This is a genomic window from Yokenella regensburgei ATCC 49455 (assembly GCF_000735455.1).
In the GTDB taxonomy this organism is placed as follows: domain Bacteria; phylum Pseudomonadota; class Gammaproteobacteria; order Enterobacterales; family Enterobacteriaceae; genus Yokenella; species Yokenella regensburgei.
Genome location: NZ_JMPS01000020.1, coordinates 1 through 57,214 on the forward strand (window position 1 = coordinate 1; position 57,214 = coordinate 57,214).

The 57,214-nt window shown below is 53.4% G+C and carries 55 protein-coding genes and 1 pseudogene (1 of these 56 cut by a window edge); 35 read left to right on the forward strand and 21 right to left on the reverse strand.

What is annotated here, in order from left to right:
- Positions 1-286: 286 nt before the first annotated feature.
- Together GYRE_RS04680 and mdtD are read left to right on the forward strand one after the other, a co-directional pair.
- Complete coding sequence (locus GYRE_RS04680; protein WP_006817906.1) at positions 287-985, forward strand: FadR/GntR family transcriptional regulator; 699 nt, start codon at positions 287-289, stop codon at positions 983-985.
- Between the two features lie 17 nt (positions 986-1,002).
- Entirely contained in the window at positions 1,003-2,400 is a 1,398-nt protein-coding gene (gene mdtD, locus GYRE_RS04685; RefSeq protein WP_006817905.1) for a multidrug transporter subunit MdtD, read from the forward strand.
- Here the strand turns inward: mdtD and rbsR are convergent.
- The 7 genes from rbsR to kup form a co-directional block, all read right to left on the reverse strand.
- Positions 2,397-3,389: a ribose operon transcriptional repressor RbsR gene (rbsR, locus tag GYRE_RS04690; RefSeq protein ID WP_112471514.1), complete on the reverse strand. Its 993-nt coding sequence runs from the start codon at positions 3,387-3,389 to the stop codon at positions 2,397-2,399. The two genes, mdtD and rbsR, sit on opposite strands and share 4 nt — an antisense overlap.
- 3 nt (positions 3,390-3,392) lie before the next feature.
- Positions 3,393-4,322, reverse strand: a complete 930-nt coding sequence (gene rbsK, locus GYRE_RS04695) for a ribokinase (protein WP_006817903.1) — start codon at positions 4,320-4,322, stop codon at positions 3,393-3,395.
- 108 nt (positions 4,323-4,430) lie between these two features.
- Positions 4,431-5,321, reverse strand: a complete 891-nt coding sequence (rbsB, locus tag GYRE_RS04700; RefSeq protein WP_038253477.1) for a ribose ABC transporter substrate-binding protein RbsB — start codon at positions 5,319-5,321, stop codon at positions 4,431-4,433.
- A gap of 25 nt (positions 5,322-5,346) precedes the next feature.
- A complete protein-coding gene (rbsC, locus tag GYRE_RS04705; protein ID WP_006817901.1) occupies positions 5,347-6,312 on the reverse strand; it encodes a ribose ABC transporter permease in 966 nt (321 codons plus the stop codon).
- Positions 6,313-6,317: 5 nt separating this feature from the next.
- On the reverse strand, positions 6,318-7,823 hold the full coding sequence (gene rbsA, locus GYRE_RS04710) for a ribose ABC transporter ATP-binding protein RbsA (RefSeq protein ID WP_006817900.1): 1,506 nt from the start codon (positions 7,821-7,823) through the stop codon (positions 6,318-6,320).
- A 7-nt stretch (positions 7,824-7,830) separates the two neighbouring features.
- Complete coding sequence (gene rbsD, locus GYRE_RS04715) at positions 7,831-8,250, reverse strand: D-ribose pyranase (protein WP_006817899.1); 420 nt, start codon at positions 8,248-8,250, stop codon at positions 7,831-7,833.
- Between the two features lie 182 nt (positions 8,251-8,432).
- Positions 8,433-10,304, reverse strand: coding sequence for a low affinity potassium transporter Kup (gene kup / locus GYRE_RS04720; protein WP_006817898.1), 1,872 nt, complete (start codon positions 10,302-10,304; stop codon positions 8,433-8,435).
- A gap of 222 nt (positions 10,305-10,526) precedes the next feature.
- Between kup and ravA the strand changes: the two genes are divergently transcribed.
- Both ravA and viaA read left to right on the forward strand, forming a co-directional pair.
- A complete protein-coding gene (gene ravA, locus GYRE_RS04725; protein WP_006817897.1) occupies positions 10,527-12,026 on the forward strand; it encodes an ATPase RavA in 1,500 nt (499 codons plus the stop codon).
- Complete coding sequence (gene viaA / locus GYRE_RS04730) at positions 12,020-13,471, forward strand: ATPase RavA stimulator ViaA (RefSeq protein ID WP_006817896.1); 1,452 nt, start codon at positions 12,020-12,022, stop codon at positions 13,469-13,471. Before ravA ends, viaA begins: the two co-directional genes overlap by 7 nt.
- A 3-nt stretch (positions 13,472-13,474) precedes the next feature.
- Here viaA and asnA read toward each other — a convergent pair whose 3' ends face one another.
- Positions 13,475-14,467: an aspartate--ammonia ligase gene (gene asnA / locus GYRE_RS04735; RefSeq protein WP_038253482.1), complete on the reverse strand. Its 993-nt coding sequence runs from the start codon at positions 14,465-14,467 to the stop codon at positions 13,475-13,477.
- A gap of 152 nt (positions 14,468-14,619) precedes the next feature.
- On the opposite strand from asnA, the gene asnC reads away from it, so the two are divergent.
- The 22 genes from asnC (at position 14,620) to phoU (ending at position 37,622) form a co-directional block, all read left to right on the forward strand.
- Entirely contained in the window at positions 14,620-15,078 is a 459-nt protein-coding gene (gene asnC, locus GYRE_RS04740) for a transcriptional regulator AsnC (protein ID WP_006817894.1), read from the forward strand.
- A 90-nt stretch (positions 15,079-15,168) separates the two neighbouring features.
- Positions 15,169-15,612 (forward strand): FMN-binding protein MioC, encoded by a 444-nt coding sequence (gene mioC / locus GYRE_RS04745; RefSeq protein ID WP_006817893.1) that lies wholly within the window; start codon positions 15,169-15,171, stop codon positions 15,610-15,612.
- A gap of 379 nt (positions 15,613-15,991) precedes the next feature.
- Positions 15,992-17,881, forward strand: coding sequence for a tRNA uridine-5-carboxymethylaminomethyl(34) synthesis enzyme MnmG (gene mnmG, locus GYRE_RS04750; RefSeq protein ID WP_006817892.1), 1,890 nt, complete (start codon positions 15,992-15,994; stop codon positions 17,879-17,881).
- A gap of 98 nt (positions 17,882-17,979) precedes the next feature.
- The gene (rsmG, locus tag GYRE_RS04755) at positions 17,980-18,603 is read left to right on the forward strand and encodes a 16S rRNA (guanine(527)-N(7))-methyltransferase RsmG (RefSeq protein ID WP_038253809.1); all 624 of its coding nucleotides are present in this window, start codon (positions 17,980-17,982) and stop codon (positions 18,601-18,603) included.
- Between the two features lie 614 nt (positions 18,604-19,217).
- A complete protein-coding gene (gene atpI / locus GYRE_RS04760) occupies positions 19,218-19,598 on the forward strand; it encodes a F0F1 ATP synthase subunit I (protein WP_006817888.1) in 381 nt (126 codons plus the stop codon).
- Positions 19,599-19,605: 7 nt separating this feature from the next.
- Entirely contained in the window at positions 19,606-20,421 is an 816-nt protein-coding gene (atpB, locus tag GYRE_RS04765) for a F0F1 ATP synthase subunit A (RefSeq protein WP_006817887.1), read from the forward strand.
- A 49-nt stretch (positions 20,422-20,470) separates the two neighbouring features.
- Positions 20,471-20,710, forward strand: coding sequence for a F0F1 ATP synthase subunit C (gene atpE / locus GYRE_RS04770; protein WP_000429386.1), 240 nt, complete (start codon positions 20,471-20,473; stop codon positions 20,708-20,710).
- A 54-nt stretch (positions 20,711-20,764) separates the two neighbouring features.
- On the forward strand, positions 20,765-21,235 hold the full coding sequence (gene atpF, locus GYRE_RS04775; protein WP_038253489.1) for a F0F1 ATP synthase subunit B: 471 nt from the start codon (positions 20,765-20,767) through the stop codon (positions 21,233-21,235).
- Positions 21,236-21,249: 14 nt separating this feature from the next.
- Positions 21,250-21,783 (forward strand): F0F1 ATP synthase subunit delta, encoded by a 534-nt coding sequence (gene atpH / locus GYRE_RS04780; protein WP_006817885.1) that lies wholly within the window; start codon positions 21,250-21,252, stop codon positions 21,781-21,783.
- A gap of 12 nt (positions 21,784-21,795) precedes the next feature.
- Entirely contained in the window at positions 21,796-23,337 is a 1,542-nt protein-coding gene (atpA, locus tag GYRE_RS04785) for a F0F1 ATP synthase subunit alpha (RefSeq protein WP_006817884.1), read from the forward strand.
- 49 nt (positions 23,338-23,386) lie between these two features.
- The gene (atpG, locus tag GYRE_RS04790) at positions 23,387-24,250 is read left to right on the forward strand and encodes a F0F1 ATP synthase subunit gamma (RefSeq protein WP_006817883.1); all 864 of its coding nucleotides are present in this window, start codon (positions 23,387-23,389) and stop codon (positions 24,248-24,250) included.
- Between the two features lie 26 nt (positions 24,251-24,276).
- Positions 24,277-25,659 (forward strand): F0F1 ATP synthase subunit beta, encoded by a 1,383-nt coding sequence (gene atpD, locus GYRE_RS04795; protein WP_006817882.1) that lies wholly within the window; start codon positions 24,277-24,279, stop codon positions 25,657-25,659.
- 20 nt (positions 25,660-25,679) lie between these two features.
- Positions 25,680-26,099, forward strand: a complete 420-nt coding sequence (locus GYRE_RS04800; protein WP_006817881.1) for a F0F1 ATP synthase subunit epsilon — start codon at positions 25,680-25,682, stop codon at positions 26,097-26,099.
- A gap of 517 nt (positions 26,100-26,616) precedes the next feature.
- On the forward strand, positions 26,617-27,987 hold the full coding sequence (glmU, locus tag GYRE_RS04810) for a bifunctional UDP-N-acetylglucosamine diphosphorylase/glucosamine-1-phosphate N-acetyltransferase GlmU (RefSeq protein WP_038253492.1): 1,371 nt from the start codon (positions 26,617-26,619) through the stop codon (positions 27,985-27,987).
- Positions 27,988-28,169: 182 nt separating this feature from the next.
- Positions 28,170-29,999, forward strand: a complete 1,830-nt coding sequence (glmS, locus tag GYRE_RS04815) for a glutamine--fructose-6-phosphate transaminase (isomerizing) (RefSeq protein WP_038253495.1) — start codon at positions 28,170-28,172, stop codon at positions 29,997-29,999.
- 72 nt (positions 30,000-30,071) lie between these two features.
- Entirely contained in the window at positions 30,072-30,992 is a 921-nt protein-coding gene (locus GYRE_RS04820; RefSeq protein WP_245939502.1) for an AraC family transcriptional regulator, read from the forward strand.
- 69 nt (positions 30,993-31,061) lie between these two features.
- On the forward strand, positions 31,062-32,810 hold the full coding sequence (locus GYRE_RS04825; RefSeq protein ID WP_038253501.1) for an amidohydrolase: 1,749 nt from the start codon (positions 31,062-31,064) through the stop codon (positions 32,808-32,810).
- Between the two features lie 267 nt (positions 32,811-33,077).
- A complete protein-coding gene (gene pstS / locus GYRE_RS04830; RefSeq protein WP_038253503.1) occupies positions 33,078-34,118 on the forward strand; it encodes a phosphate ABC transporter substrate-binding protein PstS in 1,041 nt (346 codons plus the stop codon).
- An 81-nt stretch (positions 34,119-34,199) separates the two neighbouring features.
- Positions 34,200-35,159, forward strand: coding sequence for a phosphate ABC transporter permease PstC (gene pstC / locus GYRE_RS04835; protein WP_006817874.1), 960 nt, complete (start codon positions 34,200-34,202; stop codon positions 35,157-35,159).
- Complete coding sequence (gene pstA / locus GYRE_RS04840; protein WP_006817873.1) at positions 35,159-36,049, forward strand: phosphate ABC transporter permease PstA; 891 nt, start codon at positions 35,159-35,161, stop codon at positions 36,047-36,049. The genes pstC and pstA overlap by 1 nt, the downstream gene beginning before the upstream one ends.
- A 47-nt stretch (positions 36,050-36,096) precedes the next feature.
- On the forward strand, positions 36,097-36,870 hold the full coding sequence (gene pstB, locus GYRE_RS04845) for a phosphate ABC transporter ATP-binding protein PstB (RefSeq protein WP_038253811.1): 774 nt from the start codon (positions 36,097-36,099) through the stop codon (positions 36,868-36,870).
- Between the two features lie 26 nt (positions 36,871-36,896).
- Positions 36,897-37,622, forward strand: coding sequence for a phosphate signaling complex protein PhoU (gene phoU / locus GYRE_RS04850; RefSeq protein WP_006817871.1), 726 nt, complete (start codon positions 36,897-36,899; stop codon positions 37,620-37,622).
- 44 nt (positions 37,623-37,666) lie between these two features.
- Here phoU and yieH read toward each other — a convergent pair whose 3' ends face one another.
- Positions 37,667-38,332, reverse strand: a complete 666-nt coding sequence (gene yieH, locus GYRE_RS04855) for a 6-phosphogluconate phosphatase (RefSeq protein ID WP_006817870.1) — start codon at positions 38,330-38,332, stop codon at positions 37,667-37,669.
- Positions 38,333-38,501: 169 nt separating this feature from the next.
- On the opposite strand from yieH, the pseudogene GYRE_RS04860 reads away from it, so the two are divergent.
- A pseudogene (locus tag GYRE_RS04860) lies at positions 38,502-39,839 on the forward strand (NCS2 family permease).
- Positions 39,840-39,915: 76 nt separating this feature from the next.
- Here the strand turns inward: GYRE_RS04860 and GYRE_RS04865 are convergent.
- From GYRE_RS04865 to GYRE_RS04880, 4 genes are all read right to left on the reverse strand, one after another.
- Positions 39,916-40,482 carry an NADPH-dependent FMN reductase gene (locus tag GYRE_RS04865; protein ID WP_006817868.1) on the reverse strand — a complete coding sequence of 189 codons (567 nt, stop codon included), beginning with the start codon at positions 40,480-40,482 and terminating at the stop codon, positions 39,916-39,918.
- Between the two features lie 25 nt (positions 40,483-40,507).
- Positions 40,508-41,257, reverse strand: coding sequence for a 4'-phosphopantetheinyl transferase family protein (locus GYRE_RS04870; protein ID WP_006817867.1), 750 nt, complete (start codon positions 41,255-41,257; stop codon positions 40,508-40,510).
- A gap of 171 nt (positions 41,258-41,428) precedes the next feature.
- Positions 41,429-42,397 (reverse strand): HTH-type transcriptional regulator YidZ, encoded by a 969-nt coding sequence (gene yidZ, locus GYRE_RS04875; protein WP_006817866.1) that lies wholly within the window; start codon positions 42,395-42,397, stop codon positions 41,429-41,431.
- Complete coding sequence (locus GYRE_RS04880; RefSeq protein ID WP_006817865.1) at positions 42,366-43,550, reverse strand: MFS transporter; 1,185 nt, start codon at positions 43,548-43,550, stop codon at positions 42,366-42,368. The genes yidZ and GYRE_RS04880 overlap by 32 nt, the downstream gene beginning before the upstream one ends.
- A gap of 209 nt (positions 43,551-43,759) precedes the next feature.
- On the opposite strand from GYRE_RS04880, the gene GYRE_RS04885 reads away from it, so the two are divergent.
- Genes GYRE_RS04885 through sitD form a run of 4 tightly spaced genes read left to right on the forward strand, consistent with a single transcriptional unit; the run spans position 43,760 to position 47,201 of the window.
- On the forward strand, positions 43,760-44,671 hold the full coding sequence (locus tag GYRE_RS04885; protein ID WP_006817864.1) for a metal ABC transporter substrate-binding protein: 912 nt from the start codon (positions 43,760-43,762) through the stop codon (positions 44,669-44,671).
- 3 nt (positions 44,672-44,674) lie between these two features.
- A complete protein-coding gene (locus tag GYRE_RS04890; protein WP_006817863.1) occupies positions 44,675-45,502 on the forward strand; it encodes a manganese/iron ABC transporter ATP-binding protein in 828 nt (275 codons plus the stop codon).
- Positions 45,499-46,356, forward strand: coding sequence for an iron/manganese ABC transporter permease subunit SitC (gene sitC, locus GYRE_RS04895; RefSeq protein ID WP_006817862.1), 858 nt, complete (start codon positions 45,499-45,501; stop codon positions 46,354-46,356). Before GYRE_RS04890 ends, sitC begins: the two co-directional genes overlap by 4 nt.
- Positions 46,353-47,201, forward strand: coding sequence for an iron/manganese ABC transporter permease subunit SitD (gene sitD / locus GYRE_RS04900; protein WP_038253509.1), 849 nt, complete (start codon positions 46,353-46,355; stop codon positions 47,199-47,201). The genes sitC and sitD overlap by 4 nt, the downstream gene beginning before the upstream one ends.
- A gap of 3 nt (positions 47,202-47,204) precedes the next feature.
- Here the strand turns inward: sitD and GYRE_RS04905 are convergent, their stop codons facing one another.
- The 8 genes from GYRE_RS04905 to GYRE_RS25275 form a co-directional block, all read right to left on the reverse strand.
- Entirely contained in the window at positions 47,205-47,684 is a 480-nt protein-coding gene (locus GYRE_RS04905; RefSeq protein WP_038253511.1) for an Hcp family type VI secretion system effector, read from the reverse strand.
- A 229-nt stretch (positions 47,685-47,913) separates the two neighbouring features.
- On the reverse strand, positions 47,914-48,606 hold the full coding sequence (locus tag GYRE_RS04910) for a hypothetical protein (protein WP_038253513.1): 693 nt from the start codon (positions 48,604-48,606) through the stop codon (positions 47,914-47,916).
- A 177-nt stretch (positions 48,607-48,783) separates the two neighbouring features.
- A complete protein-coding gene (mnmE, locus tag GYRE_RS04915; RefSeq protein ID WP_006817860.1) occupies positions 48,784-50,148 on the reverse strand; it encodes a tRNA uridine-5-carboxymethylaminomethyl(34) synthesis GTPase MnmE in 1,365 nt (454 codons plus the stop codon).
- Between the two features lie 72 nt (positions 50,149-50,220).
- Positions 50,221-51,864 carry a membrane protein insertase YidC gene (gene yidC / locus GYRE_RS04920; RefSeq protein ID WP_006817859.1) on the reverse strand — a complete coding sequence of 548 codons (1,644 nt, stop codon included), beginning with the start codon at positions 51,862-51,864 and terminating at the stop codon, positions 50,221-50,223.
- A gap of 2 nt (positions 51,865-51,866) precedes the next feature.
- Positions 51,867-52,124, reverse strand: coding sequence for a membrane protein insertion efficiency factor YidD (gene yidD / locus GYRE_RS23555; protein ID WP_071777500.1), 258 nt, complete (start codon positions 52,122-52,124; stop codon positions 51,867-51,869).
- Complete coding sequence (gene rnpA, locus GYRE_RS04925; RefSeq protein ID WP_006817857.1) at positions 52,088-52,447, reverse strand: ribonuclease P protein component; 360 nt, start codon at positions 52,445-52,447, stop codon at positions 52,088-52,090. Before rnpA ends, yidD begins: the two co-directional genes overlap by 37 nt.
- A 17-nt stretch (positions 52,448-52,464) precedes the next feature.
- On the reverse strand, positions 52,465-52,605 hold the full coding sequence (gene rpmH / locus GYRE_RS23560; protein ID WP_003849659.1) for a 50S ribosomal protein L34: 141 nt from the start codon (positions 52,603-52,605) through the stop codon (positions 52,465-52,467).
- Between the two features lie 230 nt (positions 52,606-52,835).
- Positions 52,836-52,916, reverse strand: coding sequence for a hypothetical protein (locus GYRE_RS25275; RefSeq protein WP_420378144.1), 81 nt, complete (start codon positions 52,914-52,916; stop codon positions 52,836-52,838).
- Positions 52,917-53,204: 288 nt separating this feature from the next.
- Between GYRE_RS25275 and dnaA the strand changes: the two genes are divergently transcribed.
- The 4 genes in view from dnaA to gyrB are tightly spaced (at most 28 nt apart) and all read left to right on the forward strand, a layout consistent with a single transcriptional unit that may run on beyond the window.
- Positions 53,205-54,611, forward strand: coding sequence for a chromosomal replication initiator protein DnaA (dnaA, locus tag GYRE_RS04930; protein ID WP_038253516.1), 1,407 nt, complete (start codon positions 53,205-53,207; stop codon positions 54,609-54,611).
- Between the two features lie 4 nt (positions 54,612-54,615).
- Complete coding sequence (gene dnaN / locus GYRE_RS04935; RefSeq protein WP_006817854.1) at positions 54,616-55,716, forward strand: DNA polymerase III subunit beta; 1,101 nt, start codon at positions 54,616-54,618, stop codon at positions 55,714-55,716.
- Positions 55,716-56,789: a DNA replication/repair protein RecF gene (gene recF, locus GYRE_RS04940; protein WP_006817853.1), complete on the forward strand. Its 1,074-nt coding sequence runs from the start codon at positions 55,716-55,718 to the stop codon at positions 56,787-56,789. Before dnaN ends, recF begins: the two co-directional genes overlap by 1 nt.
- Positions 56,790-56,817: 28 nt before the next feature.
- On the forward strand, positions 56,818-57,214 hold the 5' portion of the coding sequence (gene gyrB / locus GYRE_RS04945; RefSeq protein WP_006817852.1) for a DNA topoisomerase (ATP-hydrolyzing) subunit B. 2,018 nt of this gene lie beyond the right edge of the window; 397 of the gene's 2,415 nt are visible here — the first part of the coding sequence; the start codon lies at positions 56,818-56,820; its stop codon lies beyond the right edge, outside the window.

Genomic DNA, 57,214 nt, shown 5'->3' on the forward strand with positions numbered 1-57,214 from the left:
CCTCATTCAGAGTCAAGCGTTTATTTTCACTTTTCTCTGTGGCGTTCATCTCTGAACCCCGCTAACCCGGCGGCTTGTAGGCCGTTGTTCCGTGTCAGTGGAGGCGCATTATAGGGAGTTATTTCGGTGTGACAAGAGGAAATTCAAAAAAACTTTTCGTTCGCCTTTTTTTTCACCAAATCGCGTCGTAAAGCACCATAAAATGCACTATCTGCTGTTTTAACCACCGAAGTTTCTCATCGAATGGCATACTAAACGGTGTAATAACCATAAAGGAACGGCATTTATGTCTCTAAGTGCACAGCAGTTGGCGGCTCAGAAGAACATCTCCTGGGTACTGGCAGAGAAACTGGCGCAGAAGATCCTCACTGGTGAATATGCCCCAGGCAGCATTCTTCCCGGTGAGATGGAGCTCGGTGAGCACTTTGGCGTAAGCCGAACCGCCGTTCGGGAAGCGGTAAAAACACTGACCGCCAAAGGCATGGTACTTCCCCGCCCGCGAATTGGCACAAGGGTGATGCCACAAAGCCACTGGAATTTCCTCGATAAAGAGCTGCTGTCCTGGTGGCTGACTGAAGATAACTTCGAAGCAGTGGTGAGCCATTTCCTCGTCATGCGCAGCAGTCTTGAACCACAAGCGTGTTTTCTCGCCGCGACGCAGGGAACGGCTGAACAAAAAGCAGAACTCAATGCATTAATGGAAGAGATGGTCCATCTGAAGGCACACTTCAATCGCGAACGCTGGATAGAAGTGGATATGGCCTGGCACGAACATATCTATGAAATGAGCGCCAATCCCTTTTTGACCTCTTTTGCTTCTCTCTTCCATTCGGTCTACCACACCTACTTTACGTCGATAACCCACAATGAAGTGGTGAAGCTGAGTCTTCATCAGTCTATTGTCGATGCTATCCAGGAAGGCGACGGGCTACGAGCACAACAAGCCTGCCAGACATTGTTAACGACACCGCATACCGGAGCCTGAATCCAAAGGGACACCGAATGACCGAGAAAAAAGCACGCAGTATGGCCGGGTTGCCGTGGATTGCGGCAATGGCTTTCTTTATGCAGGCACTGGATGCCACGATTCTGAATACCGCCCTTCCCGCGATAGCTCACAGTCTCAACCGCTCTCCGCTCGCCATGCAGTCAGCGATCATCAGCTATACCCTGACGGTGGCGATGCTCATTCCGGTAAGCGGCTGGCTGGCCGACCGTTTTGGTACCCGCCGGGTCTTTATGCTGGCGGTTAGCCTCTTTACGCTCGGTTCATTTGCTTGTGCGCTCTCAAGTACACTCACCGAACTGGTTATTTTCCGTGTGATTCAGGGCGTCGGTGGCGCAATGATGATGCCGGTGGCGAGACTAGCGCTACTGCGGGCTTATCCGCGCAGCGAACTCCTCCCGGTGCTGAACTTCGTTACCATGCCTGGACTGGTCGGCCCCATTCTTGGCCCTGTACTCGGCGGGGTCCTGGTCACCTGGGCGACGTGGCACTGGATCTTCCTGATTAATATTCCGATTGGCGTGGCCGGGATTCTGTATGCCCGCAAATATATGCCGAACTTTACGACTCCCCGCCGCGGTTTTGATATGACCGGCTTTCTCCTGTTTGGGCTGAGCCTGGTTCTGTTTTCCAGCGGTATGGAGCTGTTCGGCGAGAAGATTGTTGCTGCGTGGATTGCGCTGGCGATAGTGCTGCTGAGTGTTCTTCTACTACTGGCTTATATCCGCCACGCCCGTCGTCACCCGACGCCGCTTATCGCGCTGCCGATTTTCAAAACCCGCACCTTTTCCGTCGGGATCGCCGGGAATCTCGCCACTCGTCTGGGGACTGGCTGTATTCCGTTCCTGATGCCGCTGATGCTACAGGTTGGTTTTGGTTATCCGGCGCTGATTGCCGGGTGCATGATGGCCCCTACCGCCGTCGGCTCGATTATCGCCAAATCAACGGTCACTCAGGTGCTGAGATGGTTCGGTTATCGCAAAGTTCTGGTGGGCATAACGGTATTTATCGGCCTGATGATCGCCCAGTTTTCACTGCAGACGCCAGCCATGCCAATATGGATGATGCTTTTACCGCTCTTTGTGTTGGGAATGGCGATGTCAACGCAGTTTACGTCGATGAACACCATCACGCTTGCCGATCTGACCGATGACAACGCCAGTAGCGGTAACAGCCTGCTCGCGGTCACACAGCAGCTGTCGATAAGCCTTGGCGTTGCCATCAGTGCTGCGGTACTGCGTTTTTATGAAGGGTTTGACGGTAGCAGCACGGTGGAGCAGTTCCACTACACCTTTATTACCATGGGCGCTATCACCGTGGTTTCCGCACTGATGTTTATGCTGCTAAAACCGAAAGATGGCCGCAACCTGATTAAGGAGCGGCATAAGCGTTAAACGGAACCGCGAACCACCAGCTCTGGCGTCAGCTGTACACGCTGCTGTTTTTGCCCTGGCTGCGCCATTCGGTGGATAAGCACATCGATGGCCAGCTCACCTAACTCATCTTTCGGTTGATGGATAGTCGTCAGCGGCGGTGTCATGTAGCGTGCGAGTTCGATGTCATCATATCCGATAACCGCCACGTCCTGCGGGATCCGAAGCCCTGCCTGGTACAGCGCCTGATAAGCCCCAACCGCCATCGCATCGTTACCGGTGAATACCGCATCTGGCCGTTCCGGCAATGCCAGCAAACGCTGCATGGCTTCAAAACCACCGCCAAACTCGAAGTCGCTGGTGATTTCATATCCATCGGCAATCTTAAGCCCGGCGCGCTGCATTGCCACCCGGTAACCTTCCAGACGCAGGCGCGCCGGAGTTTTATCTAACGGTCCGGAAATACAGGCAATACGGGAGTGGCCTTTATCAATCAGGTACTGTGTCGCCATATCACCGCCGAGCAGCGAGTTGTCCTGAATCAGGTCGCTGTCGCCGTCGAAAGGCGCCCAGTCCATCATCACCGTCGGAACAGACGGGTAGCGTTGCATAATCTCTGGCGAGGGTTGATGCGTTTCGGTGCAGAGCAGCAGTAAGCCATCCACCCGCTTTTGCATCAACGTTTCCAGGTTTCGGTTCATCCGCTGTTCGTCACCTTCGGTGTTGCACAGCACCAGGCTGTAGCCGCGCTCAAAGCAGCTACGCTCCACGCCGCGAACCAGCTCAGAATAGAAGGGATTGGTACTGGCTGTAATCAGCATGCCAATGGTGCGGGTCTGATTAAGCTTCAGGCTACGCGCCAGCGCAGAGGGCGCGTAGTTAAGGCTTTTAATAGCCGCTTCGACTTTCGCCGTAATCGCTTCACTCACGAAGCGATCTTTATTAATGACGTGCGAAACGGTTGAAGTGGAAACGCCCGCCACGCGGGCAACATCCTTCATAGTAGCCAAGCGTTACCCCTGTTGACGTAAAAACTCGTCGATCTCTTTGCGCCAGGGAACCGATGGCTGCGCACCTTTACGCGTCACGGCGATAGCCGCAGCCGCATGAGCGAAACGGATAGCCTCCGCCAGTGGTTTGTCTTCGAGCAACGCGGTGACCAGCGCACCGTTAAAGGTGTCGCCAGCGGCGATAGTATCAATGGCTTTCACTTTAAAACCAGGCACACGCTGGCCTTCGCCTTTTACGCTTGCCCACACGCCACGGCTACCGAGCGTGATGATGACGGTTTCAATGCCTTTGTCATGCAACGCACCTGCGGCACGAGCGGCATCTTCATCATTCTCCACCCGAATACCGGTCAGCTTTTCGGCTTCCGTTTCGTTCGGAGTGATGATGTCCACCAGCGACAGCAGCTCATCAGAGAGCTCCCGCGCAGGTGCCGGGTTCAGCACGACAGAGGTGTTATGTTGATGGGCGATTTTGGCCGCTGCCAGAACGCTCTCAAGCGGTGATTCGAGCTGCATGAGCAGCGCCTCGGCCTCTGCGATACGTGAATTTTCAGCCTCAACGCGCGCGACAGACAGCGCGGCGTTAGCCCCGGCGTGAATACCGATGACATTCTCACCTTCTGCGTTGACGAAAATCAGCGCCACGCCGGTGGATTCTCCGCTAACCGCGCTGACAGGTGCGACATCAATGTTGTCGCTTGCCAGCTGCTGGCGAACGCGGGCACCGGTATCGTCATCGCCAGTACAGGCGATAAAAGCAATATGAGCTCCGCTACGACCCGCGGCCACCGCCTGATTAGCGCCCTTACCGCCAAACGCCACCTGATAGTGGTTGCCAGTAACGGTCTCACCCGGCGATGGGAAAGATTCAAGGTTAAGAATGTGATCGGCATTGATGCTGCCAAGGACGACGAGATTGCCTGCGGTTTTCATGTTGAATATGTCCGGTAAAGTGCGCCACCGGCGAAATCACCGATGGCGCGTGCCCTGCTTTTCTTTTTTACGTTGTCCCTCAGGCGCGAAGCCTGAATCGCTACTAGTTTATTGCTTAACTACCAGTTTCAGATCTACCGGATACTTAGCCTGAACTTTCTCGCCTTTCAGCACTTTATCCGCAACCTCAACGCCCTGGGCGCCGATCTGCTCCGGTAACTGTGCAATAGTCGCAGCCAGTTTGCCATCATTTACGGCTTTTTCGCCATCCGGTGTGCCGTCAAATCCAACCACCATCACATCAGATTTACCTGCAGTCTGCAGCGCGCGCAGTGCACCCAGCGCCATTTCATCGTTCTGAGCGAATACGGCCTGCACGTCCGGATGCGCGGTCAGCAGGTTCTGCATGACGTTCAGACCTTTAGTACGGTCGAAGTCTGCCGGCTGGCTTGCCAGGACATTGAATTTATGTGCTGCCACGGCCTGCTGGAAACCTTCTCCACGCTCACGCGCAGCAGACGTTCCTGCAATCCCCTGCAGTTCGATAACTTTTGCCTTTTCGCCCACTTTCTTCGCGATATAGTCACCGGCGATTTTACCGCCCAGCACGTTATCAGAAGCGATGTGGCTAACCACCTCACCTTTAGCAGCAACACGGTCAAGGGTAATAACCGGGATCTTAGCCTGGTTAGCCATCTTCACGGCGTTACCTACCGCATCAGAATCGGTCGGGTTGATCAGCAGAATTTTGGTACCACGAACGGTCAGGTCCTGCACGTTCGCCAGCTCTTTCGCCGGGTTATTCTGAGAGTCCAGAATCACCAGGTTGTAACCCAGCTTGTCAGCTTCTTTCTGCGCACCATCTTTCAGGGACACAAAGAACGGGTTGTTCAGCGTGGAGACAACCAGCGCAATGGTGTCTTTCGCCATCGCGTTGGCACTAACGGTGGCGCTTAGTGCCACAGCTGAAACCAGGGTAGCGAGTTTTTTCATGTTCATATCTGAGATGTCCTGTAGTCGATTATTACTGTTTTTTGTTGTCTACCAGCACCGCCAGCAAAATCACCACCGCTTTGACGATCATCTGGTAATAGGAGGAAACACCTAACAAATTCAAACCATTATTAAGGAAACCAAGGATTAATGCGCCGATCAACGTCCCAACAATACGACCTTTACCACCAGCAAGGCTGGTGCCGCCAAGCACGACCGCCGCGATAGCGTCCAGCTCATAGCCGGTACCGGCCGTCGGCTGGGCGGAGGAGAGACGCGCCACTTCAATGATGCCCGCCAGCGACGCCAGCAGGCCACACAGTGAGTAGACGATAATCTTGATTTTATTCACGCTGATACCGGAGAGGCGCGTCGCCGCTTCGTTACCACCGAGCGCATAGATGTAGCGACCCAGACGAGTGTGATGCAGCATGTACCAGGCAGCAATAAACACGATAGCCATGATCCACACCGGTGTCGGCACACCCAGCGGACGACCAATACCGAACCAGCCGAAGACATCAGCGTTATCCGTAAATCCGGTATTAATCGGGCTACCGTTGGTATACACCATGGTTACCCCACGCAGCAGCAGCATCATCACAAGCGTAGCGATGAACGCCTGAACGCGGCCCTTCGCCACGATAACGCCAGTCACAGCACCAATCGCGGCGCCCAGCGCCAGCGCACCGGCAACGGCCACCAGCGCATTCACTTCAAGGCCCACGATGGAAGCCGCTACCGCGCCGGTCAGCGCCAGCAGGGAACCCACGGACAGGTCAATGCCGGAGGTTAAAATCACCAGCGTCATCCCAACCGCCATAATGGCGTTCACGGAGGTCTGCTGAAGAATGTTGAACAGGTTGTTAACGGTAAAAAAGTTGGGACTCATGGTCGAGACGATAGCGATAAGCACCAGCAGGGCAATCAGCGATTTTTGCTCTAACAGCCACGCTTTGGTGAAATAGCGGCGTCCGGAAACGGCCTGGGTAGTCATCTTTCTTACTCCTGGTTCACACGATTAAGCTTGCCAACTGCGGCAGCCATCAATACTTCCTGGGTGGCCTGCTCGCGCGTGAATTCGCCGCCGAGATGCCCTTCATGCATCACCATGATGCGATCGCTCATGCCCAGCACTTCCGGCATCTCTGAGGAGACAAGGATGATGCTCAGGCCATCGGCTTTGAACTGGTTAATCAGCTGATAAATCTCTTTTTTTGCCCCAACGTCTACCCCACGGGTGGGTTCGTCGAGAATAAGCACCTTCGGCCGGGTCATCAGGCCGCGGGCAATCGCCACTTTTTGCTGATTACCGCCGGAGAGCAAGCCGATAGCCTGCTCCATCGACGGAGTTTTGACGTTAAACAGGCGAATAAAATCACTTACTGCTTGCTGCTCGTCTTTATGTTTAAGGCCACCACCGCTGCGGCTAAAGTAGCGCAGCGCGGTCAGAGACATGTTCTCTTTCACCGACATCCCGAGCACAAGGCCATCACGCTTACGGTCTTCGGAAATATAGACGATCCCGTTGGCCAGGCCATCCTGCGGAGAGCGGGTCACCACTTCATGACCATCGAGGGTAACGTAACCGCTGGTGCGCGGCAGCGCGCCATACAGCACTTTCATCAGCTCGGTACGCCCGGCCCCCATCAGGCCAGCTACGCCCAGGATTTCCCCTTTGCGTAGGGTAAAGCTGACATCCTTCACCCCCGGACCGCACAGATTATCGACCTTCAGGCGAGTTTCACCCGGCGCTTTATCCAGATGCGGGTATTGATCTTCAAGCTTACGGCCAACCATCATTTCGATGAGCTGATCTTCATTGAGGCTGTCAACGGTGCGCTCGGCAATAAACTGTCCATCGCGAAAGACCGTAACGTCATCGCAGATTTCGAAGATCTCTTTCATGCGGTGGGAGATATAGACAATTCCACGTCCCTGCGATTTCAGTTCGCGGATAACGCGGAAGAGTGATTCGGTTTCGGTATCGGTCAGCGCATCGGTCGGTTCATCCATAATGATGACCTTCGACTCAAAGCTCAGCACTTTAGCGATTTCTACCATCTGCTGGTCGCCAATCGACAAATCCCCAACCATACGATCGCTTTTGAAGCGTAAATTCAGCTTCGCCAGCAGCTTATCCGCTTCGGCGTACATCGTTTTCCAGTCGATTTTGCCAAAGCGGTTAACGAATTCGCGGCCAAGGAAGATATTCTCGGCAATGGTCAGTTGGGGGATCAGGTTCAGCTCCTGGTGGATGATGCCGATACCCGCTTCCTGGGAGGATTTTGGTCCGTTAAAAGTGGTTTCTTTCCCAAGCCATAACAGTGAACCAGCATCACGCGAGTAGATACCGGTCAGTACTTTCATCATGGTGGATTTACCGGCACCGTTTTCTCCCACCAGCGCCATCACGCGGCCAGGATAAACGTTGAGTGAAGCGCCGGAGAGCGCCTTCACGCCGGGGAAGGATTTATCAATACCTTTGAGTTGCAGTAATGCGTCCATGATGGCCTCAGAAAGTGACGCCAGCACAGAGAATGATATTCGCATACGGGGAACACTCCCCGCTGCGAATTACCGCCTGACTGGATGCGGTTTTTTGTTTGAACTGCTCATGACTGGTGTAACGAATTTCAATCGTGTTTCCCTGGTGTTGCTGCAGCTGCTCGATGTGCTTGAGCAACGTTTCGTGGAGTTGCGGATTTTTGTGTTTAATCTCTTCCGCCAGAATGGCCGCTTCTACCTGCATTTCCGTCGTGACGACTTCCAGTACCTGCATAAACGAAGGTACGCCCTGGGTTAATGCCATATCGATGCGTTCAGCGCTGTGTGGGATCGGCAGACCCGCATCACACACCACCAACGTATCCGTATGCCCAAGACGGGAAATGACAGCGGAAATATCAGCGTTAAGAACCGTACCTTTCTTCATTATTTTGCTCCACTAGCGAAACGTTTCGCTATGGATAGTTTAGACGTAAGTATGTACAGAAAACCATCATGAAGTAGCAAATTTGTGATCGCGGTCGAAACGTTTCGCTAACGTAAATGGGAAGAAATAGAGGAAGGGGGAAGTGCCGGGCGAACAAAGCGTCACCCGGCATGAAAGCGTCGTTAGATCTCGACCTGAGTACCAAGCTCAATAACCCGGTTAGGCGGGATCTCAAACTGGTCCGGCGCACGCAGGGCGTTACGTTGCAGCAACAGATAAAGCTTACCGCGCAGACGCAGATACCATGGCCGTTTCTCGCCAATAATCAGCGATTCGTGCGACATAAAGAACGAGGTTTCCATCATTCGGCAACTTAATCCTTCCAGGCCACAGCGGTGGAATACTTCTTCCACGTTTGGCGTTTCACGCCAGCCGTAGCTTGCTACCACGCGCCAGAACGACGGCGAGAGCTGCTCAATCTGCACCCGGCGTACGTTATGTACATAAGGCGCATCTTCAGTACGCAGCGTCAGCAGAATCACCCGCTCGTGCAGCACTTTGTTGTGCTTGAGGTTATGCAGCATCGCAAACGGAATCACGTTCAGTGCGCGAGACATATACACGGCGGTACCCGGTACGCGAACCGGCGGCGATTTCTCCAGCGAGGCAATCATCGCCTCCAGAGAGTTGCCGTGCTCATGCATACGGCGCAGCAGACGGAAACGCTCGCTCTTCCAGGTGGTCATGACGATAAACATCACGATACCAAGGCTCAGCGGCAGCCAACCGCCGGAGAGCAGCTTATCCAGGTTCGCCGAGAACAGCGGAACGTCAACAAACAGGAACGCCACCAGGATCACAGCGACCAGATACTTGTTCCAGTGCCAGTTTTTGCGTGCGACGGTCACAGACAGGATAGAAGTCAGCACCATGGTGCCGGTTACCGCAATACCATAAGCCGCCGCCAGGTTACTGGAGTGTTCGAAGCTGACGATAACCAGCACTACCGCGAAGTAGAGCAGCCAGTTAATGAAAGGGATATAAATCTGCCCGGACTCCATTTCTGAAGTATGGATTATCCGCATTGGCGACAAATATCCGAGGCGTACCGCCTGGCGGGTCAGGGAGAAGACGCCGGAGATAACCGCCTGCGATGCAATCACCGTCGCCAGAGTGGCGAGAATAAGCATGGGGATCAACGCCCATTCAGGCGCCAGCAGGAAGAACGGGTTCTTAATGGCTTCCGGGTTTTTCAGAAGCAGAGCCCCCTGGCCGAAATAGTTGAGCACTAGTGAAGGCAGCACCACGCTGAACCACGCCACGCGAATCGGTAATTTACCGAAGTGACCCATGTCGGCATACAGTGCTTCAACACCGGTAATCGACAGCACCACGGCACCCAGCGCCACGAACGACACGGTTTTATATTCGAGGAAGAAATGCACCGCCCAGTACGGGTTCAACGCCTGCAGTACTATCGGGTTATCAATAATGCTTCTGAGGCCCAATACCGCCAGCAGCACAAACCAGATAAGCATGATAGGTGCAAACAGTTTACCGACCATGCCGGTACCATGCTTTTGGATCATGAACAGCAGCGTGAGTACGATTATCGCGATGGGGACCACCCAGGAATCAAGCTGGGGAGCAATAATCTCCAGCCCTTCTATCGCTGACATAACCGAAATGGCCGGGGTGATAACCACCTCGCCATAGAAAAAGCTGCCGCCAATAAGGCCGAGGATCACCAGAACGGAGGTCATTTTGGCAGAAGTGTTGCGTCCGGCGAGGGACATCAGCGTCAGGATCCCCCCTTCACCGGCGTTGTCCGCCCGCATAACAAAGGTGATGTACTTGATGGAAACCGTAAAAATCAGCAACCATAAGATCAGTGACAGAAAGCCAAATACCGCATCCTGTTCAACGCCAAAACCAAACTGCCCTGACAGACATTCTCGAAGCGTATAAAGTGGGCTGGTACCAATGTCGCCGTATACCACGCCAATTGCCGCAAGCGTAACCGCGGGCAATGATTGTTTATTATCAGTGCTCATAGACTCGTCTTTCGTTTATAAAACAAATGAGTGCCTGATCCCTTGGCCCACAAAAGGCGCACAGTATGCATGATTTACTGCAAAATCGTACCCCTAACTGAATTCATGTTAACCTGGCTCAAAGAAAAAATCGGTGCTTTTGCCGCCAGGTTCCGCCCACATTCCTGAACGGCTATACTCGCTAAGTCAAGCCGGAACACGGAGAAAGGACGCAAATCAATTATGGCTCAATCACATTTATTGGCAGAAAGAATTTCCCGGCTAAGCGCGGCACTGGAGAAAGGGCTGTATGAACGTAGCCACGCCATTAGGCTCTGCCTGCTGGCAGCACTCAGCGGCGAGAGCGTGTTCCTGCTTGGGCCGCCTGGTATCGCTAAAAGCCTGATTGCTCGTCGCCTGAAATTTGCTTTCCAGCATGCGCGCGCGTTTGAATATCTGATGACGCGTTTCTCCACCCCGGAAGAAGTGTTTGGCCCACTCTCGATTCAGGCGCTAAAAGATGAAGGGCGATATGAGCGACTGACCGCCGGATATCTTCCGGAAGCTGAAATCGTCTTTCTCGATGAGATCTGGAAAGCGGGCCCGGCCATCCTGAACACTCTGCTTACCGCCATCAACGAACGCAGCTTCCGCAACGGTGCCAACGAAGCCAAAATCCCAATGCGCCTGCTGGTAGCCGCATCGAACGAACTCCCGGAAGCCGACAGCAGCCTTGAAGCACTGTACGACCGTATGCTTATTCGCCTGTGGATGGATAAAGTGCAGGAGAAGGGAAACTTCCGCTCCATGCTGGTCAGCCAGCAGGATGAAAACGAAAACCCGGTTCCTGCAAGCGTGCAGGTTACGGATGAAGAGTTTGTGCAGTGGCAAAAGGATATCGGCAGCGTCAGGCTGACAGACAGCGTTTTCGAGCTCATCTACCAGCTTCGCCAACAGCTCGATACCTTGCCAAGCGCGCCCTATGTGTCCGATCGGCGCTGGAAAAAGGCGATCCGTTTACTGCAGGCCAGCGCCTTCTTCAGCGGTCGCGACGCCATTGCACCTATCGATCTTATCCTGCTGAAAGACTGTCTGTGGCACAACGCCGAAAGCATGCATCTGATGCAACATCAGCTGGAGATATTGATGACCGGGCACGCCTGGCAGCAGCAGGCCATGCTGAACCGCCTGGGAGCAATTACCCAGCGACGTATCCAGCTTCAACAACAGCAAAGCGACAAAACTGCGCTGAAAGTGACCCGCGTCGGCGGCATGTTTAGCCGTAAACCTCATTACGAGCTACCGGCAGAGTTGCAAGATAACCTCCTCACTCTGCTGCTCCAGCAGCCGTTGAAGCTTCACGATATCAACGTCGTTCACATCACCTTTGATCGCCCGGCGCTCGAGCTGTGGCTGGAAAAGGGAGGTGAAATTCGCGGCAAGCTCAACGGTATTGGCTTTGCTCAGGTGGTGAATCTGGAGGTCGACGCCAGCCAGCATCTGGTTGTACGCGACGTGAGTCTGCAGGGATCGCGGTTGACCCTGCCCGGCATTGCCGCCCAGGAGAACATGCCGGAAGAGATAAAACAGCAACTGGACGCGCTCGATGAAGAGTGGCACCAGCAGCACAACCGCTTCAGTGAACAGCAAAAATGCCTGTTTGTGCATAGCGACTGGTTAGGTCGCATTGAGTCCAGTCTGCAGGATGTCGGCGCGCAGATTAAACAGGCCCGTCAATGCTGACGCTGGATACACTGAACGTCATGCTCTCCGTCAGCGAGGAGGGCCTCATTGAAGAGATGCTCCTCGCGCTGTTAGCCTCACCACAGCTGGCACTGTTCTTTGAGAAATTTCCCCGCCTGAAGCACGCCATCACCGAAGATATCCCGCGCTGGCGGGAGTCGTTGAAAAATCGCCTCAAAGAGGTCGATGTTCCGCCGGAGCTGGCGGATGAGGTGATGTGCTATCAGCAGTGTCAGAAGCTTTCGACAACGCAGTTTATCGTTCAGCTACCACAAACCCTGACGCTGCTGCATAAGCTGCAGTCGCCCTTCGCCGCTCAGGCGCAACAGCTGGTGGACGGCAATGCCACCTTTACCCCGGCGTTACACACGCTCTTTTTACAGCGCTGGCGGCTAAGTCTGGTGGTGCAAACTACCACCCTCAATCAGCAACTGCTTGAAGAGGAGCGGGAACAACTGCTGAGTGAAGTTCAGGAACGAATGACCTTAAGCGGGCAGTTGGATCCGGTGCTTGTCGAGAATGAAAACGCTGCCGGTCGCCTGTGGGATATGAGCGCAGGCCAGCTCAAGCGCGGCGATTATCAGCTTATCGTTAAATATGGTGAGTTTCTGACCCAGCAGCCGGAGCTTTTGCAGCTTGCAGAACAGCTCGGGCGCTCGCGGGAAGCGAAATCCGTGCCGAAGAAAGACTCACCGATGGAAACCTTCCGCACCCTGGTGCGTGAACCTGCAACCGTTCCGGAACAGGTTGATGGCCTCCAGCAGAGCGACGATATTCTGCGCCTGCTGCCACCGGAGCTGGCGACGCTTGGGATAACCGAGCTGGAATACGAGTTTTATCGCCGGCTGGTGGAGAAACAGCTGCTGACGTATCGTCTGCACGGCGACGCCTGGCGCGAGAAGGTGAGTGAGCGTCCGGTAGTCCATCAGGATGTTGAGCAGCAGCCGCGTGGACCATTCATCGTCTGCGTGGATACCTCGGGCTCCATGGGCGGATTCAATGAACAGTGTGCGAAAGCCTTTTGCCTGGCGCTGATGCGCGTCGCGCTGGCTGATAACCGCCGCTGTTTCATTATGCTGTTCTCCAGCGAAGTGGTGCGTTACGAGCTGACCGGGCGCCAGGGGATCGAGCAGGCGATCCGTTTTCTAAGCCAGCGCTTTCGCGGCGGCACCGATATTGCCAGCTGCTTTCGCGCCATTATAGAAAGAATGCAGGAAGCGGCATGGGCGGACGCCGATGCGGTCGTGATTTCTGACTTTATTGCCCAGCGACTGCCGGACGATGTGGTGGAGAAAGTGAAAGAGTTGCAGCATCGTCACCAGCACCGTTTTCACGCGGTGGCAATGTCCGTTCATGGCAAACCCGGCATCATGCGCATCTTCGATCATATCTGGCGCTTTGATACCGGGCTGCGGAGCCGCCTGCTGCGTCGCTGGCGGCGTTAAGTCTTACAGCAGAGCGCCGACGTTCTCACGAACCTGCTGCGGCCATACGCCACACTGAACCTGACCGATGTGCGGCAGCTGCAGCAGAAGCATAGTTAAACGCGACTGGCCGATACCACCACCGATGGTCTGCGGCATCTCACCGCGCAGCAGCGCCTGGTGCCATTCCAGCTGCAGACGATCTTCATCACCGGTGATCGCCAGCTGACGTTTCAGGGCGTCAGCATCAACACGGATCCCCATAGAAGAGAGCTCAAAAGCATCTTCCAGAACCGGGTTCCACACCAGGATATCCCCATTGAGTCCGGCAAAACCGGAAGCCGACGGCGTGCTCCAGTCATCATAATCCGGCGCACGTACATCGTGACGCTTACCGTCACTCAGTTTGCCACCGATACCAATCAGGAATACCGCGCCAAGCTCTTTGGCAATTGCGCGCTCACGACCCTTTTCGTCAAGCGTCGGGTAGCGGCTCAGCAGCTCCTGGCTGTGAACAAAGTGGATCTGCTCTGGCAGGAACGGTGCCAGACCAAACTCTTTACTTACCGCCGCCTCGGTGGCTTTGATCCCCTGCCAGATTGCTTCAACAGTGGCTTTCAGCGTACCGGTATGACGCTCTCCATCACCCATCACGCGCTCCCAGTCCCACTGGTCAACGTATACGGAGTGAATAGGAGAGAGACGGTCTTCATCGGGGCGAAGGGCTTTCATGTGCGTGTACAGCCCTTCGCCCGCGCTGAAGTCGTGTTGTCCCAGGGTTTGACGCTTCCACTTCGCAAGGGAATGAACCACTTCGAACTGGGCGTCTGGCAGTGTTTTCACTTTCACCTGCACCGCTTTTTCGCAACCGGATAAGTTATCCTGCGTCCCGTCACCCACGCGGCTTAAGATTGGTGCCTGAACTTCAATCAGCCCAAGCTTATCTTCCAGCTGGCGTGAAAAGTGGGACTTAACGAAACTGATCTGGCGTTGTTTTGCGATATAAGCGGTTTTCATTTTTATTTACTCCTGCGTCCTGTTGCTGTTGATTAAGCAACAAAAAGCGGGTTCAATTCAATAATCAACAAACAAAATCGCCATTGCACTTTTAATTCGTTAAAATCAGGCGCTAAAATTATCATAATCATCAATCTTCATAAGAAAAAACGATGGAAAATTATCAGATCGACAATCTGGACCGCAGCATACTTGAGGTGCTGATGGCCAATGCGCGTACGGCCTACGCTGAGCTGGCCAAACAGTTTGGCGTAAGCCCCGGGACCATTCACGTTCGGGTAGAGAAGATGAAGCAGGCGGGCATCATCACTGGGGCACGTATCGACGTCAGCCCAAAACAGCTCGGTTACGACGTCTGCTGTTTTATCGGCATTATATTGAAGAGCGCAAAAGACTATCCGTCTGCGCTGGCGAAGCTTGAAAGTCTGGATGAGGTGACCGAGGCCTACTACACCACCGGACACTACAGCATCTTCATTAAAGTCATGTGCCGATCGATTGATGCCCTGCAGCAGGTACTTATCAACAAGATCCAAACAATCGATGAAATTCAGTCCACCGAAACTCTGATCTCCCTGCAGAACCCGATCATGCGTACCATTCGCCCGTGATCGGGCTTTTTTAATCCCCTGTTTTCCACAGGTAGATCCCAGCCCGCTCACAGCGTACAATACGCCACTCAGACTCTGGAGCAGGCATTCATGGCGGATATTACTCTCATCAGCGGCAGCACCCTTGGCGGTGCCGAATATGTAGCAGAACACCTGGCCGAAAAGCTGGAAGACGCGGGCTTTACGACCGAAACGCAGCATGGGCCGCTGTTGGATGACCTTGATCCCCAAAGTATCTGGTTAGTTATCTGTTCTACCCACGGTGCCGGAGATATTCCGGATAACCTGCAGCCGTTTTACGACTGCCTGCTGGAGCAGAAACCCGATCTTAGCGATGTTCGCTTTGGCGCTATCGGGATCGGCAGTCGCGAATACGACACCTTCTGTGGCGCTATCGACAAGCTGGACAGCGCACTGAAAGCCTGCGGGGCGAAGCAGACTGGCGACACCCTGAAGATCAACATTCTCGAGCACGATATTCCTGAAGATCCGGCTGAGGTTTGGCTGGGATCGTGGAAAAACTTGATCAAGTAGATGAACAAATCGTGCGATCGTATGTGGATAACTCTGGTTAAAACCTTGGATCAACCAGTAGTTATCCAATGAATAACGATTGGTCAGTTTTTGAGTTGTGCATAACCCTTCATTTTGATCCCAGCTTATACGGACCAGGATCACCGATCATTCACAGCGAATGATCCAGAATAACTCTTTGATCTTAAAAAGCGGATCCGACTTATCAACAAGACATGGCGATCCTAATAAGAGATCACAATAGAACAGATCTCTAAATAAAAAGATCTTCTTTTTAATACTCAGGATCCCAGTGCTTTCTCGAAAGACTAAAGTTGAGTAGAATCCACGGCCCGGGCATCAATCCATTTTCAAACCGCTTTACGCGAGGCAGACCACCATGTTTTATCAGGATCCTTTTGACGTCATCATCATTGGCGGGGGTCACGCAGGCACTGAGGCCGCAATGGCAGCAGCGCGAATGGGCCAACAGACCCTGCTTTTGACACACAATATCGACACGCTGGGGCAGATGAGCTGCAACCCGGCCATTGGCGGTATTGGGAAAGGACACCTGGTAAAAGAAGTGGATGCTCTCGGCGGGCTGATGGCAAAAGCTATCGATCAGGCAGGCATTCAGTTTAGGATACTAAACGGCAGCAAAGGCCCGGCAGTGCGTGCTACTCGTGCACAAGCTGACCGCGTACTCTACCGTCAGGCAGTGCGCACCGCACTCGAGAATCAACCGAATCTGATGATTTTCCAGCAGGCGGTTGAAGATCTGATCGTCGAAAACGATCGTGTCGTGGGTGCAGTCACCCAGATGGGCCTGAAGTTCCGTGCCAAAGCGGTAGTGCTGACCGTGGGGACTTTCCTCGACGGTAAGATCCACATTGGTCTGGATAACTACAGCGGTGGCCGTGCAGGCGATCCGCCGTCCATTTCGCTGTCACGCCGTCTGCGTGAATTGCCGCTGCGCGTAAATCGCCTGAAAACCGGTACTCCGCCACGTATTGACGCGCGCACTATCGATTTCAGCGTTCTGGCACAGCAGCACGGTGATAACCCGATGCCGGTATTCTCATTCATGGGGTCGGTTGAACAACATCCGCGCCAGGTGCCGTGCTACATCACACACACCAATGAAAAAACCCATGACGTGATCCGTAATAACCTCGATCGCAGCCCGATGTATGCCGGTGTGATCGAAGGGATCGGCCCGCGTTACTGCCCATCCATCGAAGACAAAGTGATGCGCTTTGCCGATCGCAATCAGCATCAGATCTTCCTTGAGCCGGAAGGACTCACCTCCAACGAAATTTATCCAAACGGTATCTCCACCAGCCTGCCGTTTGATGTCCAGATGCAGATTGTTCGCTCCATGCAGGGGATGGAAAATGCGCGTATCGTTCGTCCTGGCTATGCCATCGAGTACGATTTCTTTGACCCGCGCGATCTAAAACCGACGCTTGAGAGCAAATTCATCGAAGGTCTGTTCTTTGCTGGTCAGATCAACGGCACCACCGGATACGAAGAAGCCGCTGCCCAGGGTCTGCTTGCCGGGCTTAACGCCGCGCGTTTCTCAGCGGAGAAAGAAGGTTGGGCGCCAGGCCGTTCTCAGGCATACCTTGGGGTGCTGGTGGACGATCTCTGTACTCTGGGAACCAAAGAGCCGTACCGTATGTTTACCTCTCGCGCTGAATATCGCCTGATGCTGCGTGAAGACAACGCCGATCTGCGCCTGACCGAAGTGGGTCGTGAGCTGGGTCTGGTGGATGACGAACGTTGGGCGCGTTTCAACGACAAGCTGGAAACCATTGAGCGTGAACGCCAGCGTCTGAAATCGACTTGGGTGAACCCGACCGCTGAGTCTGCACCGGAAGTGAACGCTCACCTGACGGCACCGCTGTCGCGTGAAGCCAGCGGTGAAGATCTGCTGCGCCGCCCGGAAATGACCTACGAACAGCTGGTTCAACTTAGCGCATTTGCTCCGGGTCTTGAAGATACCGAAGCCGCTGAACAGGTTGAGATTCAGGTGAAATACGAAGGGTATATCGCGCGTCAGCAGGATGAGATTGAAAAACAGCAGCGCAATGAAAATACGCTGCTGCCGGCAACGCTCGATTACCGCCAGGTCAATGGCCTCTCTAACGAAGTCATTGCCAAGCTTAACGATCACAAACCGGTATCGATAGGCCAGGCTTCGCGTATTTCCGGGATCACCCCGGCTGCAATCTCCATCCTGCTGGTCTGGTTGAAAAAACAGGGTATGCTGCGCCGCAGCGCATAACTTATCGAAAAATGCCCGGCAGCGCTTGCCGGGTCTGGAACGAAAGCCGGATAAGCCGAAATCGCTATCCGGCTCATCACCGCAAACAGGTATTCACCGTGCTCAACAAACTCTCTCGTCTGCTGGATGAAGCAGGTATTTCGCTCACCGATCACCAGAAAAATCAGCTGGTGGCCTATGTCGAATTGCTCAACAAATGGAACAAGGCGTACAACCTGACCTCAGTACGTGACCCGAACGAGATGCTGGTGCGTCATATCCTCGACAGCATCGTCGTGGCTCCACACCTGCAGGGCAGTCGTTTTATCGATGTGGGTACAGGCCCGGGCTTACCCGGTATTCCGCTGGCTATCGTTCTGCCGCACTGCCACTTCACGCTGCTCGACAGCCTTGGCAAACGCGTGCGCTTCCTGAAGCAGGTACAGCATGAGCTGAAACTGGAGAATGTTGCTCCGGTGCAGAGCCGTGTGGAAGCGTTTCCGGCCGAACCGCCGTTTGACGGTGTTATCAGCCGTGCATTTGCCTCACTGACCGATATGGTGAACTGGTGTCAGCACCTGCCTGGCAGGGAAGGGCGCTTCTATGCGCTGAAGGGGATTTTACCTGAAGATGAGATAGCGCAGCTGCCGGAAGGTTTTGTTGTTGAAAAATCAATCAAGCTTCAGGTGCCACATCTTGATGGCGAACGTCATTTAGTGCTCATAAAGCCAAACAAAATTTAATTTTCATCAAAAAAAATGGAAAAAACAGGGGCGCTGGAATGTTAATAAATGAGACCGATTGCCGCAGCATATCTGGTTACATTTAACCCAGCGTTAACCTGATTTTATCGCCGATTTAACGAGCAATAGCGTACCGGAATTTCTAATAATCAAGCGCATGATTATTAGCGGGCTAAACGTATAAGCATGACTAACACTCTGATGTTAAATTTTTATTATAAATGTCAATCAGGGGTTTTTATTGTGTATATGGCTTTTTCGAAAACCGAGGTTCAGTTTCATCTTAATTTTCAAATGGATGAAAACCAGCATTTTTCGCGCCTATTTAATCGAATCAGCAGCGTAATGTTTAATTTGTGATCTGCTCCACGCTTTGTATTCAGGGTTTTCGCGTTATTTGCATTTTTGTTTGATCGTTCACAGAATCGTCAAAACGTGAAAAACAGCACGGCGGAAAATTATTTAAACATTTATTCACCTTTTAGCTACTTAATGTTTGAAATCACCGGTGCGCACCGTATAATTTGACCGCTTTTTGATGCTTGACTCTAAGCCTTAAAGAACGTTTTATACGACACGCGACATACCTCGAAGGGAGCAGGAGTAAAAACGTGATGTCTGTGTCGCTCGTGAGTCGAAACGTTGCTCGTAAGCTTCTGTTCATCCAGCTTATGGCAGTAATAGCAAGTGGACTGCTGTTTTGCCTCAAAGACCCCTTCTGGGGCATTTCCGCCGCATGCGGCGGTATGGCAGTATTTCTGCCTAACGTGTTGTTTATGATTTTTGCCTGGCGTCACCAGGCGCAGACACCTGCGAAGGGCCGAGTGGCCTGGACATTTGCCTTCGGTGAGGCGTTCAAGGTGTTAGCGATGCTGGCTTTGCTGGTGGTGGCGTTAGCGGTTTTTAAGGCGGTTTTTTTGCCGCTCATCGTGACGTGGATTTTGGTGCTAGTGGTTCAGATACTGGCACCCGCTGTAATTAACAACAAAGGGTAAAGGCATCATGGCTTCTGAAAATATGACGCCGCAGGATTACATAGGTCATCACCTGAATAACCTTCAGCTTGATCTACGTACATTCTCGCTGGTGGATCCGCATAACCCCCCAGCCACCTTCTGGACGCTCAATATTGACTCCATGTTTTTCTCGGTGGTTCTGGGTCTGTTGTTCCTGGCGATGTTCCGTGGTGTGGCTAAAAGAGCGACCAGCGGCGTCCCAGGCAAGTTCCAGACCGCAATTGAGATGATTATTGGTTTTGTTCATGGCAGCGTCAAAGACATGTACCATGGCAAGAGCAAGCTCATTGCACCGCTGGCGCTGACGGTGTTCGTCTGGGTATTCCTGATGAACCTGATGGACTTGCTGCCTATCGACTTTATTCCGTGGATTGGTGAGCACGTTCTCGGCCTGCCTGCACTGCGTGTGGTGCCGTCTGCTGACGTCAACATCACACTGTCGATGGCGCTGGGCGTATTTATCCTCATTCTGTTCTACAGCATCAAAATGAAAGGCGTGGGCGGGTTCGTTAAAGAACTGACCCTGCAGCCGTTCAATCACTGGGCGTTCATTCCTGTCAACTTAATCCTTGAAGGGGTTAGCCTGCTGTCCAAACCGGTTTCACTCGGTCTGCGACTGTTCGGTAACATGTATGCGGGTGAGCTGATTTTCATTCTGATAGCTGGTCTGTTGCCGTGGTGGTCACAGTGGATTCTGAATGTGCCGTGGGCCATTTTCCACATCCTGATTATCACACTGCAAGCCTTTATCTTCATGGTTCTGACGATTGTCTATCTGTCGATGGCATCTGAAGAGCATTGATTTTTAACCAACACTACTACGTTTTAACTGAAACAAACTGGAGACTGTCATGGAAAACCTGAATATGGATCTGCTGTACATGGCTGCCGCTGTGATGATGGGTCTGGCGGCAATCGGTGCTGCGATCGGTATCGGCATCCTCGGGGGCAAATTCCTGGAAGGCGCAGCGCGTCAACCGGATCTGATTCCTCTGCTGCGTACTCAGTTCTTTATCGTTATGGGTCTGGTGGATGCTATCCCAATGATCGCTGTAGGTCTGGGTCTGTACGTGATGTTTGCTGTCGCGTAGTAAGTCGTACGAAATAACAACCTAAGCCACAGATATTTTAAGAGGTATTGTGCTGTGAACATGAACGCAACAATCCTCGGCCAGGCCATCGCGTTTGTTCTTTTCGTATGGTTCTGCATGAAGTACGTATGGCCGCCTTTAATGGCTGCCATCGAAAAACGTCAAAAAGAGATTGCTGACGGCCTTGCTTCTGCAGAACGTGCTAAGAAAGATTTGGACCTTGCACAGGCCAACGCGACCGACCAGCTGAAAAAAGCGAAAGCGGAAGCCCAGGTGATTATTGAGCAGGCGAACAAACGTCGCTCTCAGATTCTGGACGAAGCAAAAGCTGAAGCAGAACAGGAACGTAACAAAATCGTTGCACAGGCGCAGGCTGAAATTGAAGCTGAGCGTAAACGTGCCCGCGAAGAGTTACGTAAGCAAGTTGCTCACCTGGCTGTTGCTGGCGCCGAGAAGATCATCGAACGTTCCGTGGATGAAGCTGCTAACAGCGACATCGTGGACAAACTTGTCGCTGAACTGTAAGGAGGGAGGGGCTGATGTCTGAATTTGTAACGGTAGCTCGCCCCTACGCCAAAGCAGCTTTTGACTTTGCCGTCGAACACCAAAGCGTAGAACACTGGCAGAACATGCTGGCGTTTGTCGCCGAAGTGACAAAAAACGAACAGATGGCTGAGCTTCTCTCTGGCGCTTTGGCGCCGGAAACGCTCGCTAACTCGTTTATCGCCGTATGCGGTGAGCAGCTGGACGACAATGGCCAGAACCTGATTCGGGTTATGGCTGAAAACGGTCGTCTGAACGCGCTCCCGGATGTTCTTGAGCAGTTTGTTCACCTGCGTGCCGCTAGTGAGGCAATCGCGGAAGTCGAAGTGACTTCTTCTGCGCAATTAAGTGAACAGCAGCTTGCGAAGATCAGCAGTGCGATGGAAAAACGTCTGTCACGCAAAGTTAAGCTGAATTGCAAAATCGATAAGTCTGTAATGGCAGGCGTTATCATCCGAGCGGGTGATATGGTCATTGATGGCAGCGTACGCGGCCGTCTTGAGCGCCTTGCAGACGTCTTGCAGTCTTAAGGGGACTGGAGCATGCAACTGAATTCCACCGAAATCAGCGAACTGATCAAGCAGCGCATTGCTCAGTTCAATGTAGTGAGTGAAGCTCACAACGAAGGTACTATTGTTTCTGTAAGTGACGGTGTTATCCGCATTCACGGCCTTGCCGATTGTATGCAGGGTGAAATGATTTCCCTGCCGGGTAACCGTTACGCTATCGCACTGAACCTGGAGCGCGACTCCGTTGGTGCGGTAGTTATGGGTCCGTACGCTGACCTTGCCGAAGGCATGAAGGTTAAATGTACTGGTCGTATCCTGGAAGTTCCGGTTGGCCGTGGCCTGCTGGGTCGTGTGGTTAACACCCTGGGTGCGCCAATCGACGGTAAAGGTCCGGTTGAGCACGATGGCTTCTCTCCAATCGAAGTTATCGCACCGGGCGTAATCGACCGTCAGTCCGTAGATCAGCCAGTTCAGACCGGTTATAAATCCGTTGATGCCATGATCCCAATCGGTCGTGGTCAGCGTGAGCTTATCATCGGTGACCGTCAGACCGGTAAAACCGCGATGGCTGTCGATGCGATCATCAACCAGCGTGATTCCGGCATCAAATGCGTATACGTAGCAATCGGCCAGAAAGCGTCCACCATTTCTAACGTGGTACGTAAGCTGGAAGAGCACGGCGCACTGCAGAATACCATCGTTGTGGTCGCTACCGCGTCTGAATCCGCCGCACTGCAGTACCTGGCTCCGTATGCCGGTTGCGCAATGGGCGAATATTTCCGTGACCGTGGTGAAGATGCACTGATCGTTTACGATGACCTGTCCAAACAGGCTGTTGCATACCGTCAGGTTTCCCTGCTGCTCCGTCGTCCGCCAGGACGTGAAGCATTCCCGGGCGACGTATTCTATCTCCACTCTCGTCTGCTGGAGCGCGCATCCCGCGTAAACGCTGAATACGTTGAGAACTTCACCAAAGGTGAAGTGAAAGGCAAAACCGGTTCTCTGACCGCGCTGCCGATCATCGAAACCCAGGCCGGTGACGTTTCCGCGTTCGTTCCGACTAACGTAATTTCCATTACCGATGGTCAGATCTTCCTGGAAACCAACCTGTTTAACTCCGGTATTCGTCCGGCGGTTAACCCGGGTATCTCCGTATCCCGTGTTGGTGGTGCTGCTCAGACCAAGATCATGAAAAAACTGTCCGGTGGTATTCGTACCGCGCTGGCACAGTATCGTGAACTGGCGGCGTTCTCCCAGTTTGCATCCGACCTTGACGATGCAACCCGTAAACAGCTGGACCACGGTCAGAAAGTGACCGAGTTGCTGAAGCAGAAACAGTATGCGCCGATGTCTGTTGCGCAGCAGTCTCTGGTTCTGTTCGCTGCTGAACGTGGCTATCTGTCTGATGTAGAACTGGCGAAAATCGGTAGCTTCGAAGCCGCACTGTTGGCTTACGTTGACCGTGATCATGCTCCGCTGATGCAAGAGATTAACCAGTCCGGTGGCTATAACGACGAAATCGAAGGCAAGCTGAAAGGCATCCTCGATTCCTTCAAAGCAACCCAGTCCTGGTAACGTCTGACGGCCTGTCTTCGGGCAGGCCGTAGGCATTGAGGAGAAGCTCATGGCCGGCGCAAAAGAGATACGTAGTAAGATCGCAAGCGTCCAGAACACGCAAAAGATCACTAAAGCGATGGAGATGGTCGCCGCTTCCAAAATGCGTAAATCGCAGGAGCGTATGGCGGCCAGCCGTCCTTATGCAGATACCATGCGTAAAGTGATTGGTCACCTTGCGAGTGGTAATCTGGAATACAAGCACCCTTACCTGGAAGAACGCGACGTTAAGCGCGTGGGCTACCTGGTGGTGTCGACCGACCGTGGTCTGTGCGGTGGCTTGAACATTAACCTGTTCAAGAAACTGTTGGCGGATATGAAAGCATGGTCTGATAAAGGCGTTCAGAGCGAAATCGCGATGATCGGCTCTAAAGGCGTGTCTTTCTTCAATTCCGTAGGTGGCAATATTGTCGCCCAGGTGACCGGTATGGGTGATAACCCGTCCCTGTCCGAACTGATCGGCCCGGTAAAAGTGATGTTGCAGGCCTATGATGAAGGCCGTCTGGACAGGTTGTACGTTGTCAGCAACAAATTTATTAACACCATGTCTCAGGTTCCGACCCTCACGCAGATGCTGCCGTTACCGGCATCAGACGATGCTGAGTTGAAGCGTAAATCCTGGGATTACCTGTATGAGCCAGATCCAAAAGCGCTGCTGGATACCCTCCTGCGTCGTTATGTGGAATCTCAGGTTTATCAGGGCGTGGTAGAAAACCTGGCCAGCGAGCAGGCCGCACGTATGGTGGCGATGAAAGCCGCGACCGACAATGGCGGCAGCCTGATTAAAGAGCTGCAGTTGGTTTACAACAAAGCTCGTCAGGCCAGCATTACTCAGGAACTCACCGAGATCGTCGGTGGTGCATCCGCGGTATAACCAGGTTAATTCGTAGAGGATTCAAGATGGCTACTGGAAAAATTGTCCAGGTAATCGGCGCCGTGGTTGACGTCGAATTCCCTCAGGATGCCGTACCGCGCGTGTACGATGCTCTTGAGGTACAAAATGGTAACGAGAAACTGGTGCTGGAAGCTCAGCAGCAGCTCGGCGGCGGTATCGTGCGTACTATCGCCATGGGTTCTTCCGACGGCCTGCGTCGTGGTCTGGAAGTTAAAGACCTCGAGCACCCGATCGAAGTCCCGGTAGGTAAAGCAACCCTGGGCCGTATCATGAACGTCCTGGGTCAGCCGATCGACATGAAAGGCGACATCGGTGAAGAAGAGCGTTGGGCTATCCACCGCGCAGCACCTTCCTATGAAGAGCTGTCCAGCTCTCAGGAACTGCTGGAAACCGGTATCAAAGTAATGGATCTGATCTGCCCGTTCGCTAAGGGTGGTAAAGTCGGTCTGTTCGGTGGTGCGGGTGTAGGTAAAACTGTAAACATGATGGAGCTTATCCGTAACATCGCGATTGAGCACTCCGGTTACTCTGTGTTTGCAGGCGTGGGTGAACGTACTCGTGAGGGTAACGACTTCTACCACGAAATGACCGACTCCAACGTACTGGATAAAGTATCCCTGGTGTACGGCCAGATGAACGAGCCGCCGGGAAACCGTCTGCGCGTTGCGCTGACCGGCCTGACCATGGCTGAGAAATTCCGTGACGAAGGCCGTGACGTTCTGCTGTTCGTCGATAACATCTACCGTTATACCCTGGCCGGTACGGAAGTATCCGCACTGCTGGGTCGTATGCCTTCTGCGGTAGGTTATCAGCCAACTCTGGCGGAAGAGATGGGTGTTCTTCAGGAACGTATCACCTCTACCAAAACCGGTTCTATCACCTCCGTTCAGGCGGTATACGTACCTGCGGATGACTTGACTGACCCGTCACCAGCCACCACCTTTGCGCACCTTGACGCGACTGTGGTACTGAGCCGTCAGATCGCATCCCTGGGTATCTACCCGGCCGTTGACCCGCTGGATTCCACCAGCCGTCAGCTGGATCCGCTGGTTGTTGGTCAGGAGCACTACGACACCGCGCGTGGCGTACAGTCTATCCTGCAGCGTTACCAGGAACTGAAAGACATCATCGCCATCCTGGGTATGGATGAACTGTCTGAAGACGACAAACTGGTCGTGGCACGTGCGCGTAAAATTCAGCGCTTCCTGTCTCAGCCGTTCTTCGTTGCAGAAGTCTTCACCGGTTCTCCGGGTAAATTCGTATCGCTGAAAGATACTATCCGTGGCTTTAAAGGCATCATGGACGGTGAATACGATCACCTGCCGGAGCAGGCGTTCTATATGGTTGGCACCATCGACGAAGCCGTCGAGAAAGCCAAAAAACTTTAACGCCTTAATCGGAGGGTGATATGGCAATGACTTACCACCTGGATGTCGTCAGCGCAGAGCAACAAATGTTCTCTGGTCTGGTTGAGAAAATCCAGGTAACGGGCAGTGAAGGTGAGCTGGGTATCTACCCAGGGCACGCCCCGCTGCTCACCGCCATTAAGCCTGGTATGATCCGCATCGTTAAACAGTTCGGTCATGAAGAGTTTATCTATCTGTCCGGCGGCATTCTTGAAGTGCAGCCTGGTAGCGTGACCGTTCTGGCTGATACCGCGATTCGTGGCCAGGATCTCGACGAAGCGCGAGCCCTGGAGTCGAAGCGTAAAGCGGAAGAGCACATTAAGAGCTCGCACGGTGATGTTGATTACGCTCAGGCATCCGCTGAACTGGCTAAAGCTATCGCGAAACTGCGCGTTATCGAGTTGACCAGAAAAGCGATGTAACACCGGCTTGAATGTCTCAAGGCCAGTCTGGTTTCCAGGCTGGCTTTTTTTATGCCCTCTGTTAATTAAATGTGAAATAACCTGATGGTGGTATTGATCGGTTCAAAAATGAAGCGTAGACTTATTTTTGTGATGCAAGTCACAAAAAATATCCAGTGCTATGCAGGAATTCATAATGAAAATGATCAATAAAATCATCGCTATGTTCAGCAACATGAACTTCTGAGTTCTGATTGCCAGAATAGAAAAAGGTCGCCACCAGGCGGCCTTTTTGTTTATTAGCGCTTTATTCAGGTGACAAAAAAACCGTAAAAGCAGCGGCATAGCCACTAATATTCAGATTCAGGGGATATTTTTCGGGACAAAACCGTTTACGATGGCCGAAAATAGAGTCATTAACCGGTTTTTAACCCATGCGTTGTGCATTTTCTCTGCATCCCATTTCATGATGCAAAATATGTAGAATTTTCAACGCGAAAGGTTTCTACTTCCCACTCAAACTACTGTCAGGATGCGTATGTCAAACAGTGCGATGAGCGTGGTTATCCTTGCTGCAGGCAAAGGGACCCGCATGTATTCCGAACTCCCCAAGGTGCTTCACACCCTGGCGGGAAAACCGATGGTTCAGCATGTTATTGATACAGCTGCTGATTTAGGGGCCGCCCAGGTGCACCTGGTGTACGGTCACGGCGGTGATTTACTGCAGCAGACCCTGAAAAACGACAATCTGAACTGGGTGTTGCAGGCCGAACAGCTGGGTACTGGTCATGCGATGCAGCAGGCTGCACCGTTCTTTGGCGATGATGAAGACATCCTGATGCTGTACGGCGATGTACCGCTGATTTCTGTCGACACCCTTAAGCGTCTGTGTGCGGTGAAACCGCAGGGTGGGATCGGTTTGCTGACGGTAAAACTCGATAATCCTACCGGCTACGGCCGTATTACCCGTGAAAACGGCAAGGTAACGGGTATTGTTGAGCAGAAAGATGCCAGCGAAGAGCAGCTGAAAATTCAGGAAATTAACACCGGTATCCTGGTGGCCAACGGTGCAGACATGAAGCGCTGGCTATCAAAGCTGAACAACAACAACGCTCAGGGCGAGTTCTACATCACCGACATCATTGCCATGGCATATGCAGAAGGTCATGAGATTGCCACCGTGCATCCAACCCACCTGAGCGAAATGGAAGGCGTTAACAACCGTCTGCAGCTCGCTCGTCTGGAGCGTGTCTACCAGAGCGAACAGGCGGATAAACTGCTGCTGGCAGGGGTTATGTTGCGCGATCCGGCACGTTTCGATCTGCGCGGTACCCTGAACCACGGGCGCGATGTAGAAATCGATACTAACGTCATCATCGAAGGCCGCGTGACACTCGGCAACCGGGTGAAGATCGGCACTGGCTGCGTGATTAAAAACAGCGTTATCGGTGATGACTGCGAAATTAGCCCGTATTCAGTGGTTGAGGACGCTCACCTGGAAGCTGCTTGTACCATTGGTCCGTTTGCCCGTCTGCGTCCGGGATCTTTGCTGCAGGAAGGCGCTCACGTTGGCAACTTTGTCGAAATGAAAAAAGCGCGTCTGGGTAAAGGCTCCAAAGCGGGTCACCTGAGCTATCTCGGTGACGCGGAAATTGGCGACAACGTTAATATCGGCGCAGGTACCATCACCTGTAACTACGATGGTGCGAATAAGTTCAAGACTATCATCGGTGACGATGTGTTTGTCGGTTCCGATACTCAGCTGGTGGCTCCGGTGAGCGTAGGTAATGGCGCCACTATCGCTGCAGGTACCACGGTTACCCGTGATGTTGCCGATAACGAGCTGGTGATTAGCCGCGTGCCGCAGGTGCATAAACAGGGCTGGCAGCGTCCGGTGAAGAAGAAGTGATAGTGTTTTCTCCCTCGCCCTTTTGGGGTGAGGGTCGGGGTGAGAGGATAATATAATCCTCCCCCCCAACAGCAGTACTCATAAATATAACCCCACTCTCTACAAGGCTCGGGGCGCCCGGAAAGGGCAAATACAGGTCAGCGACAACGCAGGCGTAATGCCTAAATTCGGAATCTAAAACTATGTGTGGAATTGTTGGCGCAGTTGCGCAGCGTGATATTGCTGAAATCCTTCTCGAAGGGTTACGTCGTCTGGAATACCGTGGCTATGACTCTGCCGGTCTGGCGGTGGTTGATGAAGCAGGTCATATGACCCGTCTGCGTCGTCTCGGTAAAGTGCAGATGCTGGCTCAGGCCGCGGAAGAACACCCGCTGCACGGAGGTACCGGTATCGCGCACACCCGTTGGGCAACCCACGGTGAACCGTCTGAAAGTAACGCGCATCCGCATGTGTCCGACCACATTGTGGTGGTCCATAACGGCATCATCGAAAACCACGAACCGCTGCGCGAACTGCTGCAGTCTCGTGGCTACGTTTTTGCCTCTGAAACTGACACCGAAGTGATTGCTCACCTGGTGCACTGGGAGCTGGAGCAGGGCGGTACACTGCGTGAAGCGGTGTTGCGTGCTATTCCTCAGCTGCGTGGCGCTTACGGTACAGTCGTGATGGATTCTCGCGATCCGAGCACGCTGCTGGCTGCGCGTTCTGGAAGCCCGCTGGTTATCGGTCTTGGCATGGGGGAAAACTTCATTGCTTCCGATCAGCTGGCACTGCTGCCGGTAACCCGTCGTTTCATCTTCCTTGAAGAGGGTGATATTGCGGAAGTGACTCGTCGTAGCGTCACTATCTTCGACAAATCGGGTGCAGAAGTTAAGCGTCAGGATATCGAATCGAACCTGCAATATGATGCTGGTGATAAGGGTATCTATCGCCACTACATGCAAAAAGAGATTTACGAGCAGCCGAACGCTATCAAAAACACCCTCACCGGCCGTATCAGCCATGGTGAAGTGGATTTGAGCGAGCTCGGTGCTAACGCCAATGAAATGCTCGCCCAGGTTGAGCATATCCAGATTGTTGCCTGTGGCACCTCCTACAACTCCGGTATGGTGTCCCGCTACTGGTTTGAAGCACTGGCCGGTGTGCCGTGTGATGTGGAGATCGCTTCTGAGTTCCGCTATCGCAAATCGGCGGTACGTCGCAACAGCCTGATGATTACCCTGTCTCAGTCTGGCGAAACGGCCGATACGCTGGCGGCACTGCGTTTGTCGAAGGAGCTGGGGTACCTCGGTTCCCTCGCTATCTGCAACGTACCTGGCTCTTCGCTGGTACGTGAATCTGACCTGGCGCTGATGACCAAAGCCGGCACCGAAATCGGTGTGGCGTCCACCAAAGCGTTTACCACTCAGCTGACCGTTCTGCTGATGCTGGTGGCGAAACTGGCGCGCCTGAAAGGGGCTGATGCCGCCATTGAGCACGACATCGTTCACGGTCTGCAGGCGCTGCCGAGCCGTATTGAGCAGATGCTGTCTCAGGACAAACGCATTGAAGCCCTGGCAGAAGATTTCTCTGACAAGCACCACGCGCTGTTCCTCGGTCGCGGCGATCAGTACCCGATCGCGCTCGAAGGTGCGCTGAAGCTTAAAGAGATCTCCTACATTCACGCCGAAGCCTATGCGGCAGGTGAGCTGAAACACGGCCCGCTGGCGCTGATTGATGCCGATATGCCGGTTATCGTCGTGGCACCGAACAACGAACTGCTGGAAAAACTGAAATCCAACATCGAAGAAGTTCGCGCCCGTGGCGGCGTGCTGTATGTCTTCGCCGATCAGGATGCCGGTTTCAACAGCAGCGACAACATGCACATCATCGAGATGCCGCATGTGGAAGAGGTGATTGCGCCTATCTTCTACACCGTGCCGCTGCAGCTGCTGGCGTATCACGTTGCGCTGATTAAAGGCACCGACGTCGATCAGCCGCGTAACCTGGCGAAGTCCGTTACCGTCGAGTAAAACGCTGCGCAACACATCGCAAGCGTTAATCGTAAAAATCCGGAGTGCTGTTGCAGCATCCCGGATTTTTTTATGTCGTCAATTCATCACCCTGAGAGGCTGAATATGGCTCAGGATTACCGTAAGCAGGTGTTCCGGGCCATGGACTACATCAGTCAGCATCTGGCTCACAATCCCACTCTGGAAGATGTTGCCCGGGAAGTGGCGCTCTCCAGCTTTCATTTTCATCGAATTTTCAAAGCACTGGTTGGTGAAACCGTTGCGGAATTTACCCGTCGTCTGCGGATGGAGAAAGCCGCAATGCGTTTGATTGATGCGCCTTACAGCGACATTACCGGTCTGGCTTTGCAGAGTGGATTTTCCAGCTCACAGAATTTTGCCCGGGCATTTCGTCAGCATTTTTCCGTTTCTCCGGGAGCGTTTCGTCTGCGCTATCGTCCGGATACAAAAAGCAAGGCAGGACACGTTCCGTGTCAGAAAAGCACCTATCCTCAGAGCGATATTAGCGAGGAGCAGCGCCGCACCGCCGGTTTGCTTGGTGTGAGTGTGGTTTCGCTTCCGACGCGACGAGTGGCCTTTATGCGCCGGTTTGGCCCCTATGGCAAAGAAACCTGCCAGCAAACGCATCGGGATCTGCTTGCCTCGTTACCGGAAAGGACACCCGCGCATCCCGCAGGAACGTTTTGTGTGTACTGGGATCCGCCGGACGTCACGACCGAATTGCGCTGCCGTACCGATGTCGGTTTTGAGCTTGCGCCGGGTGAACAGGTGCCCAGAAACATTGCTGTGCAGACCATTGCAGGTGGAAGTTACCTTGTTGGCCAGTGTGCAGCTCACGAGGATCAAATCGACCACACCTGGAAGCTCGCTTTTGCCTGGATGCGGACGCGGGGAATGATAAAAAGCGATAAGCCCTGCTACGAAAAGTATTACAACGAGACCAACGCAGCCTGCAATTTTTATGTCTATGACATTTGCATCCCTTTGAATTAACGCCAGAAGAATGACGAATTACCACAATAAATAATGGGTTTATTCGCAACGCAACGGAGTTAATTATTAATGAAATTCTCTATGATTTTTCTGGCATGTACACTGGCTGCGAGTTCGGCTATTGCTCAGGCGGGGAGTCAGCAAACGCTGTTTTATGGCGGACACATCTATTCCGCCGATCCTGAGAACCTGCATCCTGAGGCCATCGGAATTGAAGGTGACAAGATTGTTGCCGTTGGCCGCTATCAGGATGTCCTTAAACAAATGGGCGCCACTGCCCGCCGAGTCGATTTACAAGGTAAATTCCTGATGCCGGGATTTATCGACAGCCATGCCCACGTCGCGGACGGTGGATTTCAGACCATTACCGTCGAGTTTCCGCCGGCGTTGAAAGAGGCGCAGGCCATCAAAACCTTCGTGGCGAAAAACGAAAGTAACCCTCGGCGCGATCTCCATGGCATTCAGTTCTATAGCAATGTCTCTCTGGATTATTGGGACAATATTCCCCTGCTGAACCGCGTTTTTAATGCACCTGAGTATCAGGATGTTCCAGTGGTTCTGGCGGGCTCTGATGCCCACACTGGCTGGGTGAATCAGGCGATGCTGCGCAAAGCAAATCTGACCCCGCAGACCATCGTCACCGCTGACAGCAGTATTAAAGCGAACGTCGGATTTACGGGCGACGGTAAACTCAACGGCTTTGTTTCGGAAGGCGCCTGGGATCGGGTTCTGAGCGCCATTCCGCCCGTCGACAACGAAAAAATCGCCCAGTCGATTGTTGCGGGAGCAAAAGAGATGAACCGCTACGGTATCACCGCCTGGATGGAGCCGCTCAGCAATCTGCGGCCACTGGCGCCCTCCTTTGATGCTCATCCCGGGCCCGGTGATGAAGGGCTGCTCCCGGCCTACAGTGAACTTGCAAAACGCGGGGAACTCACCGCGCATGTGACCGGGTTAGCCCTGGTCAATATCGACGCCTCGCCGGCGGTGATTGATGATGTTGTCGCTCTCCGCGCAAAATATGCCGGTATCCCCAACATCGTGCTGTCCGGGATTAAAATTTTCCAGGATGGGGTGATTGAGTACCCGTCACAGACGGCGAAGCTAAGCCAGCCGTATCTGAACCGGCCCGGCTACAGTGGTAACAATTCGCTCGATAAAGTGAAGTTCTGCTCGCTGGTGGCCAAAGCCGATGCGGCAAAACTTATCGCCCATTTCCACGCTATTGGCGATCGTGCCGTAGAGGAGTCTCTGGATGCCGTGGCCTGTGCCAGAAAGCAAAATGGCGATAGCCAGGTTATGCACAGTATCACCCATCTGGAAATTGTTAGTCCGCAGAGCCTTCCCCGTTTCCAGCAGTTGAACGTCGCGGCGTCGATGCAGTTACTGTGGGCGGGAAAAGACAGTGCAACCACTACGCTGCTGGAAGGGAAAGTTCCGACTCCCTTACTACAACATCTCTATCCCGCGGGCGATTTGTTCCGCCATCACGCACTGATTGCCGGTGCCAGCGACTGGCCTGTTTCGAGCCCTAATCCGCTGTTTGCTATCTATACGGCGGTGACCCGAATGGGGGAAGAGGGGGAACTACCGCCTGACAGTGAAAAAATCAGCCGGGCCGCGATGCTGCAGGCCTATACGTTAAACGCCGCAAAAGTGATTGGTCGTGACAAAGAGACCGGATCTCTTAGCGTAGGGAAAAGTGCAGATATGGTGCTGTTCGACAGAAACCTTGAAAAAGTGAGTATTGAGAAGCTGCGGGATGCTCCGGTGCTCTGGACCATGTTTGCGGGAAAAGAAGTCTACAGCGGGATGTAAGCACGTTCATAAAGGCCACCTAAGGGTGGCCTTTCTATCAGCATTGGCTACGCTTTGAGGTGTCACAAAAATAAAATTTTAGTGAAAACTTAATGTCATAAATATGGCTATTTATTTGATGAGTAAGGGTTTTTATTTTTGTTTTTAACAAAAATTTCGCTTGTCATAAAACTGTCATAAACCATACATATAACTGTCACCTCTTTGTCCTATTTTGCTCATCGTAGCCACTTAACAATGATTTATACCCATCTTGCAGGAGACATTATGAAAGTCATGCGTACCACTGTCGCAACTGTTGTCGCCGCGACCTTATCGATGAGCGCTTTCTCTGCGTTTGCAGCAGCAAGCCTGACAGGTGCAGGTGCAACCTTCCCTGCGCCGGTGTATGCCAAATGGGCGGATACCTACCAGAAAGAAACGGGTAACAAAATTAACTATCAGGGTATCGGTTCCTCCGGTGGCGTTAAGCAAATCACAGCAAACACCGTTGACTTCGGGGCATCTGATGCGCCGCTGAGCGACGAAAAACTTTCTCAGGAAGGTCTGTTCCAGTTCCCGACCGTTATCGGTGGTGTGGTACTGGCGGTAAACCTGCCTGGCTTCAAATCCGGCGAGCTTGTGCTCGACGGTAAAACCCTGGGTGACATCTACCTCGGTAAAATCAAGAAGTGGGACGACGAAGCGATTGCTAAGCTGAACCCAGGCAAGAAACTGCCTGCGCAGAACATCGCCGTGGTTCGTCGTGCTGACGGTTCTGGTACTTCCTTCGTTTTCACCAGCTACCTGGCGAAAGTGAACGAAGAGTGGAAATCTAAAATTGGTTCTGGCTCTACCGTTAACTGGCCAACCGGTCTCGGTGGCAAAGGCAACGACGGCATCGCCGCCTTCGTACAGCGTCTGCCGGGCTCTATTGGCTATGTTGAATACGCTTACGCCAAGCAGAACAACCTGACTTATACCAAACTGAAATCTGCAGATGGTGCTGACGTCAGCCCGACCGAAGAGAGCTTCTCCAATGCGGCAAAAGGCGCTGACTGGAGCAAGTCCTTCGCACAGGATCTGACCAATCAGAAAGGGGCGGATGTGTGGCCAATCACCTCCACCACCTTCATCCTGGTCCACAAAGATCAGAAGAAACCTGAGCAGGGCGCAGAAGTGCTGAAATTCTTCGACTGGGCGTACAAAAACGGCGCGAAAGAAGCTAATGCGCTGGATTACGCTACCCTGCCGGAGAGCGTGGTTGAGCAGGTGCGTGCTGCATGGAAGACCAACGTAAAAGACAGCAGCGGTAAAGCACTGTACTAATTGGAATAATTAACGAAAATGGCGGGTAGCCCTGGTGCTTACCCGCCAGCTTCGTAAATGCGTTTAACAGAAGAGTGATTTATGGCTGCAAGCAAGCCTGCTTTTAACCCACCAAGCAAAAAGGGTGACATGATTTTCAGTGCGCTGGTAAAACTGGCTGCGCTGATTGTGCTATTGATGCTGGGTGGCATCATTGTTTCCCTGATGTTCTCCTCCTGGCCGAGCATTCAGAAGTTTGGCTTCTCATTCCTGTGGACCAAAGAGTGGGATGCTCCAAACGATATCTATGGTGCGCTAGTGCCGATTTACGGCACGCTGGTCACCTCATTTATCGCGCTGCTGATCGCCGTTCCGGTGAGTTTTGGTATCGCCCTGTTCCTGACGGAGCTGGCGCCAAACTGGTTGAAGCGCCCGCTGGGTATTGCGATTGAGCTGCTGGCGGCAATCCCGAGTATCGTTTACGGCATGTGGGGCCTGTTTATCTTCGCACCGCTGTTTGCCACCTACTTCCAGGAGCCGGTGGGCAATATCCTCTCCAGCATTCCGTTTGTTGGCGCCCTGTTCTCTGGCCCGGCATTTGGTATCGGCCTGCTGGCCGCGGGGGTTATCCTCGCTATCATGATTATTCCTTACATCGCAGCGGTTATGCGCGATGTGTTCGAACAAACTCCGGTGATGATGAAAGAGTCGGCCTATGGCATCGGCTGCACCACCTGGGAAGTTATCTGGCGCATCGTACTGCCGTTCACCAAAAATGGGGTGATCGGCGGCGTGATGCTGGGCCTGGGTCGTGCGCTGGGTGAAACCATGGCGGTGACCTTTATCATCGGCAACACCTACCAGCTCGACAGCGCATCGCTGTACATGCCGGGTAACAGCATCACCTCTGCCCTGGCGAACGAGTTTGCGGAAGCGGAATCTGGTCTGCACGTGGCGGCGCTGATGGAACTGGGTCTCATCCTGTTCGTTATCACCTTTATCGTTCTGGCTATTTCCAAGCTGATGATTAAACGCCTCGCGAAAAACGAGGGGGCACGTTAATGGCGACTCTCGAAATGCAAACCAGCCCGGAATTGATGGAATCTCGCCGCAAAATGCAGGCGAAACGCCGCATGAAAAACCGCATCGCCCTGACGCTCTCAATGGCGACGATGGTGTTTGGTTTGTTCTGGCTGGTGTGGATCCTGTTTTCTACCGTTACGCGCGGTATCGACGGTATGTCGCTTGCGCTGTTTACCGAAATGACGCCGCCGCCGAATACCGCGGGCGGTGGTCTGGCGAACGCCCTGGCGGGTAGCGGGCTGCTGATCCTCTGGTCAACGGTCATTGGTACCCCTCTCGGCATTATGGCGGGTATCTATCTGGCGGAATATGGCCGTAAATCCTGGCTTGCGGAAGTCATCCGCTTCATCAACGATATTCTGCTGTCCGCACCGTCTATCGTGGTAGGCCTGTTCGTTTACACCATTGTTGTGGCGCAGATGGAGCACTTCTCCGGCTGGGCGGGCGTGATTGCGCTGGCGCTGCTGCAGGTGCCGATTGTGATTCGAACCACCGAAAACATGCTGAAACTGGTGCCGGATAGCCTGCGTGAAGCGGCTTATGCCCTGGGCACGCCAAAATGGAAGATGATTTCCGCCATTACGCTGAAAGCCTCCGTCTCCGGGATCATGACCGGTGTGCTTTTGGCGGTCGCGCGTATTGCTGGTGAAACGGCTCCGCTGCTGTTCACCGCGCTCTCGAACCAGTTCTGGAGCACCGACATGATGCAGCCGATTGCCAACCTGCCGGTGACCATCTTCAAATTTGCGATGAGCCCGTTTGCTGAGTGGCAGCAGCTGGCCTGGGCCGGGGTGCTGATTATTACCCTCTGCGTCCTGTTGCTGAACATTCTGGCGCGCGTCATTTTTGCCAAGAGTAAACACGGTTAATTTTTACGGCGCGGCTTAGCGCGGCGCCGAATGAGGAAATGATTGAGATGAGTATGGCTAATACTGCCCCGGGTAAGATTACAGTTCGCGACCTGAACTTCTACTACGGCAAATTCCATGCCCTGAAGAACATCAACCTGGATATCGCTAAAAACCAGGTCACGGCGTTTATCGGGCCGTCTGGCTGCGGTAAATCCACGCTGCTGCGTACCTTCAACAAAATGTTTGAGCTTTATCCGGAGCAGCGCGCTGAAGGCGAAATTCTGCTGGATGGTGACAATATTCTCACCAATACCCAGGATATCGCGCTGCTGCGCGCCAAGGTTGGGATGGTCTTCCAGAAGCCAACGCCGTTCCCGATGTCGATTTACGACAACATCGCCTTTGGCGTGCGTCTGTTCGAAAAGCTGTCCCGTGCGGATATGGACGAGCGCGTACAGTGGGCTTTGACCAAGGCCGCATTATGGAACGAAACCAAAGATAAATTACACCAGAGTGGGTACTCTCTGTCCGGTGGTCAGCAGCAGCGTCTGTGCATTGCGCGCGGCATTGCGATTCGCCCGGAAGTGCTCCTGCTCGACGAACCCTGCTCGGCGCTCGATCCGATCTCAACCGGTCGTATCGAAGAGCTTATCACCGAGCTGAAACAGGATTACACCGTGGTTATCGTAACCCACAACATGCAGCAAGCGGCACGTTGTTCAGACCATACCGCGTTCATGTATCTTGGCGAGCTGATTGAATTCAGCAATACGGACGATCTGTTTACCAAGCCCGCGAAGAAACAGACGGAAGATTATATTACTGGCCGCTACGGTTGATTTGCCTTAGTGCATGTGGAGAAACCATGGACAACCTTAACCTCAACAAACATATTTCCGGCCAGTTTAACGCCGAGCTGGAGCATATCCGTACCCAGGTCATGACCATGGGTGGGCTGGTGGAACAGCAGCTGACTGATGCAATTACCGCGATGCACAATCAGGATCAGGAGCTGGCAAAGCGCGTCATCGACGGTGACAAGCAGGTCAACATGATGGAAGTGGCGATCGATGAAGCCTGCGTGCGCATCATCGCCAAACGTCAACCGACCGCCAGCGATCTGCGTCTGGTGATGGCGATTATCAAAACTATCGCTGAGCTGGAACGTATTGGCGACGTGGCCGATAAAATCTGCCGCACGGCGCTGGAGAAGTTCTCCCAACAGCATCAACCACTGCTGGTTAGCCTGGAGTCGCTGGGCCGCCACACGGTGCAAATGCTGCATGATGTGCTGGACGCTTTTGCGCGTATGGATATCGACGAAGCGGTGCGTATTTACCGTGAAGATAAAAAAGTGGACCAGGAGTATGAGGGCATTGTGCGTCAGCTGATGACCTACATGATGGAAGACTCCCGCACCATTCCAAGCGTGTTGACTGCACTGTTCTGCGCGCGCTCCATCGAGCGTATCGGAGACCGCTGCCAGAATATCTGCGAATACATCTTCTACTTCGTGAAGGGACAAGATTTCCGTCACGTGGGCGGCGATGAGCTGGATAAGCTGCTGGCGGGTAAAGATCCGAAGGAGTAATACGGATCCCCTCGCCCCTTTGGGGTGAGGGGAGAATCGCGATATCAGCGTGTAATATCCCACCCACGCGCTTTCCACAACGCCGGTAATTCCGCCAGACGGGTGAAAGTCGTCACTTTTGGATGGTCGATCGGTTTGTTATGCGGATCGGCACAGAAGTAAAACACCTCCATCCCTGCATCAATGCCAGATTGCGCACCCGCGCTGGAATCATCCACCAGAATGCAGTTTTCCGCTCTGACATCCATCGCTTTGGCGGCGTGGAACATCAGGGCCGGGTCCGGCTTCCAGCGCTGAATATCGTAGCCGCTGAACAATTTCTCCGGAAAATGATGCAACATGCCGGTTTTCCCCAGCGAATGCTGCATTTTACTGACCGGGCCGTTAGAGACCACGCACATAGGTACCGTCACTGCGTTAAGTAGCGCATTCGCCCCGGCGATGACCTCCAGTTCGCTGTCAAACAAGCGAGCAACCTCAGCGCGATACGCTGTCTCAAGCTCGTCGCGCTGCAGGCTTACGCCATATTCTGTGCCAATGGTGTCGATTATCTCGTGGAGCTTCACGCCCTTAAAGCGCTTAAAGATCTCCTCAAGTTCAAGGGAGATGCCCACTTGTTCGAACATATGGACATAGGCACGGGAACAAATCACTTCACTGTCGACCAGCGTGCCATCGCAGTCGAAGAATACCGCCTCAATGTTGGACATGCCGTTTCCTGTTATAGCAAGTTTAACGTTTACGTAATGTAATTACCGGCGACGCAATCGTTGCCGTATAAGCAAATTCGATGAAAAAAGTGATGCTTTATCCCCCCTATTGTCGCATTTTGCGGTAGGATAGCGACGAATTTTCCCTCCAATGCTTCGGAACCAGAAGATGAGTCAACAACACACAACCCAGACCTCCGGTCGGGGACTGCTTGAGCGCGTGTTTAAACTGCGCGAACACGGGACTTCTGCCCGTACGGAAGTGATCGCCGGTTTTACAACGTTCCTGACGATGGTCTACATCGTTTTCGTTAACCCGCAAATTCTTGGCGCCGCGGGAATGGACACCAGCGCCGTGTTTGTAACGACCTGCCTTATCGCCGCCCTCGGCAGTATCCTGATGGGACTGTTTGCCAACCTGCCGGTTGCGCTGGCCCCGGCAATGGGTCTGAACGCTTTCTTCGCCTTTGTGGTCGTTGGTGCAATGGGTTTGCCATGGCAAATTGGCATGGGCGCGATTTTCTGGGGCGCCGTTGGTCTGCTGCTGCTGACCATTTTCCGTGTGCGTTACTGGATGATTGCGAATATCCCGGTCAGCCTGCGCGTGGGGATCACCAGCGGTATCGGTCTGTTTATCGGCATGATGGGCCTGAAGAACGCTGGTGTTATCGTCGCAAACTAGGATACGCTGGTGTCGATTGGTCACCTGACCTCGCATAACGTCCTGCTCGGTATTCTTGGCTTCTTCATCATTGCTATTCTTGCCTCGCGTAACATTCACGCGGCGGTGCTGGTGTCGATAATCGTCACTACCCTGCTGGGCTGGTTGCTGGGCGATGTGCACTACACCGGTATCGTTTCTGCGCCGCCGAGCGTCACTAGCGTCGTGGGCCAGGTCGACCTGGCGGGTTCCCTGAATCTGGGTCTCGCGGGTATTATTTTCTCCTTCATGCTGGTTAACCTGTTTGACTCTTCCGGTACCCTGATTGGTGTCACCGACAAAGCTGGCCTTGCAGATGATAAAGGCAAATTCCCGCGTATGAAGCAGGCGCTGTACGTGGACAGTATCTCTTCTGTTGCCGGTTCATTCATTGGTACGTCTTCCGTTACCGCGTATATCGAGTCGTCTTCCGGGGTGTCCGTGGGCGGACGTACTGGCCTGACGGCGGTGATCGTGGGTCTGCTGTTCCTGCTGGTGATTTTCCTGTCACCGCTGGCGGGCATGGTGCCACCTTACGCGGCCGCGGGTGCGCTGATTTATGTGGGCGTACTGATGACTTCAAGCCTGTCGCGCGTGAAGTGGGATGATCTGACCGAAGCGGTTCCGGCGTTCATTACGGCAGTGATGATGCCGTTTAGCTTCTCTATCACTGAAGGGATCGCTCTTGGCTTTATCTCTTACTGTGTGATGAAAATCGGTACCGGTCGTTTCCGCGATCTTAGCCCGTGCGTGATCATCGTCGCGCTGCTGTTCGTACTGAAGATTGCGTTTATTGATGCTCACTAAAAGGTTTTAGTGTTTGCACCCTCTCCCTGTGGGAGAGGGATGAGGTGAGGGCATCAGAGCGCACTCACCTCTGTCATTACGCTTTCACCCGCTGAATATACTCACCGAATGCGGTCAACTGACCGGTCAGATGATCAAGCGTACTTTGATCAATCACTTCACCCGTCTGTGGGTCGACCTTATTCTGAATAACGCCGCCCATAAACTCCGGTTTATTCATCACCATCGCATCAAGGAACACCAGAATCTGGCGCAGATGATACTGGCAGCGTGCGCCGCCAATAGCGCCCATTGAGCTGGTCTGAATCAGTACTGGCTTGCCGGCCAGCGGCTGATTCGGTAAGCGTGACAGCCAGTCGATGGCGTTTTTCAGCCCGCCTGGCACCGAGTAGTTATATTCCGGCGTCACAATGACCACACCATCCGCCTGACGAATCTGTTCTGCCAGCGCTTCCACGCTCTGCGGGAAGCCATCTTCCTGCTGTATATCCGCATCGTACAGTGGAATATCGCCAATAGACGGTAGCGGCGCTATCTCCATGCCTGTTGGCGCGATTTTTGGCAAGGTTCTGGCAACCATTGCGTTAAATGAGCCTTTGCGCAGGCTTCCCAGTAATGTAACGACGTTCAACGCTTCGGACATGATTACTCCTTTGTCATCGTGACGGTCAGTTCAGTATAAGGGCTTTTTCCGCCGGTAAACTGGTGAATCGCATAAGGCGAGCGGCTGGTTCTTTCGCCCGGCTCTGAATGTCGGGCAGGCTGCTCCAGCCATTTTTACCATCGTACTCCCAGAGCCGTAGCTTTTCGATGGCCGGGCTTGCGGCTACGGACCATACCAGCACGTCTTCGGCATCGCAGATAGCTTCTGCCTGCATGACGTTCGCGACGCGCAGGCGACCAGAGCCTGGCAGCAGCTGCAACAGACCGGGTGAATCCTGCTCGAAGTACCCCGCCATCTTGAGCACGCTCTGGCGCAACGCGACCAGTTGAACTCGCGCTTCGTGCGGATCGTTCTGGTTGTTAATCCACAGATTTTCGTTGCTTGAAAAGCGGTAGTGCTCAGGCGGATGCAGGCTATGAACGCTGCCCAGACTGTGTTGCAGCTCCATATCGAGGCCGCAATCCCCTTCGGTGGTGAGCGCGACGCCGACAATATTGCCGGTATAGGCCATGGAAAAACGCGGTAGCTCCGGGTCTGAAAACGCCGGTTTGCCGTTCGCCTGAGAGCGGATTTCCGGCAATTCACTGATGCCATACAGCATAAACATCAGCTCGGCGAGTAGCGCTCTGGATGCCAGATAGCGGGTTCTGCGATGCTCCGGCAGCTGCCGGGCGGCGTGGTGTATAGCGGCGGGAAGCCGAACCGAAAGCGGATGACTGTCGCTCAATATCCCTCGTGCAAAGTGCGTGGCCATTTTTCTCTCCCTGATTAATGGACAATGGTTATCGGTGACCAAAATAGTATCGCCGATAATGGGTAGGTTTTAATGTGGAAAAACCTCCCGGAAAAGCCTCCTCACGTGACTTTTACGTATCCTTAGCCGCAATAGCTGGTTTCATCACAGTTTTAGGTGTTGTCTGCGCTATCAGCAGGTCGGAAAACGGCTGCGATACAGGTTGCTGAGGGTCTCTTTCAGCCAGACAATTTTTGGATTATGGCTATTGCGCTTATGCCAGAGTAACGTAAACGGTACCGCCAGTTTTTGTTGCAGCGCAGGATCGATCGGGATAGGGAGAGAAACCAGCCTGAGGTTGTGCTGCTGGTTATACTGCTGGCAATAGCGTGGTGCGGTCGATAGCAGGGTGTGATTCGGCTGGGCCGCCATAAACATCGATTGTTCAAATCCCGGCAGGCTCAGCGCGATATTCCGTTCACGCCCTATCTCTCTGAGCACTTCATCCAGCGCCCAGGTGTCGCTCTGCTCCCAGCAAATGCTGATATGCCGGTACTTGAGGAAGGTGTCGAGGTTCCATGGCTCCTGTAGCGCTGGGTGGTCTTCTCGTAGCCAGACACAGGGGAGATCGGTAAACAGGACTTCAAAATCGATAAACCAGGGCAGCAGGGTCAACTGCTCGCGTGAGCGCGGATGGCTTTCCCGCCCCGCGAATCCGATGTCTACCTCGCCACGGATAATGGCATCCACCGCATCGTAATCCCAGTTGCGGATTTTTATCTGCGCTTCCGGGTAGCGCTGATAAATCTGCTGCGACAGGTCGTTAAAGCCAATCATCAGAAGCGGGGATTCTGCCACCAGCGTAAACTTCAGCCCGCTCGGGGTTTCATGCTGTGATTTATCCACAATCTGGCTGGCAATCTGCATCCATTCCGCCAGATCCCGTTCCATGCTTACCGCAAGCGGGGTTGGCAGCAGTCCCAGTGGCGTCTTAACAAATAGAGGGTCATCAAACCACCCGCGCAGTTTGGCGAGCGATTTGCTGACCGCTGAAGGCGTCACGTTCATCCGCTTGGCGGTTTTAGTGACGCTGCGCTCCTGCATCAACAGCTGCAGGCAGAGCAGGAGGTTAAGATCGAGACTGGTGATGGATTTCTTCATAACGTGGCGTCGCCGGGACCGGGGTCACTAACATAATCAGCAGAATACAGATTATGCTACAGCCAATCAGAATCCCGATCAGCATATTCAGCGCGTTAATTCCGAGTACCGCCGCAAGCCAAATCCACAGCGAAGAGCCGCACACCTGCGATACCCCCAGTAATGAGCTTGCCACTCCCGCGCGGAGCGCAAACGGCGCCAGCGCCTGGCTCATGGTGACACCAAATCCTAGCGAAAAACCGGCGCAGATACAGGCAAAGCCAATCAGTGAAACCGTGACCGATGAAGCGACGCTGAGTACCACGGCGGCAATGGCAAACATCACCTGCGCGGTCAGCATTAGCGTCCGCTGGCGGAACAGGCTCAGGGCGAACGGAGTGGAGAACGCGACCAGCATGCTGACCAGCGCCGTTGAGGCCATCACCGATGAGTACTGACCGCGGTCGAGCCCTAACTCCTCCATCAGTAACACCGGCGAGACGTTCACGAACGTCAGGATCACCGTCACGCTCAGCGTCGTGATGGCGAGGCGGCTCAGGAAAAAGCGCTGCAGCAGGGGCTCATGCGTATTGCGGTTATCTGTGCTGGTATTCTGCCGGGTGCCCGGATGCGTCTCTTTTAGCACCAATGCAGAGAGCAGGCACACCACCATCCCCATGCCCGCCATCATGTAGAACAGGCTCTGCCACGGAAATTTCAGCATGATCAGATGACCAATCACCGGTGCCAGTACCGGGACAATACAGGTGATGCCATTAATCAGCGACAGCACTTTTGCACGTTTCTGTTCGCTCAACGTATCGCGCAGAATCGCAAACGCCACGACATAACAGCTTCCTGCGCCAACCCCCTGTAAGAAACGTCCTGCGAGGAACAGGGTACTGGTCTGCGCCTGCGAGCACAGCACCGAGGCCATAACAAAGACAATCGCCCCGACGATGGCCACCGGCTGGCGCCCGGCGCTGTCGGCGATGCGCCCGGCAAAGATCATTGCCGCTGCCATCCCCGCTAGGTACACCGAGAAGGCGATATGGAGCTGAGCTTCACTGGCGCCGAGATCCAAAGCGATACGTGGAAGGCCAACCAGATACATATCTATGCCGGATGGATAAAGCAAAACCAGGGCAAAACTGCAGAACAGAAAACGTGTCATAACCAGCCTCTTAGTATTTGGCGCTAAGGATAAAGCGAGTCCTGAGCGCTAACGAGTTGCCATTACGACAACAGCATTTTCCTGTCAGGCACAATGACACATTTTTTATTACTAAATAAGAACCATTTTCATTTAGACATAGCTTGTGCTATATAAGATAGCAACGGCTAATTCTGTTTCTAATTTAATCACCTACGGAGACACCTGCGATGGACATCATCAAAACAATAAAGGTGGTATTTTTTAGCGCACTACTGACAGCGGCGACCACGACGGGAGCATTTGCTGCCGAGAAATTCAAAGTCATCACCACGTTTACCGTCATTGCTGATATGGCGAAAAATGTGGCGGGAGATGCGGCGGAGGTGACTTCCATTACCAAACCGGGCGCAGAGATCCACGAATATCAACCGACCCCAGGCGACATCAAACGCGCACAGGGAGCACAGCTGATTCTGGCAAACGGCATGAACCTTGAGCTGTGGTTCAAGCGATTCTATCAGCACCTGAACGGTGTTCCGGAAGTGATTGTCACCACCGGCGTAACGCCGATGGGGATTACCGAAGGGCCTTACGACGGTAAACCCAACCCGCACGCGTGGATGTCACCGGATAACGCGCTGATCTATGTCGATAACATCCGCGATGCGCTGATGAAGTACGACCCCAGTCATGCTGATATCTACGCCCAAAATGCTGCAGCCTATAAAGCAAAAATTACGCAAACGCTGGCACCGCTGCGTGAACAGGTTGCGCAGATCCCTCAGGAAAAGCGCTGGATGGTGACCAGCGAAGGGGCATTCTCATACCTGGCACGCGATCTGGGGCTGAAAGAGCTCTATCTGTGGCCGATCAATGCCGATCAGCAGGGAACGCCGCAGCAGGTTCGTCAGGTTATCGACAAGGTCAGGAAATATCATATTCCTGCGGTATTCAGTGAAAGTACGGTGTCTGACAAACCCGCGCGCCAGGTCGCGCGTGAAACCGGAGCCCACTATGGCGGCGTACTGTACGTCGATTCTCTGAGTGCGGAAGACGGCCCGGTGCCAACCTATATCGATCTGCTCAATGTAACCACCCGCACGCTGGTGCAGGGCATTAAAGATGGGATGAAGGAGTAAATCATGACGCAAACCTCAGGGATCAGCGTTGCCAACGTCACGGTGACTTATCGTAACGGCCACACGGCGCTGCGCGATGCCAGTTTTACGGTGCCGGGTGGTTCCATTGCGGCGCTGGTGGGGGTGAACGGCTCCGGTAAATCCACCCTGTTTAAAGCGATCATGGGCTTTGTGCGCCTCAATAGCGGGGATATATCCATAACGGGTCTGTCGACCCGCCAGGCGCTACGCCGCAATCTGGTGGCCTATGTGCCGCAGGCTGAGGAGGTTGACTGGTCGTTCCCGGTGCTGGTGGAAGACGTGGTGATGATGGGGCGCTATGGCCGCATGGGAATGCTGCGGCGACCAAAAGCGCACGACCACGAGATAGTCTCAAAGGCGCTGGAGCGGGTGGATATGCTCGAGTATCGTCATCGCCAGATTGGCGAGCTTTCCGGCGGGCAGAGGAAACGCGTCTTCCTGGCGCGCGCGATTGCCCAACAGGGAGAAGTCATTCTGCTCGATGAACCTTTCACCGGCGTTGATGTGAAAACGGAAGCTAAGATCATCAGCCTGCTGGCTGAGCTGCGGGATGAAGGCAAAACCATGCTGGTCTCCACGCACAATCTGGGCTCTGTCACCGAGTTCTGCGACTACACCGTCATGGTGAAAGGTACCGTGCTGGCAAGTGGCCCGACAGAGACCACCTTTACGGCGGAAAACCTCGAGATTGCCTTTAGCGGCGTTCTGCGCCACGTGGTGCTGAGCGGATCGGAAGAGCGCATCATCACCGATGACGAACGGCCGTTTGTTTCTCATCGTGTTTCTGCTGGAACCGGAGGGCTAAAGTGAACGCCATCCTTGAACCGTTCGGCTATGAGTACATGCTCAATGCCATGTGGGTATCCGCGATGGTGGGGGGGCTGTGTGCGTTTCTCTCGTGCTACCTGATGCTAAAAGGCTGGTCACTGATTGGCGATGCGCTCTCACACTCCATCGTACCTGGGGTTGCCGGGGCGTACATGCTGGGGCTGCCGTTCGCGCTGGGAGCCTTCCTTTCCGGTGGTCTGGCTGCGGGCAGTATGCTGTTTCTCAACCAGCGTACGAGGCTAAAAGAGGATGCGATTATCGGCCTCATCTTCTCCTCATTTTTTGGCCTCGGGCTGTTTATGGTGTCGCTCAACCCGACGTCGGTAAACATTCAGACCATCGTCCTTGGTAACATTCTGGCTATCGATCCGGCGGATATTTTGCAGCTGGCGATTATCGGCACTATCTCCATCATCATTCTGTTTTTCAAATGGAAAGATCTGATGGTCACCTTCTTTGATGAGAACCACGCCCGGGCGATAGGCCTGCGTCCCGAGCGCCTGAAAATTCTGTTCTTCACCCTGTTGGCGGTATCGACAGTGGCGGCGCTGCAGACGGTCGGGGCGTTCCTGGTGATTTGTCTTGTCGTCACCCCGGGGGCCACGGCGTGGCTTCTGACGGATCGCTTCCCCCGCCTACTGATAATTGCGGTTGTCATCGGTAGCGTTACCAGCTTCCTCGGTGCCTGGGCGAGCTATTACCTCGATGGAGCCACGGGCGGCATTATTGTGGTGGCACAGACGCTGCTGTTCCTGCTGGCCTTTGTGTTTGCGCCAACCCACGGGCTGCTGGCTAACCGCAGACGTGCGCGTAAAGCGCTGGAGGTGCAAGGATGATGAACGTATTACTCGAGCCGCTGCAGTTTGCCTTTATGCAAAATGCACTGCTGATTTCGCTGGTGGTGGCTATTCCCTGCGCGCTGCTGTCGGTGTTTCTGGTGCTGAAGGGCTGGGCCCTGATGGGCGATGCTATGAGCCATGCGGTGTTTCCCGGCGTGGTGCTTGCCTGGATGCTGGGATTACCCCTGGCAGCCGGCGCGTTCGTTGCCGGTGTATTTTGCGCAGTCGCGACGGGATATCTGAAAGATAACAGCAGAATTAAGCAGGATACCGTCATGGGGATCGTCTTTTCCGGGATGTTCGCTGCCGGGTTGATTCTCTACATCGCTGTGAAACCGGAAGTGCATCTCGACCACATCCTGTTTGGTGACATGCTGGGCATTATGATGTCCGATATTGTGCAGACGACGATTATCTCTGTGGTGATTGCGTTGATTATTGCGATGAAGTGGCGTGATTTTCTGCTCTACTGCTTCGATCCACAGCAGGCACAGGTTAGCGGCCTGGCCACGCGTTGGCTGCATTACGGCCTGCTTTGTATGGTAGCACTTACTATCGTCGCAACTCTGAAGGCCGTAGGGATCATTCTCTCTATTTCGTTACTGATTGCGCCAGGTGCCATTGCGGTGCTGCTGACGAACCGCTTTCATGTGGCGCTGATGGTGTCGATGCTGGTCTCGGTACTGGTTTCCGTCAGCGGTGTCTGGCTGTCGTTCTTTATCGATAGCGCACCGGCACCCACCATCGTCGTCCTGTTCGCCCTTGTTTTTATTGTGGTATTTGTGGTTTCAAGCCGCCGGGCGCGAAGGCTGGAGCAGCAGCGACTGGTAGAGGAGAGGTGATACTCAGGCGTAGACACGGTCGTTCCACGCATCACGGTAGATAATGTTACCTTCCGTATACTTCCAGGTGATTGCCTCATAGCGTAATTCAAGAGTTTCCTGATGGGTGCTGCTCATTTTGTTAGGGGCAAGGTGCGGCGAAACGGTAGTGATTTTGACGTTCTCCAGCAGAATGTTGAAATACTCCGTTTCTGTGCCGGACTCAAGGATGCGGTACATTTTGATTGTGGCTTGTTTCAATGTGCGACCTTCACATACGGCGCGGTACAGAATGGGGGTTGTCTGGTCGAAGTCTTTGACTATCACAATAGGGCGATGAGCGCGCGTACTGGTGAGTTTGCCCCAACTAGCATCAACCGGAATGGTGACACCGTGGGAAAATGATTTTAATTCGATAGAACCTAAACGCAGTGGCATCAAACAGCTACTTACAATTGGTGAGCCATTTTCATCCTTAAGCCATAGGTGTGCTGGAGTAGACATACAATATCCTTATATATGAGAGGTTGGTTATTACTGAAAAATTATTTCACATAACGTTCAAATATAATAAATATAAATATAATGAATAGACCGATAGGCCAGATAGAGCTGTCAGGGAAAAAATGTATCTGAAGCAGTGCAAATAAAACAGTGAAAAAAGTAGGTCCACACAAAGAAAACAAAAATTTGCATTGCCCTAATAATATTCTTCTAATGTATTTGAACATGGTTATCTAATCATTCTCGTGATGATATTCGCTATACCATAATCTGAAGCCCATTCTGCTTCAAGTGCACCGGCGCGTTCAAACAACGGCTCGATAAGAAAATACATCATTTCCAGCTCTTGCATGTATAACGCAGAGTAATAAACAGGATATAACACTTGAAGGCGGCGAGCGCTGTCTGCTGCTTTCTGAACTATGCCATATGCGGTCGCTAACACAGTTCCTCTACCGGATCGACTAGCGGTAAGTGCTCTCATCTCAAGGTTCAGATTCATACCAACGCACACTGAAGTTGCGGTAGCTATGGCAAAACCTGCCTTGGTAAGTGAACTGGCAGCAATGTGGACGTTCACAGCCATAAGCAATTCTTTGATGTGTTCTAATTGTTCTGATGTTTTGTGCTTAAAAATTTCTTCAAAATAGATCCGTACCATGTTGTAGACAACGTCACCATGTTGAAGAAGATTAATAACACCGAACCCAAACCGGAAATCTTCAGTCTTTTGTTGCTGACAAACGTCCTGGTATTCATCAGTGAAACAAGATGTGTAATACAATGCACGGGTTGCACCCATCCCTATTGTTTTAACCTGATCTATTACCATTTCCCTGACAGCAGTGAGTGCGTGATCGAGTTTTAATGCGAGGATTTTATTGGACTGTAAATAACTAATGACGTCATCTCTGTAATACATGGTTGCTCCTTGCTCATTTTTAATATCCCATTCAGAATGTAGGTGCCTCTGACAATGATGAGTATATAAACATTCATTTTAAAAAATGAGAAGTAAGCCGGAATAACAGTAATATTCCGGACTTTTAATAATATTTACGGATATAGAGAAGAAACCTCCGGCGATGCCGGAGGTGTGTTACTTGCCAATACAGAAGCTCGAGAATATCCGTCCCAGCAGGTCGTCGGAGGTAAATTCACCGGTGATTTCACTTAAGTTCTGCTGTGCCAGACGTAGCTCTTCTGCCAGCAGCTCTCCTGCCCGGGCGCCCAACAGCTGCGCTTTACCTTGTTGCAGATGGGTAGCTGCGGTTTCCAGCGCCTGGAGATGGCGACGACGGGCGAGGAAGCCTCCTTCCATGTTGGTTTCAAAGCCCATGCTCTGCTTCAGGTGGTTGCGTAACACATCCACACCGCCGCCGGTGCGCGCCGAGAGACGCACAAGTGAGTGGCCATTCACATCGGTGAGGCCTTCTGTCTCACCGGTGACGTCAGCTTTGTTTCGTACCACGGTAATCGGCAGATTTTTTGGCAGGCGGGCGATAAAGTCGGGCCAAATCTCCGCCGGATCAACGGCATCGGTGGTGGTGCCATCTACCATAAACAGTACGCGGTCGGCCTGCTCAATTTCCTGCCAGGCGCGCTCAATGCCGATACGTTCAACTTCATCGCTGGCATCGCGCAGGCCAGCGGTATCGATAATGTGCAGTGGCATACCGTCAATGTGAATGTGCTCGCGCAGCACGTCACGGGTGGTACCGGCGATATCGGTCACGATAGCGGCTTCACGTCCGGCAAGCGCGTTCAGCAGGCTGGATTTCCCGGCGTTAGGACGCCCGGCAATCACCACTTTCATCCCTTCGCGCAGCAGGCTGCCCTGGCGGGCTTCGGCGCGTACCGCATCGAGGTCAGCAATGACCGTGTTCAGCTGAGCTTCAATTTTGCCGTCAGAGAGAAAATCAATTTCCTCATCCGGAAAGTCGATCGCTGCTTCCACATAGATACGAAGGTGAGTGAGTGCTTCCACAAGGTGGTTCACGCGGCTGGAGAATGCCCCCTGCAGAGAATTCAGCGCGGATCGCGCTGCCTGTTCTGAGCTGGCGTCAATCAGGTCGGCAATCGCTTCGGCCTGGGCTAAATCGAGCTTGTCGTTCAGGAAGGCGCGTTCGGAAAATTCACCCGGCTTCGCAATGCGCAGGCCCGGCAGAGTCAGAATACGTTTTAACAGCAGGTCGAGGATAACCGGGCCGCCGTGACCCTGTAGTTCTAGCACGTCTTCACCAGTAAAGGAGTTCGGGCCGGGGAACCACAGCGCAATGCCCTGGTCCAGCGGAGTGCCGTCGGTATCTTTAAATGGCAGGTAATCCGCGTAGCGTGGCTTTGGCAGTTTTCCCAGCACCGCTTCTGCCACCTCGCGCGCCTTCAGGCCGGAGATACGCAGAATGCCAACACCACCGCGTCCCGGTGGGGTTGCCTGGGCGACGATAGTGTCGTTATGGCTCATGGTTAGTCTCGTTCAATACAAATAAAAAAGGCGGTCAATAGACCGCCCTTATTTTAGCGCTAAGTTACCAGATCAGGACTTTTTCTTTTCGCGGCTATGCAGGCCACGTTTTTCCAGACCACGGTAAATCAGCTGCTGCTGGATGATGGTTACCAGGTTGCTGACGATATAGTACAGCACCAGACCTGACGGGAACCACAGGAAGAACACCGTGAAGATGACCGGCATGAAGGTCATGATCTTCTGCTGCATCGGGTCGGTCACGGTGGTCGGCGACATCTTCTGAATGAAGAACATCGTTACGCCCATCAGGATCGGCAGGATGTAGTACGGGTCTTGTGCGGACAAGTCATGGATCCACAGGGCAAACGGCGCATGACGCAGTTCAACGGAGCCCATCAGCATGTAGTACAGCGCAAGGAAGATAGGCATCTGGATGATAAGCGGGAAGCAGCCACCCAGTGGGTTCACTTTCTCAGCTTTGTACAGGGCCATCATTTCCTGGCTCTGACGTTGTTTGTCATCGCCCAGACGCTCACGCATAGCCTGAATCTTCGGCTGCAGCATACGCATCTTCGCCATGGAGGTGTACTGCGCTTTGGTCAGCGGGTACATGATGCCACGAACGATGAAGGTGATAACAATGATGGAGAAGCCCCAGTTGCCCAGGAAGCTATGGATCCACTTCAGCAGTTTGAACAGCGGCTGAGAGATGAACCACAGCCAGCCGTAGTCTACGGTCAGGTCAAGGTGTGGCGCGACAGCTGCCATTTTGTCCTGAATTTCCGGGCCCACCCACAGGGTGCTGGAGAGGTTTGCACTCTGGCCTGGCTGAACCAGCGTCGGCTGAGATTTGTAGCCAATGGCCGCAATACCGTTACCGAGGTTGGTGGTGTAGAAGTTGCTGGAAGCATCATTACCTGGAACCCATGCGGTTGCAAAGTACTGCTGCAGCATGGCAACCCAACCGCCTTTGGAACTGACGTTCAGGTTTTCGTTATCGGCAATTTTGTCGAATTTGTATTTTTCGTACTTCGCATCAGGCGTTGAGTACGCGGCGCCACGGAAGGTGTGCAGCGCAAAGTTGCTGCTACCGGTGTCGCGATGTGAAGGCAGATTGATGGATTGCTTCAGCTGACCAAATGCAGACAGCTCCAGCGGCTTCTCACCAACGTTCTTCACGTCATAGCTAACTTTCACCGCATATTCACCACGTTTCAGGGTGAAGGTTTTGGTGAAGACGTTGCCTGCTTTATCGGTGTACGTCAGCGGGATCACGATGTCGTTCTGGCCATCAGCCAGCACATACGCATCTTTATCGACGTTGTACAGCGGACGCGGGCCATTCGCCGGGTTGTCCGGACCATCACGACCGGTCAGGCCGCTTTGAGCCTGATAGATAAACTGTGGCGTGGTTTCCAGTAACTGGAACGGTTCAGAAGACTTCAGCTCTTTCGGGTAAGCCGGAAGCAGCGCTTGCTCAACATCACCACCACTGGTGTTGATGGTCAGCTCAAGCACGTCCGTTTTAACCGTGATCAGTTTCCCCTGGCCACTGGCCGGTACGCCCTGGTCGGCGGCGCTACCCGCTGCGGTGGTCGTTGTCTGCGTGGTCTGCTGCTGGGGTTGAGGATTTTTATCCTGTTCCCAGGCCTGCCAGATCATGAAAGACACGAACAACAAAGCGATGATAAGAAGATTGCGTTGCGAATCCATCGTTAGTGTTCTCTGGTATCAAATGGTCCTGGTGGGACGGGATCGTCTCCACCCGGGTGTAAAGGGTGGCATTTTAATACGCGTTTCACTGTCAACCAACTGCCTTTTATCACTCCAAACCTGCGCAATGCCTCAATTCCGTATTGCGAACAGGTTGGTGTGAAACGACAATGCGGCCCGAGAAGCGGACTTATCAGGCGCTGATACCCCCTTATCAGGGTAATCAGGACCCGCGAGCCAGGCGGCAATGGCGGCGCCATAATTTTTCCAACGCTTCCGAGAGAGCACGGTTATCGAGGTCAGCAACCCCTTTTTTCGCCACCACCACGAAGTCCATTGCGGGGAGTTCATGCTGACGTAAACGGAAGCTTTCACGCGTCAGACGTTTAATCCGATTGCGTTCATGCGCGCGTTTGACGTTTTTCTTGGCGACAGTAAGACCGATGCGGGGATGCCCCAGCGAATTCAGGCGGCCGAGGATGGTGATTTGCGGCGTGCCAGCCCGTTGTGGCTGCTGGAAGACGAAAGTGAAATGACTGGGAGTTAACAAACGTAACTCCCTGGGAAATGCGAGCTTAACCACTCAGGGGTTAGCTTTTATTACTTGGAAACGGTCAGACGAGAGCGGCCTTTAGCACGACGACGTGCCAGAACCTGACGACCATTTTTAGTAGCCATACGAGCACGGAAGCCGTGAGAACGGTTGCGCTTCAGTACAGACGGTTGAAAAGTGCGTTTCATGGCGGTTTCTACCTAAACTTGAATAAATTCACTGACTTTTGCGTTTACCCGAACGAGATTCGAACGACCGACGCTGGAGCCATGGCTAATTAAAGAGGCCGGATTGTAATAATTGTACACTCCGGAGTCAATTCTCTTTCCTTATAAGCCAACGATTATTGCACCTTTTTGCACAATAATCACACAGCGACGGCGACGTTTATCACAGGCAAGACGCACCGGGTGGGGGATTATACGGCCTCCCCATTAAAGCGCAAGGATCGTCCAGGATCTTTGTTAGATCGAATCAGTAAAAAAATGTCGGTACTCAGTCATTTTTCCAATATGTGGGCGAAATTCTGCCGCACTCTTTCCAGGATCGATTACACTTATCCAGCCTGGATCGTTCCTGTGGATAAATCGGGAAGAATCTGTGAGAAACAGAAGATCTCTGGCTCAGTTTAGGCTATGATCCGCGGTCCCGATCGCGATCCTGGATCCTGACTGGGGAAAACCGCGCACAGCGGTTCGCACGTCACCCTTTTGCGCAGGGTCTTGCCGACGTGTGCCAACAATCATGATCGTTTCATTTTTTCTTTTTTGTTCGAGTGGAGTCCGCCGTGTCACTTTCGCTTTGGCAGCAGTGTCTTGCCCGACTGCAGGATGAGTTACCAGCCACAGAATTCAGCATGTGGATCCGCCCTTTGCAGGCGGAACTGAGCGATAACACGCTGGCACTGTATGCGCCAAACCGTTTCGTCCTTGATTGGGTAAGAGATAAATACCTTAATAATATTAATGGCTTACTCAATGATTTTTGCGGTACGCAAGTACCACAGCTGCGTTTTGAAGTTGGGACTAAGCCTGTGGCTCAGATGGTCAGAGAGCCTGCGCATGCTGCGGCAGTTGCCGCTCCGGCGCAAATGACCCAGGTTCAGACGCCGCGTGCAGCCCCTGCGCCGCGTCCAGGCTGGGACAATGTTCCGGCACCCGCAGAACCAACCTATCGTTCTAACGTAAACGTTAAACACACCTTTGATAACTTCGTTGAGGGTAAATCGAACCAACTGGCGCGCGCGGCGGCCCGTCAGGTGGCTGATAACCCGGGCGGTGCTTATAACCCGCTGTTCCTGTACGGCGGCACGGGTTTGGGTAAAACACACCTGCTGCACGCGGTGGGTAATGGCATCGTGGCGCGCAAACCGAATGCCAAAGTGGTGTATATGCACTCTGAACGCTTTGTGCAGGATATGGTAAAAGCCCTGCAAAACAACGCCATTGAAGAGTTTAAGCGCTACTACCGCTCCGTTGACGCCCTGCTTATCGACGATATTCAATTCTTTGCTAATAAAGAACGCTCCCAGGAAGAGTTTTTCCACACCTTTAATGCTCTGCTGGAAGGCAATCAGCAGATAATCCTGACATCAGATCGCTATCCAAAAGAGATTAACGGCGTGGAAGATCGCCTGAAATCCCGCTTTGGCTGGGGGCTGACGGTGGCTATCGAGCCGCCGGAGCTAGAAACCCGCGTGGCCATCCTGATGAAAAAAGCCGACGAAAACGACATTCGTCTGCCGGGTGAGGTGGCGTTCTTTATTGCCAAACGCCTGCGTTCCAACGTTCGTGAGCTGGAAGGGGCACTGAACCGTGTCATCGCTAACGCCAACTTCACCGGACGAGCGATCACCATTGATTTCGTGCGTGAAGCGCTGAGAGATCTACTGGCGCTGCAGGAAAAACTGGTCACTATCGACAACATTCAGAAGACAGTGGCTGAGTATTACAAGATTAAGGTTGCGGATCTGCTCTCCAAGCGCCGTTCCCGTTCGGTTGCCCGCCCGCGCCAGATGGCGATGGCGCTGGCAAAAGAGCTCACCAACCACAGCCTGCCGGAAATCGGTGATGCGTTTGGTGGCCGCGACCACACCACCGTGCTGCACGCCTGTCGTAAAATTGAACAGTTGCGTGAAGAAAGCCACGACATCAAAGAAGATTTCTCCAATTTAATCAGAACATTATCTTCGTGACGCTATGAAATTTACCGTAGAACGTGAACATTTATTAAAACCGTTACAACAGGTGAGTGGTCCGTTAGGTGGCCGCCCGACGCTGCCTATTCTCGGTAACCTGCTGCTGCAGGTCGCTGACGGTACGCTGTCGCTGACCGGTACCGACCTTGAGATGGAAATGGTCGCACGCGTCACGCTCACCCAACCGCACGAACCAGGCGCAACGACGGTTCCGGCGCGCAAGTTCTTTGATATCTGCCGCGGGTTGCCGGAAGGTGCTGAAATCGCACTGCAGCTGGAAGGCGATCGCATGCTGGTGCGTTCCGGGCGTAGTCGTTTCTCGCTCTCTACGCTGCCGGCCGCCGATTTCCCAAACCTGGACGACTGGCAGAGCGAAGTTGAATTCACCCTGCCACAGGCGACCATGAAGCGTCTGATTGAAGCCACGCAGTTCTCGATGGCGCATCAGGACGTTCGCTACTACTTAAACGGTATGCTGTTTGAGACCGAAGGCGAAGAGCTGCGCACCGTCGCGACCGACGGTCACCGTCTGGCGGTGTGCTCCATGCCGCTTGGCGAAGCGTTGCCGAACCATTCGGTGATCGTGCCGCGTAAAGGGGTCATTGAGCTGATGCGTATGCTCGACGGTGGCGAAAACCCGCTGCGCGTACAGATTGGCAGCAATAATATCCGTGCACACGTCGGCGATTTTATCTTCACTTCGAAGCTGGTTGATGGCCGTTTCCCGGATTATCGCCGCGTATTGCCGAAGAATCCGGATAAACACCTGGAAGCCGGTTGCGATCTGCTGAAGCAGGCTTTCGCCCGTGCAGCGATTCTGTCGAATGAAAAATTCCGCGGCGTGCGCCTGTACGTCAGCGAAAACCAGCTGAAAATTACCGCTAACAACCCGGAACAGGAAGAAGCGGAAGAGATGCTGGATGTCACCTACGGTGGCACCGAAATGGAAATCGGCTTTAACGTCAGCTATGTGCTGGATGTCCTGAATGCGTTGAAGTGTGAAAACGTCCGCATTCTGTTAACTGACTCTGTTTCGAGCGTACAGATTGAAGATGCCGCATCGCAGTCGGCTGCCTATGTTGTTATGCCAATGAGACTGTAATGTCGCTTTCCCGCTTGTTGATCCGCGACTTTCGCAACATTGAAAGCGCGGATCTCGCCTTATCCCCCGGCTTTAATTTTCTGGTTGGCGCCAACGGCAGCGGTAAAACCAGCGTTCTGGAAGCCATCTATACGCTCGGCCACGGCCGGGCGTTTCGCAGTTTGCAGATTGGTCGCGTTATTCGCCACGAGCAGGACGCATTTGTGCTGCATGGCCGCCTGCAGGGGGCTGAGCGAGAAATTGCTATCGGTCTCACCAAAGATAAACAGGGTGACAGCAAGGTTCGTATCGACGGTTCCGACGGCCACAAGGTGGCGGAGCTGGCGCTGCTGATGCCAATGCAGCTCATCACGCCGGAGGGGTTTACTTTACTCAACGGCGGCCCCAAATACAGAAGAGCATTTCTTGACTGGGGATGCTTTCACAACGAAGCCGGTTTCTTTACCGCCTGGAGCAACCTGAAGCGTTTGCTCAAGCAGCGTAATGCTGCGCTGCGTCAGGTGACCCGCTATTCCCAGCTTCGCCCGTGGGATACTGAACTTATCCCACTGGCAGAGCTTATCAGCCGCTGGCGCGCCGAGTATAGCGCGGCGATTGCGGAAGATATGGCGGATACCTGTCAGCAGTTTTTACCGGAGTTTTCTCTTTCGTTCTCTTTCCAGCGCGGCTGGGAAAAAGAGACCGATTACGGCGAATTGCTGGAGAAAAACTTCGAACGCGACCGTATGTTGACCTATACCGCGCATGGCCCGCACAAGGCGGATTTCCGCATTCGTGCCGACGGTGCACCGGTGGAAGACACGCTGTCGCGCGGGCAGTTAAAACTCCTGATGTGTGCGCTGCGCCTGGCGCAGGGGGAGTTCCTCACTCGCGTTAGCGGGCGACGCTGCCTGTACCTCATAGATGATTTTGCCTCTGAACTTGATGATGCGCGGCGTGGGCTGCTTGCCAGCCGTTTAAAAGCCACGCAATCACAGGTTTTTGTCAGCGCCATTAGCGCTGAACACGTAATGGACATGTCGGACAAAAATTCGAAGATGTTCACCGTGGAAAAGGGTAAAATAACGGATTAACCCAAGTTTAAATGAGCGAGAAACGTTGATGTCGAATTCTTATGACTCCTCCAGTATCAAAGTCCTGAAAGGGCTGGATGCGGTGCGTAAGCGCCCGGGTATGTATATCGGCGACACGGATGACGGCACCGGTCTGCACCACATGGTATTCGAGGTTGTGGATAACGCTATCGACGAAGCGCTCGCGGGTCACTGTAAAGACATCGTGGTAACTATCCACGCGGACAACTCCGTATCCGTTACCGATGATGGTCGTGGCATCCCGACCGGTATTCACCCGGAAGAGGGCGTGTCTGCCGCAGAAGTGATCATGACCGTTCTGCACGCAGGCGGTAAGTTCGACGATAACTCGTATAAAGTTTCTGGTGGTCTGCACGGCGTAGGCGTGTCCGTAGTTAACGCCCTGTCGCAGAAGCTGGAGCTGG

What these genes read in the sequence shown, in the direction of transcription:
- GYRE_RS04680 (WP_006817906.1), top strand. Translation starts at nt 287, where the DNA reads ATGTCTCTAAGTGCACAGCAGTTGGCGGCTCAGAAGAACATCTCCTGG.
- mdtD (WP_006817905.1), top strand. Translation starts at nt 1,003, where the DNA reads ATGACCGAGAAAAAAGCACGCAGTATGGCCGGGTTGCCGTGGATTGCG.
- rbsK (WP_006817903.1), bottom strand. Translation starts at nt 4,322, where the DNA reads ATGAAAACCGCAGGCAATCTCGTCGTCCTTGGCAGCATCAATGCCGAT.
- rbsB (WP_038253477.1), bottom strand. Translation starts at nt 5,321, where the DNA reads ATGAACATGAAAAAACTCGCTACCCTGGTTTCAGCTGTGGCACTAAGC.
- rbsC (WP_006817901.1), bottom strand. Translation starts at nt 6,312, where the DNA reads ATGACTACCCAGGCCGTTTCCGGACGCCGCTATTTCACCAAAGCGTGG.
- rbsA (WP_006817900.1), bottom strand. Translation starts at nt 7,823, where the DNA reads ATGGACGCATTACTGCAACTCAAAGGTATTGATAAATCCTTCCCCGGC.
- rbsD (WP_006817899.1), bottom strand. Translation starts at nt 8,250, where the DNA reads ATGAAGAAAGGTACGGTTCTTAACGCTGATATTTCCGCTGTCATTTCC.
- kup (WP_006817898.1), bottom strand. Translation starts at nt 10,304, where the DNA reads ATGAGCACTGATAATAAACAATCATTGCCCGCGGTTACGCTTGCGGCA.
- ravA (WP_006817897.1), top strand. Translation starts at nt 10,527, where the DNA reads ATGGCTCAATCACATTTATTGGCAGAAAGAATTTCCCGGCTAAGCGCG.
- viaA (WP_006817896.1), top strand. Translation starts at nt 12,020, where the DNA reads ATGCTGACGCTGGATACACTGAACGTCATGCTCTCCGTCAGCGAGGAG.
- asnA (WP_038253482.1), bottom strand. Translation starts at nt 14,467, where the DNA reads ATGAAAACCGCTTATATCGCAAAACAACGCCAGATCAGTTTCGTTAAG.
- asnC (WP_006817894.1), top strand. Translation starts at nt 14,620, where the DNA reads ATGGAAAATTATCAGATCGACAATCTGGACCGCAGCATACTTGAGGTG.
- mioC (WP_006817893.1), top strand. Translation starts at nt 15,169, where the DNA reads ATGGCGGATATTACTCTCATCAGCGGCAGCACCCTTGGCGGTGCCGAA.
- mnmG (WP_006817892.1), top strand. Translation starts at nt 15,992, where the DNA reads ATGTTTTATCAGGATCCTTTTGACGTCATCATCATTGGCGGGGGTCAC.
- atpI (WP_006817888.1), top strand. Translation starts at nt 19,218, where the DNA reads ATGTCTGTGTCGCTCGTGAGTCGAAACGTTGCTCGTAAGCTTCTGTTC.
- atpB (WP_006817887.1), top strand. Translation starts at nt 19,606, where the DNA reads ATGGCTTCTGAAAATATGACGCCGCAGGATTACATAGGTCATCACCTG.
- atpE (WP_000429386.1), top strand. Translation starts at nt 20,471, where the DNA reads ATGGAAAACCTGAATATGGATCTGCTGTACATGGCTGCCGCTGTGATG.
- atpH (WP_006817885.1), top strand. Translation starts at nt 21,250, where the DNA reads ATGTCTGAATTTGTAACGGTAGCTCGCCCCTACGCCAAAGCAGCTTTT.
- atpA (WP_006817884.1), top strand. Translation starts at nt 21,796, where the DNA reads ATGCAACTGAATTCCACCGAAATCAGCGAACTGATCAAGCAGCGCATT.
- atpG (WP_006817883.1), top strand. Translation starts at nt 23,387, where the DNA reads ATGGCCGGCGCAAAAGAGATACGTAGTAAGATCGCAAGCGTCCAGAAC.
- atpD (WP_006817882.1), top strand. Translation starts at nt 24,277, where the DNA reads ATGGCTACTGGAAAAATTGTCCAGGTAATCGGCGCCGTGGTTGACGTC.
- GYRE_RS04800 (WP_006817881.1), top strand. Translation starts at nt 25,680, where the DNA reads ATGGCAATGACTTACCACCTGGATGTCGTCAGCGCAGAGCAACAAATG.
- glmU (WP_038253492.1), top strand. Translation starts at nt 26,617, where the DNA reads ATGTCAAACAGTGCGATGAGCGTGGTTATCCTTGCTGCAGGCAAAGGG.
- glmS (WP_038253495.1), top strand. Translation starts at nt 28,170, where the DNA reads ATGTGTGGAATTGTTGGCGCAGTTGCGCAGCGTGATATTGCTGAAATC.
- GYRE_RS04820 (WP_245939502.1), top strand. Translation starts at nt 30,072, where the DNA reads ATGTCGTCAATTCATCACCCTGAGAGGCTGAATATGGCTCAGGATTAC.
- GYRE_RS04825 (WP_038253501.1), top strand. Translation starts at nt 31,062, where the DNA reads ATGAAATTCTCTATGATTTTTCTGGCATGTACACTGGCTGCGAGTTCG.
- pstS (WP_038253503.1), top strand. Translation starts at nt 33,078, where the DNA reads ATGAAAGTCATGCGTACCACTGTCGCAACTGTTGTCGCCGCGACCTTA.
- pstC (WP_006817874.1), top strand. Translation starts at nt 34,200, where the DNA reads ATGGCTGCAAGCAAGCCTGCTTTTAACCCACCAAGCAAAAAGGGTGAC.
- pstA (WP_006817873.1), top strand. Translation starts at nt 35,159, where the DNA reads ATGGCGACTCTCGAAATGCAAACCAGCCCGGAATTGATGGAATCTCGC.
- pstB (WP_038253811.1), top strand. Translation starts at nt 36,097, where the DNA reads ATGAGTATGGCTAATACTGCCCCGGGTAAGATTACAGTTCGCGACCTG.
- phoU (WP_006817871.1), top strand. Translation starts at nt 36,897, where the DNA reads ATGGACAACCTTAACCTCAACAAACATATTTCCGGCCAGTTTAACGCC.
- yieH (WP_006817870.1), bottom strand. Translation starts at nt 38,332, where the DNA reads ATGTCCAACATTGAGGCGGTATTCTTCGACTGCGATGGCACGCTGGTC.
- GYRE_RS04865 (WP_006817868.1), bottom strand. Translation starts at nt 40,482, where the DNA reads ATGTCCGAAGCGTTGAACGTCGTTACATTACTGGGAAGCCTGCGCAAA.
- GYRE_RS04870 (WP_006817867.1), bottom strand. Translation starts at nt 41,257, where the DNA reads ATGGCCACGCACTTTGCACGAGGGATATTGAGCGACAGTCATCCGCTT.
- yidZ (WP_006817866.1), bottom strand. Translation starts at nt 42,397, where the DNA reads ATGAAGAAATCCATCACCAGTCTCGATCTTAACCTCCTGCTCTGCCTG.
- GYRE_RS04880 (WP_006817865.1), bottom strand. Translation starts at nt 43,550, where the DNA reads ATGACACGTTTTCTGTTCTGCAGTTTTGCCCTGGTTTTGCTTTATCCA.
- GYRE_RS04885 (WP_006817864.1), top strand. Translation starts at nt 43,760, where the DNA reads ATGGACATCATCAAAACAATAAAGGTGGTATTTTTTAGCGCACTACTG.
- GYRE_RS04890 (WP_006817863.1), top strand. Translation starts at nt 44,675, where the DNA reads ATGACGCAAACCTCAGGGATCAGCGTTGCCAACGTCACGGTGACTTAT.
- sitD (WP_038253509.1), top strand. Translation starts at nt 46,353, where the DNA reads ATGATGAACGTATTACTCGAGCCGCTGCAGTTTGCCTTTATGCAAAAT.
- GYRE_RS04905 (WP_038253511.1), bottom strand. Translation starts at nt 47,684, where the DNA reads ATGTCTACTCCAGCACACCTATGGCTTAAGGATGAAAATGGCTCACCA.
- GYRE_RS04910 (WP_038253513.1), bottom strand. Translation starts at nt 48,606, where the DNA reads ATGTATTACAGAGATGACGTCATTAGTTATTTACAGTCCAATAAAATC.
- mnmE (WP_006817860.1), bottom strand. Translation starts at nt 50,148, where the DNA reads ATGAGCCATAACGACACTATCGTCGCCCAGGCAACCCCACCGGGACGC.
- yidC (WP_006817859.1), bottom strand. Translation starts at nt 51,864, where the DNA reads ATGGATTCGCAACGCAATCTTCTTATCATCGCTTTGTTGTTCGTGTCT.
- yidD (WP_071777500.1), bottom strand. Translation starts at nt 52,124, where the DNA reads ATGGCGCCGCCATTGCCGCCTGGCTCGCGGGTCCTGATTACCCTGATA.
- rpmH (WP_003849659.1), bottom strand. Translation starts at nt 52,605, where the DNA reads ATGAAACGCACTTTTCAACCGTCTGTACTGAAGCGCAACCGTTCTCAC.
- dnaN (WP_006817854.1), top strand. Translation starts at nt 54,616, where the DNA reads ATGAAATTTACCGTAGAACGTGAACATTTATTAAAACCGTTACAACAG.
- recF (WP_006817853.1), top strand. Translation starts at nt 55,716, where the DNA reads ATGTCGCTTTCCCGCTTGTTGATCCGCGACTTTCGCAACATTGAAAGC.